Genomic DNA, 53,500 nt, shown 5'->3' with positions numbered 1-53,500 from the left:
GGTCCGTCCGGTCCGGCTCCCGTGCCGGGTCCGTCCGGTCCGGTCCCCGTGCCGGGTCCGTCCGGTCCGGCTCCCGTGCCGGGTCCGTCCGGTCCGGCTCCCGTGCCGGGCTCGTCCGGTCCGGCTCCCGTGCCGGGTCCGTCCGGTCCGGCTCCCGTGCCGGGTCCGTCCGGTCCGGTCCCCGTGCCGGGTCCGTCCGGTCCGGCTCCCGCAATCGGACGGGCGCGGGTGAAGCTCGAGGTTCTGGTGCCTGTCGCCAGGCAAGCCGCCGCGCGCGCTGGCCGGACCAACCGGGAGGTCGTGGCCGCCGGGCTTCGACAGGAGGGCTACTCCATCAGCAACGAGCGCATGGGCAAGCTGCTGCGGATGATCGAGGACACCGACGCCAAACCTCCGCCGACCTCTCCACCCGCATCCGCGAGCACCTCGCACTCCGTTTCACCACGACCCCGCCCCACGCCCAACTCGCTTCCGAGGAAACGCCCATGACCCGCACCAGCACGCCGAAGACCACGCCCGACGCCCTGATGAGCCTCCTCCTGGAGCAGCGCCTGGTCCGCACGGCCACCGTCGCCAGCGACGGAAGCTGGCTCGTCCGCCGGACCACGCACGGGCCCAAGATCGTCCTGGAAGGCCCCGTCGACGTCATGGACTACGGGCTCGGGCTGCTCCTCGACGCCAAGCTCGAACTGGAGGCCGCCGTCGCCTGACCGCGCCAAATCGCTTGCCCAGTACCGCAGTTAGGTGGCTGACCGCTTGGCCCCTACGGCGCAGCAAGCTATCGCCAAAGCCGGGCTTACGCCCGACTTTGGCACTTGCCCTCGCCCCGAAGGGGGGCGAGGGAGACCGGTGACGAGCCGAGCGGGGGCGCTCGACTCGTCACCGGTCTTCCGGCACCAGGGGGTGCCGGGAGGAAAGACGGAGGAGGAGAAGATCGAGTCGCTGAACGACTCCGTCGAACTGCCCGCCGAGCCGCCCGCCGACGCGCCGCCCGCGCGCCGCCCGCGCCGCCGCCACCGCGACCCTGAGAGCCGCTCCCACAAGCTGACTGTCCGTCTGAACACCGACGAGAAGACCGAGATCGACGCCGCTGCCGCGCTCCGCGCTGTGACCGTCGGTCGCTTCCTCGCGACCAGCGCCATCAGCGCCGCCCGCGGAACTGCTGCCAACCGCGACCCCCAAGACCGTCTCGACCGAGCCGTCGACGAACTCGCGTCCTCCCGCGCGCAGCTCGCCCGCGTCGGCAACAACCTGAACCAGATGGTCTTCGGCCTCAACGCCGCCGGCTACGTCCAGCCGGCCGAGCTCGCCCCGACGCTCGGAGCCGTCCGCGCTGCGGTCGCCGCGATCGACGCCGCTGCCGCCCAGCTGGTCACCGGTGGACCAATTGGTCCCTGACGTCAGCCGCGGCAGCAAAACGTACGGATTGCTGGCCTACCTCTACGGCCCCGGCAAGCACGACGAACACTTCGACCCGCACCTGGTGGCGTCCTTCGACGGATTCGCGCCCGACCCCGGCCGCGACCCCGCAGCCAGCCTGAAGCAGCTGGAGCAGGTCCTCGACCTGCGGGTCAACCAGCGCGGGCGGCGACGCCTGAAGAACCACGTCTGGCACTGCCCGGTCAGCCTCGACCCGGACGAGCGGATCCTCTCCGACGAGGAGTGGGGTGAAGTCGCCCGCCGAGTCGTCGCCGCCGTCGGCCTCGCCGAACCCGGCGACCCGGACGGCTGCCGCTGGATCGCGGTACGCCACGACCCCCGCCACATCCACATCATGGCCACCATCGTGCGCGGCGACCTGCGCGGTGCCCGCCTCCACAACGACGCCCAGCGTGCGCAGGACGAATGCCGACAGATCGAGAAGGAGCTCGGCCTGCGCCAGCTCAACCCTGGCGACAAGACCGCCGCCAAGCGTCCGACCAGCGCGGAGACCCACAAGGCCGAGCGGCTCGGACGCCCGGAGCCCGTTCGGCTCCAGCTGCGGGACCAGGTCCGCCGCGCTGTCGCGGGTTGCCAGAGCGAGGCCGAGTTCTTCGACCGCCTCGCTGCGGCCGGTTTGCTGGTGCAGCGGCGCGTCGGACCCTCCGGCGACACGCTGGGCTACTCGGTCGCCGACCCGGACGACCGCAACGCCGCAGGTGATCCGGTCTACTTCCCCGGCTCGAAGCTGTCCCCCGACCTTTCCCTGCCGCGCATCCGCAAGCGGCTGGGCGGCGGCGTCCGGGCCGACGGAGCGAGCGCCGCCGAGCCGGGCGATCCGGCCACGGGCAAGGCCCGTGTGCCCGGTTCCAGGGCCGCCCGTGCCCGCCGGGACGCTGCAGCCGCGGTCGACGACGCCACCCGCACCATCGAAGAGGGGAGCGAGGAGGACGCGGCTGCGCAGCTCGTCGGTGCGATCGAGATCATCGACGTCCTGGCCGTCCGTGCCCCGGCCGACACCAGGGCACAACTGCTCTCCGCGGCAAGGGCGTTCGAGCGGGCATCGCGCTCCCACGTACGCGCCGAGCGTTCCGACAACCGGGCGGTTCGAGCAGCGGCCCGCCAGATGCTCAGCAGCGGCTACGCCGGGAACCGGGGAGAGGACGGAGGCGTGACCGCCATGCTGCTCTCGGCGCTGATCCTGCTGGTCATCGCCTCCGCCCGGTGGCACTCGGCCCGCTCCCACGCGCAGCAGGCCGCCGCCGCCAACGCGGCGGCCGAGCAGCTGAGGGCGGCGTACGCCACGGTGGCCGCCCGCCCGATGGCGGCCATGGCCGAGCGAGGCCGCTCCCTGCCGTCGCCCGTGCGCGAGCGCCAGGACGCGGTGATCCGCGCGAAGCTGCCCGAAGCCGCAGCCGGCGGGAGCGGCGGGACTGGCGGGAGCGACTGGGACGCGCTCGCGGCGACCCTGGCGGAGGCGGAGGCGGCTGGCCACGACCCGGCCGCGCTCCTGGAGAGGGCCAGGAACCGGCGCGAACTCGACAGTGCCGACTCCGTCACCGCCGTCATGGTCTGGCGGGTGCGCCGGATCGCGAAGCTGTCGGCCGCCCCCGAGGCCAAGTCCGAGCAGCCCGGCATCAGCACCAGGGCCGAAGGGCCGGCGGCTCCGACGCCCGCACCCGGGCGTCAGGCCCGCAACAGCCGGCGCTGACCCCGCCCGGGTCCGCCCTGCTGCGGACCCGGGCGGCCCCGGCGGAGCTTCGCCGGGGCCGCAGCTGCTACTCCTCCCAGCCGGTCCAGCCGCCGTAGCTGTCCGGGCCGTCCCCGTCGGGGAACATGAAGTCGGAGAGCATCGGCTCGGCGCAGTAGCACTCGCCGTCGATGCAGTCCCGCGTCCCGGCGCACCTGCCCCAGTCGGGGAGCGGGGGGAGCGGACGGGGCGGGGCCGGCCGGCGGACCCGGACCACGGCCGGGACCACCTCCCCGTTCCTCCACACCCCCGTCGCCAGCAGCTCGTAGTCGTCGGGCTGGTCCATGTCGGCAACGTCGATCGTCAAGGTCTACCTCCAGAGTTCTGCCGACCGCGTGGTCGGCGCTCGGTCCGCGGAAGGAGATCGGTGAACGGGGGGCAGCGTCCGCGGGCGCTGCCCCCGCTGGGCCTCGTCGGACCGCCGGCCGTCCGGTCCGCCAGGCCGCGGTCCGTGCAGCGCCCGGTGGTACCGGAGCCGGGGCGGCTACAGCCGTACGAGCAGCACCGCCGAGATGATCAGGGCGGTCCGGTGGAGGGCTTGATCGGCCAGGTGAAGGCCAGTGAGACCCCCTTCGCGAAGTTCGGCGAAGCCCGCCGAGCCGAGCCGGCGGAGAATCCACCGGACAGGCCAGCGGTGGTCCAAGATCGCATGTGTGGCGAACGACCAGGCCAGCGCCGTGGTGCTGCCGAGCGCGGGAAGCGGTACCACGAGCCGGAGCGCGCCGTACAAGCCGACCATGACGAGGTGGTAGCTCACGCAGTGGCCGAGGCACGCACCCCAGCCGCGACGGGGGCTGACGCCGGCAGCGACCTCCTCCTGGCTGGGGGCACCCTTGAGCGCGGCCTGCCGGTCCGACTGGCCCAGCACGTAGTCGGCCAGCACGTGTCCGACGCCGAGCACGGCCGCGACCGCGCCGAACGCCTCCACGAGGTTGTGGTGCTCCATCTCGTCCTCCGTCTGTCGCGGTGGCCGAGCGCTTGTCGCACGGCCCCACAAATGCCGAAAGGGGGCCGGCACCAACGTGCCGGCCCCCTTTCGCGTGGGGTGGGGAGGTGGTCCTGACCGACGGTGGTCGAGGCAGCAGAGAGGCAACTCGCGGCGTGCGCGGTGGTGCCGGGGCGCAGTACCACAAGATCGGCGCGATGCGTCGGGCCGACGAGCGCAGAGTCTGGCTGTCCGCCCGCCGACGAACGCGATCGACGCTTCGTCGGCGGGCGTACCACCGAGCCGTCGAGCCAGCAGGAGCAGTATGTCCGTCTTCCCGTTCACGGAGCCCGGCGACCGTGCCGAGCGTGCCCTGCGGCGGGCTCCGCAGAGCGACCGGGACTGGCTGCTGCGCTGCTACGTGCTGCGCGGCACCGACGCCCTCGCGGGGTCGGTGATCACCTACGCCGTGCCGCTGCTGGTCCTCACCCTCACCCACTCAGTGATCTGGACCGGCGCCGCGTTCCTCCTGGAGTGGCTCCCCCGGCTCGCCGCGATCGTGCTCGGCGGTCCGCTGGTCGATCGGCACAGCCCGCAGACCGCGGTCCTGGCGACCAGCCTGGCGCGCGGCGGGGCCGCGCTGCTCACCCTGATGGGGATGAGCATGGGGCTCGGCGTCCCCCTGGTGCTCGCCTTCGGCGTCGTCGCCGGGATGCTCGCCGAAGGCTCCTTCCTGGCGGTCGAGTCGCTCGGGTCGGAGGCGAGCCGGCGGGCCGGTGCCCAGGCGCACCGGGTGCAGTCGCGGTTCACCGCGATCGACCAGAGCGCGGCGCTACTGGGTCCGCTGATCGGCGGCGCGCTGCTGCTCGCCGGTCCGGCCCTGCTGCTGACCACCGTGGCGATCCTGTCCGCCGTCACCATCACCATGGCGCTGGTCATGCACACCCCGCGGGTGCGGCTGCGCCGGGTCGCCGAGCACCGCCCTCTGCGGGCCCGCGACGCCCTGGCCGGCGGCCTGAAGGGCGTGCTCGGCACCCCGGCCCTCTCCTGGCTGGTCGCCACGCTCGCCGCCGCGAACCTGCTGTCCGGCCTCCTGCAGGTCTCCACCCCGATCACCATCACCCGAGACCTTCACCACAGCACCGCCGCCACCGGCCTGGTGTGGAGCGTCGCGGCGGGCGCCAGCCTGCTGGCCGTCCTCGCCGCGAAGCCGGCCATCGACCGGCACGGCCTGTTCCCCGTAATCCTCGCCTCCTCCGTCGTCACCTGCGTGGCCGCCGCCGGTGCCGCCCTGGCCCCGACCCTGGTCACCTACACCGCGGCCGTCGCCACCTTGATGGCAGCCGAGGGCGCCGCGACGGTCGCCCTGCGCACCGCCCGCGCCCGCCTGATCCCCGCCAGCCGCTTCGGCGCGACGCTGTCGGTCTGCGTTCTGCTCGTCCTGGCACCGCTTCCGGTGGCCGGCCTGCTGGTCGCCGTCGTCCCCGCCGACGGCGTACGAGCCCTGCTGTTCGGCGGCACGGTGGCCGTCACCGTCGCCACCGCCTTCTGCCTGGTCGGACTCCACCGCCACCGGCACACCTACGAGCACACCGACGCCGAGCCCGCCGCCCAGGACCAGACCGCCCCGGCCGAGGCCGCCTGACCCCACCACCTGCAACCCCTTGGAGATCGCCACCGCATGACCCTGCCCCGCGCCGCCGTACCCCAGGCCACCGCCCGCTGGTACGAGCACCCCGACGACGTCCCGGCCGACAGCCGGCGGGCACCGCACCCCTCCCGCACCCGGGCCTGGGCGAGCGCCTGGTCGACGTTGACCACCGAGCGGATCCTGGACCACCACCACCTCCACCTGACCGACCCCTCCGGCGACGACGAGACCGTCTCCTTCTTCCTCACCGACGCGGACGGCTCGCCGTACTGGACGAGCCAGGAGGTCGACGTCGGCATCCCGCCCGTGTGGCGCGGCCGCGTCCTCTACGCCGGCAGCCCCCACGCCGAGTACGGCGGTGCCGGCACCGCAACCGCCGCGATGGCCGCCGCCACCACCCGGGCCGGCCTCGACCTTGCCGCCCGGCTCGGTGCCAGCGCCCTCGTCTACCCCGGCCTCGACCAAGCACAGGCCGACCGGCTGATCACCGCCACCCGTACCGCCGGCAGGGGAACCGTGCTGGACCTGGCCACCGACGTCGCCTGGACCCGTACCCTCGGGCCGAGCATCGACCAGTGGTGGCAGGGCATGCCCTCGCGTCAGCGCCGGGACATCCGCCGCCGCTGGCGCCGCGGCACGGAAGCCGGCCTCGTCCTCGACCCGCTCACCACCGGCCGCGGCATCCTCGACACGGTCCCCGCCTTCGCGCCGCTGGCCGCCGGCACCGCCGACCGCCACGGCACCGCGTTGTACGGCCCCGACATGTTCGAGCAGCTGGTCGCCGTCCCCGGCACCGTCCTGCTCGCCGCCCGCCACGGAGGCCAACTCGTCGGCGGGATCTACGGCTGGCTGTACGACGGCTGCCTCTACCTCTGGGCGTCCGGCCTCGACTACGACCACCCCCATGCCCCGCTCGTCTACACCTGGCTGATGTGCGAGTCCGCCCGCTGGGCGCTCGACCAGGGCGCGATCCTCATCGACGCCGGCCGCGCCAACCACCTGGCGAAGGCCCGCCTCGGCTACCGACCGCGCATCCTGCGCACCGTCGTCCACCTGATCGGCCACCAGCCCGCCACCGAACACGCGCTGCGACGGCTGTCCAAGCGCCTGGGCGACCAGGCCGCCCCGCACCTGCCCCCGGCAGCCCGCTGGTGAACACCGCCGTGCCCGCAGACCCGTCCCCCTCGCCGCCACGAACCGGAAGGACCAGCATGACCACCACGAACGCCCCGACGAACGACACCCGCGACGAGGGGGTGCTCCTGGTGCTGGGCTCGGGCGACCCGGCCTATCGCTCCTACTGTCTCGCCTCCGCCGCCGACCGCAGCCCACTGGTCCTGGTGAACGCCACCGACCCGACCTGGCAGCTGGACTACGTCCGCGACCACGAGGTGGCTCACCTGGGCGACCTGGAGCAGCTGCGCTGGGCGGTCGCCCGCCTGTCCGAGCGGCACACCGTCAAGGGTGTGCTGACGTGGGACGAGTACGCGCTGGTGCCGGCCGCGCACGTCGCCGCCGACCTCGGCGTGCCCGGCCAGTCCTCGGCCACCGCCGCAGCCTGCCGCAACAAGTCTGCCTCGCGGGCGGTGTGGGCGTCGGAGGGTGTGCCGTCCGCCCAGTCGATCCGGGTCACCTCCCTGGTGACCGCCGCCCGCGCGGCCCGCCGCATCGGATACCCCGTGGTCCTCAAGCCGAGCGCGCACGCGGGCAGCATCGGCGTGATCAAGGTGGAGAACCCCGACGACCTGCCGGGCGCGTTCGCCTACGCCAGCGGCCGGGCCGAGGACCAGGGCGAGGAGGGCAGCGGCATCCTCGTCGAGGAGTACCTGGCCGGTCCCGAGATCTCGGTGGAGTGCGTCACCCGCCACGGCATCACCACCGCCGTCGCCGTCACCCGCAAGGAGCTCGGACCGGAACCCCACTTCGAGGAGGTCGGCCACGTCGTGTCCGCCGCCGACCCGTTGCTCGCCCAGGTCGGCCCGGTCGCCGAGGCGGCCCTGGACGCCCTCGGCATGAACTCCGGCGTCTCCCACGTCGAGATGCGCCTGACCGCCGGCGGCCCCCGGCTGATCGAGGTGAACGGGCGCATCGGCGGAGACCTGATCGGGCACCTGGTCCGTCTCGCCACCGGCATCGACCTCGCCGCTGCGGCGGCCGACATCGCGCTGGGCCGCGAGCCCGACCTCGCCCCCACCCGCTCGGGCGCCGCCGGCGTCCGGTTCCTCTACCCGGACACCTCCGGAACCGTCCGCACCGCCCGGCCCCGCCCCGAACTGGGCAGCCCCGACTGGCTGGAGCGGCTCGTGTGGGAGTGCGAGCCGGGCGAGCAGGTCCTCCTGCCTCCGGCCGGCGACCTCGGCACCGCGCGCCTTGGGCACCTGGTGGTCACCGGCACCGACGCCGCCCAGGTCCACGAGCACCTCGCCCACGCCGAGGGACTGCTCGACACCGCGGTCGACCCCGCCCCGACCGAGGGCTGACCGGCTGACCAGCGGCGGGCCCGACGCACTGCTCACGCCGGGCCCGCCCCGCGACCGTATCCGCTCGCCCACGCTGCCGACACCCCCACCCCCAAGCCGACAACCGAGAACAGGACCGTGGACCTCCCCTCCTACGCCAGCGCCCTTGCCGCCCGCCTGCCAGGGGCCTGGGTGGCCGAGCACCACCTGCACCTCGATGCGGACATGGCCGACATCGTCTCGATGCTCGCCCTCGGCCCCACCCGGTTCGCCGACTTCCGCAACGCCTCCGTCCTCACCGACCCCGCCCGGCCGATCGGCATCCTCGTCACGGAGGACCAGCACACCACCGGGCGCGGCTACACGATCCGCTCGATCGCGCTGGCCGACGGTCACGCCTACACCCGGCAGGCGGGCGCCGACGACCAGCTCCAACTCGCAGTCCCCGCAGATCCGGACGCAGTAGCAGCCGACATCGAGCGCACGCTGCTGCCGTGCCACGACCGGCTCCTGGCCCGGCACCGATTGGGCGTCCTGGAAGAGGCCCTCCGAGGAGCCCAACAGGCCCTCGACCACTGGGACTCGATCTCCGACGGCCTCTGCGACGAGGACGGCTGGCCGTTGGACGAGCAGCTCTATGGCGACGGCAAAGTCCGTCGTGACGCCGACGCGCTCGCCCACCTCCAGCAGGTCCTGCCCCACGCCGACGCTCTCCTCCAGGACGGCCACGCCGCCCACCGGCTCCTGCCGCCCGGGCGGGAGGCCGACCAGGCCGGCTACTACCTGCGCGCCCTGGCCGACACCTTCGCGGCGGCCAACCGGACCCTCGATGAGTGGAACGCTGCCCTGCGGCGCCGCACCAGGGCGGACGGCACACCGATCGAGCCCGGCCACACCGCGGTGGTGGAGGAACGCAACGCGGAGATGTGGTCGGACATCGACACCTGGCTCAACTACGGCCCGGACCTCGCCGCCCTCCTGGGCGGGAAGGCCGCACCCGCCGCGCCCGTTGGCCGTACCGCCGCCGCGGAGGCACGCTCGCCCCGTTTCCCCACAGCGGCTCCGGCCCCATCCCCCCAGCGCCAGTCCAGCAGTCCGCCGGCCGGTCCGCCCCGAGCATCCCGAAGGTGACGCCAGCGCCCACCACTCGAGCGACCGGCCCGACCACCGACCCCGCATCCGCCGGGAGCGGGTCACGGCACCGGGCCGCCAGGTGGTGGCCCGGTGCGCCTGCGACGGCTCCGCTCGAGCACCCTGTCCGTTCTCCGCTGCCGCCGCCGGCGCTCTCGGCGATCCGTGCGGCGGTGCCACCGGTCCTGGTAGTCGATCTGCCACCGCTCGATCAGCACCTTGCGGTCGGCCGAGTCGGTCGGCCAGATCGTGGTGATCACCTGCGATCCGCCGAGCACGACGATCGCCAGAACCACCAACAGGAGGAAGCCCCACCACGGCAGCACGGCGTACGACGCGGCGGCGGCCACCAGCCCCGTCAATCCCTTCACAAACTGCATGTCAACCTCGGAAGTCAGAGAGGCGACACGCGGTACGGCTACGCCGCGAGGACCAGCCCGCCGCGGCCCAGCCCTGACCGGTGTCCCCACGAGCGGACGTCGGACAGGGACACGGAGTCGGGTCCGCGGGGAATCAGCGGTGCGCCCAAGCGCTTGGGGCCGCATGCGCAGGCCCACGTCGGCGGAACGTACCCGGGCGGCGGAGGAGCGACAGAGCAGGGGAGCGCCAGCCGGCCGGACACGACCAAGGCCGCCAGGGCGAGGACGGACAAGGCCGCCGACACCCATGCGACGTCGTCCTCCACACCCGGCGGGAGCGGGAGATCCTCCAGCAAGCTCGGCGGCGAGCAGCACGCGAGGCCGGCCTCGCAGCCGCGGGCGAAGAGAATCGTCGTCAGGTTCTGCCGGGGCGGAGCGTTCGTCAGTGGCACTGGCGCGGAGTCGGCGAGGTCGCGCAGGGCCGCTTCGAGGCGGGAAAGGTCGGAGCCAGCCAGGTGGTGCTGGTCGAGCTGCCTGATCTCCTGGAGGAGGGACAACCGCTCCCGCAGTACCCGCTGCCACTTGCCGACCCGAAGGGAGTCCGCCCTCCTCGCGGCTTGGAGCAGCCATGCGACTGTGTTCGACTTGCCGCTGCCCGCCGTGTGCCAGACCACGCCGGGCCCCGCAGACGGGACGGCGTTCTCGGTGGCGGATCGGATCCTGGGCACGGCAGCAGTCTAGGTGGGCGCGCCGACCGGGTAGTCCCAGCCGCCCGAGCCGTCTCAACCTGGAGGCCGCATGCCGGAGTCCATCCGACCCCGCCACGCCCTCAAGGTCGCAGGTTGGTAACGGAATGCCGTTTCGGGAATAAATTCGGCCAATGCATGGTTTGATCCGGCACCGCTACGAAAGGGCAGTACTTGTCGGATTCGCCGAGACCTCACGACGGCCATGGCCACAACGACCCGACCGAGCCGGCTGATCTCCCGCCGCTCGACCGCATCGAGTTCTCGATCCCCGACTTCCCCACCCTCTCCCAGGACAAGCCCGTGATCCGGGCGGTCCCGCACCACGACGAGCTGAACCCCCGCGGCACCGTGATCACGTGTGAGGAGTGCAAGGCTGGCCGCGACTGGCTGCTCCTCAACATCCGCCGGCATGTCTTCGTCCGCTGCCGCTGCGGCCACGAGTGGCTCGAGGACGACCTGACGGTCGAGTACTTCGAGCAGCACTACTCGACGCCCACCGCCGCGTGGGATGACTTCGAGACGGCCATGGCCTCGACCGGCTACGACGGCTCCTGGGCGGGGATGTACCTCAACTAATGCGCGGTATTGCATCGGACGCAACATCCTGCATTCGCTGCGCATGGGTCTGAGCTGCAATTTTGCCGGGGGATCGGCCGAGGCTGGCGGCCGTAAGATCCGTGGCCCGACTCGGGTGGACTCCGTGAAACGACACGAAGGGGCGGCACCGCGATTTCTCGCGGTGCCGCCCCTTCACCGTTGCCCCAACGGGGCGCCGCACCTACCGGTCGTGGCGGCGGGCGAAGCCGCGCCCGTCCTTCTCGACCAGGCCGGAGCTCCGCAACCGGGCAAGGCTCAGCCGCACGACGGCGACCCGCAGTCCGAGGTCGGCGGCAAGATCGTCGGGTGTTGCCGTGCCGGAGGCCAAGCCGGCGAGCACCGCGCGGTCGGCGTCGGCGTCGAGCCATCTGCTCACGCGGTGCAGCGCGAGCGCGGACACGCCGCACGAGGTGAGCTCGACGGCGGCCCAGGCGCCGTCGTGCCGCAGGCCCGCCGCGACGGCGAGGGCGCCCGAGACGGTGGTGAGCGCGATCAGCAGGACCGCCGCGCGGCGCAGGCCGCGGCGGGAGATGTTCGGGTTGGTGGTCACAGAGCCTCCTGGGGCAGTGGAGCGTAGCGGGACTGCGAGAAGAAGTCGCAGTCGGCGCGGGGCGGGCGGATCCGGCAGACCCGGCACGGGCGCTCGGGTGTGCCGGGGACGACGTGGTGGTGGCAGAAGGTCCGACCGCCACCGTCGGCTCGGACCGGGTGGGCGACGACGAGTTCGACGAGCTGGTCGGTGGTGCTCCACCCGCAGTAGCCCTCGCGGGGGTGGGGCCGACCGTGTCCGCCGTCGATGCCGCCGACGGCCAGCAGGTAGCGGTCGGACGGGGCGACGTAGGCCAGCACGTGGTAGCGGGTCCGCTCGCCCGCACGGTTCGCGGGACCGTAGGCGGTGCCGAACGCGCGGGTGATGCCGACGCGGTCGCCGCGCAGGTCGAGGGTTTCGGGTTCCAACGGGCCTCCGTGGTCGCGGTGCTCGACGCGAGGTTCGCGTCGATGACTGGGCCGCCGGGCCGGGGCGCGGCGGCGTGCGGGGGGAGGCTGTGGTCGTCAGCAGTGCGGGCAGCGCTGCCGGGGAATCCGGTGGCCAGGGGGCTCGATGGCGGCCGGGACACGGACGAGCAGGACCCGTGCGACGACCAGCTGGAGGGTCATCAGGAGCAGTCCGACGCGGACGGCGGCGTGCTCGCTGAGCAGCAGCGCGTGGAGGGCCAGGCCCACGGCGGCGGCACTGATCAGGTACTCGGCGACGGCGAGGCGACGACGGGCAGGCAGACGGAGCGTGCGAGGGATGGCGCGTCCTTTCAGGAGGGCGACGAGGCGGTGACGGACGGGCGGGGGGTGGAGCGGGCGACCATGGAGGTGAGGAGGTCGATGACCAGCTCGGCGGGAGTGTGCCGGTTGAAGGCGGCGCGCCAGCCAGGCTGCCGGGCGGTACCGGTGAGCGCGATGATCCAGGTGTCGACGTGCCGGTTGTCCGGCTGGTAGCCGACGTAGACCTGGGTACACGGCGACGCGGCGTGCAGCCCGCCCTCGGCGTCGATCACCCACGACCAGCCGTGCTCGTAGAGGAACGCGCTGATGGCGTTGGGGTTGCCCTCGCCGAGCGGCCAGGTGCGGTGGGCGATGGCGTCGCCGGGACGCAGACCGCGGACGACAGGGGCGGAGATCACGACGGACAGGGGAGGACCCTCCTTCGGGATGGCGCTGCGGGTCGTCCATGTTGACTTGGACTGCCCCGATTTGCGTAGTCCTTTCAAGGGGTTGCTGTCTGCCGCAGGCGAACACGCCGAAGACCCAGCCGGAGGGTCGGCTGGGTCGTGGCGGCGCAGGCCACCTTGGCGGGGCCGCGCGTCGCCAGCTTCTGCAGGCACGAAGGGGCGTGAGCGATCTGCGGACTGGACGGGCGCGCTGATCTGACGCCCTGTCGGCGGCTAGGGTGTGTTCGTCCGCAGGGCCTCGGCCCCGCGAGTGGCGGCTCCCCACGGGGCCGAGGATTCCAACGATTCCGGCCGCCGGCACGGCCGGCACGCAGCACCTCACGTGCTCGCGGCCACCGCGCCGGCTCCCGGCACACCGTGCTGCCTCGAACACCCCACCGCGAAGGACGAACCCGTGAGCCTCCACGCTCTGAGCCTGGACACCGAACCGACGTCGGCCGACTGGCTGGAGCTCAGCTCCTACGCCGCCGCCCCGGACGGATTCGAATGGCGGGACCTGCTCTCCGAACAGGACATCGCCGCCTCCGGCCAGTACACCGACGACGTCCGGCGCATGCTCCACACCCTCCCCGGCGCCCATGCCCGACTGGAAGAACTCGGCGCGAACCGGCTGATCACCACGGTCCGCGAAGCGATGCGCCTGGCGGTGTGCGTCCTGCGCCTGGAGGAGATCGGCGAGCTTCGCCGCGCCGACGCGGACCCGCACGCCTTCACCAGCAACCGCCGGTAGCCGCACCGGGCCACCGAACACCAGGCCGCCCCCGGCCAACGCCCGCCGGAGCGGCACGGCCGCCGCGCCGAGCGCCGGGCCGGGGGCGGCACCGCCGAGTTCACGGCCCGGCCGGCGTCTCACCGTGTCCTGCGGATGGCGTCGGTCGCCGCCTGGGCGATGGCGGCAGGGGCGCTGGCCGGCCGGGTCAGGTGGAGCAGGGTAGTCCCTGGCAGGTGCAGGGAATCCTTGGTGAGGGTGAGTTGGAGCACGGCACAGCCGGCGTTGGTGAGACGGTTGATGCGGGTGACCGCCTCGGCGGTTTCGTCCGGGGTGTACTTGGCGTCAGTCACGACCACGAGGAGGCGGCCGGTGCCGGGGTGGCTGAGGTCGAGGCCGTGGTCGAGCGCGTCGAGGGCGTCGCCCAAGTTGTGGCTGGCGCCGTTGGCGACGAACTGGGTCACTCGATCCGGTGCCCGGTGGGTGGGGCGGGTCAGCGCCGTCAGGTCGTAGTCGTACGCGACGGTGGCGGTGCGGGAGTCGGGGCCGGTCAGGGCTGCCGCGCGGGCCACGATCCAGGCAGCGGACGCGACGGGCCCGCAGGCGGCCCTCATGGAGCCGGAGACGTCCACCGCGATGCCCACCCGGAGCGGTGGGGTGGGTGAGTTGCGGCGGCGGATGGCGGTGAAGGGTTCTGCTGTGAGCACCGACCCGCTCGCGCGCTGGGCGTCGCGGGCCAGGGCCTGGCGGACGTTGAGGCGGCCGGGCGGGGTGGGGCTGGTGGTCCTCTCCTCGCTGCGCTCGCGGAAGGCCGCAGCTCGCAGTGCGCGGCTCAGGCGCGCGGCGGCGGTCTGTTCGGCGGTGGTGGGCTTGCGGGTGCCGGTGACCGGGCTGTCGGAGGGCCTCGGTGTGCCGTTGGGGCTGACGGTGGTGCCGTTGGGGTTGAAGACGGACCTCGCGGTGGCGGCGGCCTTGCGTCGCTGGCCGGCCTGCTGGGCGCGACCCTGGGCCTTTGCCTCCGCCCGCGCGGCCAGGGCGTCGGTTGTGGCGGCCTGCGCCGCGGCGTCGGCGGCGTCGTTGGCGTCCATGCTGTCCATGACGACCCCCGCGGCGTCGGACAGCAGATCGGTGAGCCCCGGCGGCAGGGGCAGGGAAGGGGAGACGGTGTCCAGGGCGTCGCACCACGCTTTGCCGTGCGCGAGCATGGTGGCGTCGTCGTGGTCGGCGACCTGGTGGGCCGCGGTCCAGATGCCGGTGAGGGTGGCCAGCAGCTCGGCGCCAAGCACCCTCTCGCACAGTTCGGCCACGGCTCGGGTCTCGCCGGCGTCGAGGATGCCGACATCCCGGCGGCCGAGGATCAGGGCAGCCACGCCGGCGGCGTGCCTGATGCCCTGGACACGGGGGTTGGCGATGTCGGGCATGACCAGGGTCCGGGCGCTGGTTCGCAGGTACCTGCGGTCAGTGGGTCGCCTGATCAGGTGGGCGCCCTCGACCCGGCTCTCCTCCAGCAGCAGCGCGGCCTCGACGACGCGGGGGTCCGCGTCGGCCGGCTGCTCCCAGACGGAGTGGGCGGCGTGGGCGGCCTCGTGGACGAAGACTCCCCAGGCGGCGGGATAGCGCTCCTCGTCGCCCACGATCCGCGGGTGGATCTCGTGGGGCCGGAGGACGCCGAACAGGCCGGAGTCGAACTCGATCTCCGCGAGACGGGGGTAGAAGGCGGCCGGTGCGCCGCTGCGGGTGCCGGGGCGGCAGGTGACGAGCAGATCCTGACGGCCGGACAGCGCGACCAGCCGATCACCCAACTCGGCGCCCACTCGCAGCCACGCGGCAGGGGAGGAGGAGGGCTGCGCGGGCGGGGCACCGTCGTCGTCCCAGCGCGCGAGATCGGCGTCGTCATCGGGCGTGGTCGCGGGAGGCTGGACGTGGTGATGGGCACTCATCGCTGGCGGCCCCGGGTCGTGGGTCCGGTGGGCTGCTGAGCAGCCGGGGCGGTGGCGGCGGGCAGCTGCCGGCCGAGGGTGAGCGGCTTGACGTTCTTGACACCGGCGACCTTGCTGACAGCGGTGGCGACGGCGTCGCGGTCCTCCAGGGGAGCGATCCCGACCAAGTTCGCCCACGCGGCCTGGCTGCCGAGGACAGCCTCGGTCTTCTGGAAGCTGAGCAGCTCTCGCAGCTGGGGGGCCCAGCCCAGCTCACCCAGCTCGACCTGACCGGCGAGATGGCGGGCGACGCGGACCACCCGGGCATCGACCCGCAGCGCCTGGGCGAGGTCATAATCCGTCCCGACCTGGATCTGCACGCTGAACCGGGACGCCAGCGCCTCCGTCAGGATCGCTCCGTGGACGCCGGGATTGTGACCCGCGACCACAAAGAAGCCGGGCTGGGCCGTGATGGTTTCGCCCCGGTGGGCCTTGACCTGGATCTGGCGGCGCCCGTCCATCGCCGGATACATCGCCGACAAGACCTTCGGCGAGATCAGTGTGGCGTCGTCGATCAGAAGGGCGCGGCCCTCGGTCATCGCGGTGACCAGCGGACCGTACTGCCAGACGTAGCCCCCGCTGTCGTCCAGCGTGTAGTCGCCGATCAGGTCGCCGACCGTGGTGTCGCCATCGCCGGCGACGGTGATCAGATCGGGGAAAGCAGCCTCGACCAAACTCGTCTTGCCGGTGCCCGGGGGGCCGTAGAGCAGTACCGGCACGTCGGCGGCACGCAGTCGCGCCAGCGCCTCGACGTCGGGCAGGGAGGCCAGCTCCCGGGGGTGGTAGAGCTGGCCGCCCGCGCGGCGGATCGGACCGACCTGCTTGGGCGTCTTCGGTGTGGCCGTGGCCGTGCGGGCCGTGGCCGCCTGGGCCCGGGGAGAGTGGGTGCCCGGTGGACTGATCACCACGACCGCTGCGGCGAAGGCCGTCTTCCCGTTCGCGCGGAACTGCCTTCCGGAGCCGAGCTGGTCGGCCTCGCCGCGCTGAACCAGCGTGTTGACCGCCTGCTGGACAGCACCGTGGGAGTGCCCCAACGTCTTGGAGATCTCGCCGATGGTGAGCGGGTCCGTCGGCCGGTCGGCCAGCAACTTGGCGACCTTGGCCCTCAGTTCGCCGGGCTTGGCGTGTGCCGGCTTGACGGGCGGTGCGGGCGTGGTCAAAGCGAGGAACCTCCAACGGGTTCGCGGGCGGGCTGGGTTGGCAACGTGCTGGGATGGCGGGGCCGCTCGCGGAGCGGATCAGAGGCGGGACGATCACCGGGACCGGGAGGGCGAGGCCGGTCCGCTCACAGGGTCTGTCGGGGCCAGTTCACCCAGGCCCCGGCTGGTTCGGGCGGCCTCGGTGTGGGAGGTCTTGTCGCGGGTCTGTACGCGTGCGCCCGGCAGGGGCGTACCGACGACGCTCAGCGGCCGGCCGAGTGCTTGGGCCAGGCGCACGGGGTAGTCGGCGGCGAGCAGTCCGCTGGCTGCCGAGCAGGCCCGAGCGTCCGGTCCGCGCCGGGGTCCGTCTCTGGGCAGGAGCAGCCAGGAGCCTCCTCGAAGCCGGCCCCGATCAGGACCCGCAGCGCGGCGGCGTTGAAGCCGGTGGTGGTGATCTCGCCGGTGGCGGTGCGCCGGATCGGTATGAACTGCTGGGCTGTGCGCTCTGCGGGCGCCCCCGCCTCGTGGACGGGCGAGGGCCCCTGGGCGGAGTCGAGAGGATGCGAGGTCAGGGCTTCTCCATGGTGGTCGGTTCGGGACTTGGAGGGCTTGGGCGGCCGGTGCCGGCCGTGTTCCGGGGGTTCGACGGTCAGCGGGCCCGGCGCTGCTGCGGCAGCGTCCGCGGTGCACCCGGGGCCGGCTGCGGGGCTGCCCGTGAGCGCCTGGTCGTGGTGCGCGTACGAGCCGCGTCCGCGCGGCGGCTCTCCGCCGGGGTGGTGAACAGCTCGTCGCTCGCGTAGCGGAACGCGCTGGCGGCGTCCTCCAGCAGCTCGGCCTGGATCCGCTGGGGTGCCCGGGCGGCGTCGGCCAGGATCTCGGGGATGCGTGCGTCCAGCAGGCCGGCCTCGCGGGGCAGCCCGTACGCGGCGGCGACGGCATGGCGGGCGGTCGCCTCGATCGTGGCGGACCACGCCGTCGGCAGGTTCGGGCCCTCGGGCACGATGCCGCAGACCGTCGGTCCCAGGTTGGCGAGGGCCCGCGGCAGGGTGGCCTCGTTGTCGATGGCGGCCATGAGGGCCACCTCAAGGGCCGTGTACGACGCGGCCCCCAAGCGGGAGAAGAGGTGTCCGTTGTGCAGCCAGGCGACTGCCAGCTGCTGCGGGCCGAGGGTGGGGGCGGGCAACTCCGGTAGCTCGATGACCAATTCGTTGGGGCCGGCGGTCGTGGCGAGGGCCCGCCAGAAGCATGCCAGCCGCGCGGTGCCCGGGAGAGTGTCGGCATTGGCCAAGGCGGTCAGCATGGCGGGGTCCAGCGGGTTCTGCGGACGCGGGTACACCTGCTGGGCGAGGCGGAAGCTGGCGTCGGCGAGGGCCAAGCAGCCCCTGGACGGCTCCAGCGTCCGGCTCGCGGCGACCAGCAGGTCGGCGACCGGGGCGCTGCCCAGGCCCTCGTAGGCGGCGTTCAGCAGGCGGCGGCTGTCCAGGAGTGCGGGTTGCGGGGAGTCGGTCATGGTCGTCTCTGAGTGATGAGTTCAGCGCCGCTGGCTGGGGGCGGGGGCGTTGACCAGGGTGCTTGTGGTGGCGGCGGTGCCGGGCTCCGCACTCGAGCGGGGCAGCTGGGTGCCATGGGCGAGGGCCGCAGTGCGCCGTTGGGCCGGAGCAGTGAGGGCCTCGGCACTCACCGGGGTGACGACGGCGACCTTCCGGTCGGTCGCGTCAAGGTGGAGGCCGGTGGTGCTGCGCAGCAGGGGCTCCGGGGAGGCGAGGTCGCGGCAGAGTGCGGCGGCGAGGCGAGAGGGGGTGTTCGCGCTGATCTCCGCCATCCAGTACCCGCGGGCCCGGTAGCAGCTGATCCGGGCGGCGGGCTTTCCGCGCAGGTCGTGGAGGGCACTCGGGACGTCGCAGTGGACGTTGACGTAGCCGTCGGGCGAGCGGAAGGAGACGGAGCCGCGGGGCTCGACGGTGCTCTGCCACCCCGCCTCGGCAAGGGGCAGGAAACCGAGGGCCAGGACTCCGGCCTGGAAGGGGGCGCGGGAGTCCGGCCCGGCTTCGTCCAGCATGGCGAGTGCCTCGTCGACTACGCCGGCGATCAGCTCGGGCGGAGCCAGGTCGCCGCTGGTGATGCGCCAGGCGACGCTCGCTCCCCGGTGCTGGGCGCCCCAGACCCGCCAGGCGGCGCTCTGCCGCGTCGGGGTGTCGGTGCCGTCGGGCCAGGCGACGCCGAGCCTGCCGCACGGGCTGGTCATCGAGTTGGTGCCCAACGTCCAGCCCTGGGAGACGAGATGGTCCTTGATCTGTTCGGCACCGCCACGGCCGGGCCCGGCGTAGTGGCGGGGGGTTACGGTGACCAGCTCCGACCCGGGAGCGGTGCGGGTGGCCGGGACGGTGTCGGTCGGGTCGGGAGCGGCGGGCAGAGGGGTCTCCAGGTCGGTCGGGGCAGCTAGTTGGGGGCGCCATCGCGGAAGGGCGGCGAGGGCTGCCGGTTCGAGGGTGACCCGCGCCAAGTGGTGGTCGGGAACCTCGCTGCGGCGGCGAAGCGCGGTGTTCGAGGACAGCATCACCGCCGCCGTGCGCAGGAGCGCCTCGGGGGCCCACGGTGAGGCGACGACCCTCCACGCCAGCTCGGAGCTGGTGTTGTTCATGGAGAAGGCGAGGGTGCGCTCGGGTAGCTCCGGCTGGTGCTGAACGGCGGTCTCACCGGCCGGCGAGTGGATGAAGGTGCGCCAGGGCCCGCGGTCGACCGTCCATCCGGCGCCGGTGAGGATCCGCTCCACGTCGTCGCCGGCGCGTCGGGTGGTCAGGACGGTGGCCGGGTCGGTGTCGAGGCGACCGGCGGCGTCCAGGACGAGGCCATGGGTGAGCTCGTAGGGCGTTTGGGGGCCGAACCAGGCACACCAGAGCTCCGTGGCGTCCGAGGCTGCGCTGTCGTAGGCGGAGAGCTTCCAGTGGTCTGCGAGGAGGGAGCGGCCAAGGTGGAAGTCGCCTCGCTCCAGTTCCATGCGGCGGCAGGGGCTGACGAGCAGGGGCTCCTCGGTGGTGCTGTCCGGATCGTGCTCCCACCCGTATGCCGAGATGAGGTGGTCGCCCAGGTCTCCGGGCGCGGTGCCGGTGCCGGCCAGTGCCAGGGGGCGGACGGCGACCAGTTCGTCGGTGTCGGTGGGCAGGTGGGTCTCCAGGAGCAGCAGGGGCGGTTGGAGGAGCGGGGTGGTGTTCGTGACAGGCGGGGGCGGCGGGGGTTATCGCCGAGGGGCGCGCGCGGTCGCCGCGAGGGCGCTGGCCAGGGGGCTGGTGGGCGTGGTGGCGCTCGGGGTGGACGGGGCCGGCAGCGAGCGGGTGACGGCGGCGGCCCGCCGTCCGGTCGAGGCGCTGAGGGACTGTGCGGTGACCGGGGTGACGACGGCGACCTCGCGGTCGACGTGGTCCAGGTGCAGGTGATCGGAATTGCGGATCAGGGGCCTGGGGTCGGCGACGTCGCGACACAGCGCGGCGGCCAGCCGGGAGGGGGTGTTCGCGCTGATCTCGATTTCCCAGAAGCCGAGCGGCCGGTGGCAGGAGATGCGGGCGGCCGGTCGGCCACGGAGTTCATACAGGGCGTCGGGCGGTCCGCAGCGGGCGCTGAGGAGTTCGTCGGGTGAGTGGAAGGTGGCGGCGCCCTTGGGCGTGACCTCGCTGCTCCAGCCCGCGGCGGCCAGCGGCAGGAAGCCGAGGGCCAGGACACCCGCGTCGAACGGTGCCCGGCCGGCCTTGTCGGCTTCCTCCAGCATGACCGTCGCCTCGCCGATCAGACCATCGATCACCTCGTGGGGCACCAGGCGCCAGCCGGTGACCCGCCAGGCGACGCCCGCGCCGCGGTGCTGGGTGCCCCAGACCCGCCAGGGCTCGTACGACCTCTCGCGTCCCCAACCGCGCGGCTTGTCCGACTCGGTGGGCCAGGCGACCCCGAGCCGGCCGCACGCGCTGGTGAGGATGCCCTCGCTGCGGACCCAGCCCTCGGCCTCGAGGCGGTGCCGAAGCCGCTGGACGGCATCGGCGCTGGGACCGGCGTAGTGGCGAGGGGCGACTGCGACCAACGCCGGCGGTGTGCTGGGCTGTTCGGCTGTGGCCCCGTCCGGGCCAGCCGGCACGAGCGCCTCCTCGGCGCTGAAGCCGGGCGGCAGACGTGTCCAGCGCGGCGGGGCTGCCGAGTGCGCCGGTGCGGTCGATACCCGCTCGGCGTGGTGGGCGGGGATCTCGCTGCGTAGGCGCACCGCCGAGTCCTCGACCAGGGCCGTCGCCGCGACGCGCAGGAGCACCTCCGGTGTCCGGGGCGACATCGAGATCGACCAGGCCAGCTCGGAACTGGTGTTGCTCATGCTGAACGACAGGGCCCGCTCAGGGAGCTGGAAGGTGTGGGCGGCGCCGGTGTTGCCGGTGGGGGTGATCATCCGGACGCCGGGAAGGGGGTGCTCCGTCTCCAGCCAGCCGGCAGCGGCGAGCAGGTCGGCCGCGTCGTCCGCGACGGCGCGGCGGGTCAGGACGCTGCCGGGGTCGGAGCCCAGGCGCCGGGCGGTCTCCAGGACGACGCCGTACGTGAGTTCGTGCGGTGTCTGGGGGCTGAAGCACGCCCACCACAGCCACTCGGATTCCGGTGTCTTCCGCGCCGTGAGCATCCAGTTGTCGTCCAGCGGGAGGTTGCCGGACAGGAAATTTCCGTGTTGCAGGCGGAGCCGGCGGCACGGGCTCTCCAGCTGGGGGTTCTCGCCGTCGGCGGCGATGTGCCACTGGTACCGGGAGGTGAGGTGGTGCAGGAGGTCGAACGGCGCGGTGCCGGGGCCGGCGAGTTCCAGCGGGCGGACGGCGACCAGGTCGTCGGGGACGGGGGCGGGGGTGCTCAGGGTGTCTCCAGCAGCGCAGGGGGAGGTCAGGACGGGCGGCGCCGCACGGCGGATGCGGATGCGGCACTGACGGCGCGCGGCGGACCGGCGGACTGCTGCGCGGCGGGCACCGGCCGGACACCTTCGCTGCGGGCTCGGGCGGCACCGGATCGGCCGGCGTGCGGCAGTCGTTCGGTCAGGGGCCAGGTGGTCAGCAGGTTCCGGTGCCGGGCCGGCAGCTGGTCCGCCCGGCGGACGGCCGGACCCAGGAGGGCGAGGGAGGCAGCGGTCAGCAGCGGCTCAGGGGCCGTTGCGGTGAACCGGACGGTCCAGGTGCCGGTCTCGGCGGCGCCGGTCAGCATCACCTCGCTGCCGGGGGCCTCCAGTGGGAAGGAGAGGGCAGCGCGGCGGTCCGGTGCGGAGACCAGCTCGTAGCCGTCCCGGTGGTGTCCGGACCAGCCGGCCGCGAGCAGCGCCGCGCGGGCGTGGTGGCCGGCGAGGCGGCCGGTGCCGGTGAAGAGGTTCGGGTGCTTGTGGAGGCCGGTGGCGGCCTCGTCGAGCAGGGACTGGGTGATCTCGGCCGGCACCTGGTGGCAGAAGGCGACTGACCAGCCGATCCCGCTCAGGGCCAGCGGCATCGGACCTGGTCGGTTGGACAGGGCGATGCCGTTGGTGTCGCTCACGAGGACGACATGGGTGGGCGAGTTGTAGGGGCGGAACCAGCCGTGGTCCGCGGTGAGGAGGGACGGCAGGTCCACCTCGCCGGGCCCGGCGAGGTGGACGGGGCGGACGGCGAGGAGCGGGTCGGTGGAGACGGAGAAAGCTGTGGGCACAAATCTCGTTCGGTCAGGGGGCCGGGACTCGGCCTCGGCCCGAAAGCGGGGTGGCTGGGCGCAGGGGCCCGGCGGAGTAGACGACGACCGGTGCGGTGCCGGTGGGCAGGCTCGTACGGGCGGTGGCCACGCGGACCCGGCGGTGCCCGCCGTCGGCAGGCGGCCCGGGATAGCCCCCGCGTTCCTCGGCCAGCAGCAGTGCGTAGTCGAGGCGGGGCAGGAGCCGACGGCGGACCGTCTCGGCCGCCCGGCCCGGTGATCCGTCGACGGTTACGCCGAACGGTGTCAGGTCCTGCACCGCGCCGGGGTCGGTGTCGGTCGGGACCAGGGGCGCGGTCAGGTAGCGGCCCGGGTGGAGCGGGCGCGGGAGGACGACCAGCTCCCGGCCCTGGCCGGCATGCATCATCCCGAGACGGTCGGTGACGAACTCCAGCAGGGCCCACTGGGTGATCCCGAGGTCCCAGAGCTGCTCGTACACCTCGGTCAGCGCTGCCGACTCGCTCACGTCCGCGAGCCTCGGCCGCCAGGTGCCGGGGAGTCGGCGGGCCACCGCTTCGGTGAACGCCTCCAGGGCGTGGTCGTCCCTCACCGCAGCCGTCCCCGGTCCGCGACCGCAGGCCGCGGCGCTCCGGCCGGATCGGGCGAGGGACCGCGGGAGGCCGGGGCGGTACCCGAGCGGGCGGCGCTGGAGCGGCCGGTGCCCGCCGCGACGACCTGCAGGTACGGAAGGTGCGCTTCGGGCAGCGACCGGCGGGTCCGGAGTACCGGGGCCGGGTCGAGGGCGGTCAGGGCTGCGGCCGTGACCAGGTACGGCGGTGTGCCGCTGGTGAAGTCCGCGGACCAGGCGGAGAACCGGTCGTCGAGGCCCGCGGAGAGTATCCAGGAGGGAGGGACCTGGCGCCCCAGCTCCTCGTAGTGCCCGAACTCGCCAGAGTTGTGCTGGAGCCTGATCCCTGCATCCGGCGCGCTGAACGTGGTCCACACGTGGACGGTATGGCGCGTCCAATCGTGCTCATCCAGCTCGAAGGGCGAGATGTACTCGGGGTCGTCGGCTGGCCGGGCGTTGCCGGCCGCGGTATCGGCGAGGAGCCGGGTCACCTCGCCGAGGACCTCGGCCGGCGTGTTGCCGCTGAAGGTCGCCCTCCACTTCGGCATGCCCAGCGGGTCGTCTAGCACGGTGATCCGCCAGTTCTCCCGGGGCCATGTGGGAAAGTGCGCGACGTGAACGGTCCGGCAGTTGCTCTCCCACAGTTGGCCGCTCTGGACGGCCACGGACCTCCAGCCCGCCTCGCTGGTCAGGGCTGCCACCGCCCGCTCGACGGGGCCGGGCCCGGCCAGGTACAGCGGGCTGACGGCCACCGGGGGCTCCAGGCCGTTCCTGTCGGCGAGGAGTTCGGCCGCGGTCGGCAGCGCTGCGCGGGCCTCGGCCTCGCGCCGGTCGATCTCGGCCTGCTCGGCGAGGGCGCGGGCGACCACCCACTGTGGCAGGTCGTCGCTGGTTCGGACGAGCGGGCCGCTGTCGGCGATGGCGCCGTTCACGGCCGCGATCAGGTGCAGCGGTGTGCACGAGCTGAAACCCGCGGTCCAGCCCACGCCCGGGTCGCCCGAGGCGACGCGCCAGGTGAAGCCGCTCTGCACCTCGGATGCCAGCTCGACGGCCGGATCGACGAGCGGGCCGACCTCGTACTCGACCTCGCCGTCGCCCGATGTGGTCAGCCAGCGGCCGTCGGCGCAGACCGTTGGCCAACCCGCCTCGCTGTGGGCCTCGTTGGCGTCGGCGAGCGTGCCCTCCAGCGACACGAAGGTGCCCGTGGTGGCGCTGACCGCGTCGTACTGCAGGGAGTCGGCCAGCTGGCCGAGGAACGCCTCGACGATCTCCGGCGGGGTGGCCCGGCTGAATCCGCCGCGCCAGGCCGGGCCGGCGAACGGGTCCAGGGACGCGGCGACCTGCCATGCCTGATCCCGGTCGGGGCGGTAGCCGACGCGGACACGGTGGCACGGGCTGGTGGCGATCACCTCGGTGAGGTACGGGCCGAGGGCCGTGACTCGCCACCGTGACCCGCGCAGGGGTGCGAAGGCGGTGTCGACGGCCTCCCGGTCTCCGGGGCCGGCGAGGTAGCGGGGGCGGACCAGGGTCTCGGTGTCGGGGTCGTGGTGCGGCAGGTAGGTGTCGGGCAAGGGCCAGAGCTCCATGAGCGGGGTGGGGGCGGTGTCAGCGGCCGTGGGGGCGGCGGGTGTTGGGCGTGGTCGGCGGCGGTTCCGGGGCGTGTGCGGGTGAGGGCTGGACCGGGGCGACGCGAAGCCGGGCGGCTTGGGCGCGGGGGGACGCTGGAAGGGGCGCGGAGGTGTCCTGGGTCCACTCGTACGCGGCGTCCAGGCTGTCGAACCGGCCGCGGCGGACCGTGTAGGCGGGGCTCTTCTCGTCGGGCGTCCGCCAGAAGTAGACCTCCGCCGGGCCGGGAGGCTGCTGAGTGTCGGTGGCGATCACCCAGGTCTCGTACGGCGGTTCGTGGCGGCTGAAGGTGTCGTGGATCTCGAACCGCTCGCCGCTGCCGCGCAGGAGATCCTCCAGCTGTTCGGTCTCGGCATCCAGCGGATCGCTCCAGCCGTCCGGCTCCAAGACCATGCTGGGATCCGCCCCTCGGCCAACGAGCCAGTTCTGCGCGAGCGGGATCAGCGCGTGCGACGTCATGGAGGCCCGGACCGTGCGGGCGTTCGGGTCGCGGTCGAAGTGGGCGGCGACGATCTGCGGCGCCCCGGCACGCTCGTTGTAGGCGGCATACGAGTCGAGCAAGAGGAAGTAGTCGTGCAACCGTGCCCCTGGGCGTCGCACGGTGTCCGACGCCCACTGCTTCGCGATGATCCACAGCGAACTCTCGAAGTCGAACAGCCGGTTGATGGTCCGGGCCGACTCGGCGTCGATCGCCTCGAACTCGTCGAGGTCCAGTTCGTCGCGGGCGTCGTGGAAGGAGGCGATGTACAACAGGCGGTCTTTCTGATCAGGTCAGCCGACGTGGGTTCGCCGGGTGTAGGTCGCGGCGGCGGCCCGTACCAGGGCCCGCTGCCGCTCGATCGGGAGGGCGTCGATTGTGGCGATCTTCGCCTTGATCGCGGGATCGAAGATGCCGCTGCTGGTGTCGGCCAGACCGGCGGCGGTGAGGATCCGGCCGACTGCCTCGGCCTCGATCAGCGCCTCGCAGCTGTCGTTCACCTCGCAGTAGATCCGGACGTGGGTGGTGACGCCGACCAGGGCCTCGGACAGCGGTCCGCGGTGGCCCAGCAGCAGGCCCAGAGCAGCGAGTACATCTTCGGCGGCACAGCGCAGCAGGTCGGTGTCCTCTGGGTGGGACAGCCAGCGCACCCCCCTCATCTCGTACAGCTCCTCGGCGAGTTCGGGGTCGTCGGAGTGCTCGGCCTCGGCGGCCAGGCACGCGGCGATGCTCGCCTCGGTGGCATCCAGGACGCCGACGACATGGTCGAGCCGGGTCCGCAGTTCGCTCTCGTAGACGGGCAGCAGCGAGCCGGCGAGTTCCTCGGCGGCCGTGGTCGGGTCGGCGGGAACGACGACGGAGCTGAGCGGGGAGATGCTGTTGTACACGGGCACGTCGAAGGCGATGAGGGGGCAGATCAGGAACCGGCCCGCTTCGGCGGCGGGCAGCACCAGGAGCCGGCGCCCGTCGGGGCCTTCGAGCACGGCGCTCTCCGCCATGGTGTCGTGGTCCAGCCCGAGCTCCTGGGCACGGCGGCGGTCCCACACGCGGTAGTAGAAGTGGTGGCGAAGGTCGGCGTCGTCGCGCAGGTCCAGCTCGGTGGCCTCCCACCGGTCCGGGAGCCGCTCGGCCAGAGCGTGCGCGAAGTCCGCCAGGGGGCTGAGGGTGTGCTGAGAGCTGGTCATGATCAGGCTCCTTCGGCGGACTTCTTCGTGGACAGGTGGTGCAGGACGCGGGGCAGGCTCATCGCGGAGTCGAGCCGACCGGCGGAGAAGTGGACGGCCTGCCCTCCGGCGCCGACGTCACCGGGGCGGGCGAGGCTGTAGCCGACGGCGGCACCGTCCTCGCCGCGCCGGACTCGGACGATGACCCCGCGCTCGGCCAGCGCGGCGAAGTAGCCGTCGAGGTCGGCCGCCTCGGTCAGCGCCACGTGCATCTGCTGCTGCAGCCACACGCGGGAGGGCTCGCTCCAACCGTGCCGCTCCGCCTTGATGATCTCGGCGCTAGTCGGGTAGCTCGTGCTGGTCCGCTCGCCGAGCCCGACGGGGCGAAGTCCCCACTCGGCCTCGATGGCCCGGCATTCGGCCTGCGCCCGCATCGCGTCGCGGTGCATGCCGGGCCGGGCGCCGGAGGGCAGCACGGTGACGGCGGCGATGTGAATGTGGTGGACGGCGTGGCGGACCGCCACCCACCGGCAGCCGGAGCCCTCCTGCGATGCGAGGCCGGTGGCACGGGCGACGCGGTGGGCCACTTGCGCCCACTGCTCGTCGCTGAGGGTGGGGTCCTCCGGTGCGGCGCGGACGGAGCAGTGCCACACCCGGTTCGGCGGCATCGCCCCCAACTCGGCGGCGCGCAACTGGGCGTACTGGTCCAGGCGGCCCGCGAGCCGGCCGACGCTCGCGCCCGGGTGGCGTCCCGGGTCGGGCGCTCCGTGCAGGTCCCACGCGGCGACCAGATGCGGATCCGCGTGCTCCTCGCGCCGACCCGGGCCGAACAGGTAGGCCAGCAGCGGGCGGATGCCGTTGCCCCGGGAGACGTCGGGGATCACGACACCTCCAGCACGGCGTCCAGGACGGTGTACGTCTGCTCGGCGACGGCCGGCAGTGCGGCGAGCGCGGCCTCCCGTCCGGGGCCGTCGCCCGAGTTGCGGACGGCGGCGACGGCGGCGTTCAGCTCGCCGGCCATGCGGTCGAGGGCCTCGGCGAGCGGGCGCCGCGGATCGCGGTCGGGCCGGTGGAGCGGATCGCCACACTGCGCGGCGGCCAGGGCGGCGGTGCCGATGAACCCGGCGATCGTGAGGCGCTCGGCGGCTGCGCGCTCGCTGATGGCGGCGATGGCGGCGGGGGTGAACCGCACCGTGGTCTGCACGCTGCGGCGCTCTGTCGTGCGCGGTCGCCGCTGCGGCCCGGCGGCGGCCGGTGACTGGGTGCTGTCGGGCGAGGTGATACGCGGTCCTTCCAGGAGGCGATGGGCGTCAGCGGCGCTGCGGTCGGGTGGGGCTGCCCTCCGGCATAGCGGGTGCCTGCGCAGGGTCCGGAGCGGAGAAGGTGACCGCGACGGAGCTGTGCGCGCCCGCGCCGGCGGCGCGGGCGCTGGGGGCGGCGGTCAGCGGTGGCAGCGGATTGTCCGGGTGCCCCAGCCGGTCGACCCAGCTCCGGGCGGCTTCGACGGTGGCGAAGCCGCCCTGGCGCAGGGTGTACGAGTGCGTCGCCGTGTCGACATCCTCGTAGAAGACGCGGACGGGCTGCTGGCCCGGATCGGGCCGGTTGTCGGAGGCGATGATCCACGTCTTGTAGAAGTCCGGGCTGTCGTACGTGTGGTCGTCCACGAGCCGGAAGCGGTCTCCCGAGGAGGCCAGGAAGTCCTCCAGGTCCCGGGTGGCCTGGTCGGTGCACATGGGGTCCTCGACGTCCACGGTGAGCTGGGCCGGATCGGCGCCGCGGCCCACCAGCCAGTTCTGCGCGAGAGCGGCTATGGGGTGCCGGCTGTACTCGAAGCGGTACGTGCTCTCCGCGCGGTCGCGCTCGACGTGGATGGCCGCGTACTGGGCCAGGCCGGGGACGTCGTGCCAGGTCATGGTGCCGTCGTGCACGACGTGAAAGCTGTCGGTGAGGAGCTCGGTGTGCGGGTTCGTTGTGTGCTGGACCGCCAGCGAGGTGTACATGTCCAGGCTGAGGCAGAGATGGTCGAGCCTCGACTCGTCGTCGGCGGTGGCCGGTCGGAGGCCATCGACGTCGAAGCGGGTCTCTTCGAGGGTTTGACGGGTGGTGATGGGCAGTGTCCTTCTTGCGTCAGCGGCGGTGGGAGGGGGCGCCGGGGGCGGGCCCGGCGGTCGGAGGCCGGGCCGGGGGCTCCTCGCCGGTCGACCGCACCGAGCCGGCGAGCGCGCTCGTCCGGCGGTTCGGGTGGGGGTGGTCCGCGTGCGCCGCGGGGGCCAGGTGCTGCGCGTACCAGTCGGCGAGGGCGTCGTGGACCTCGGCGAGCTGGATGCCGGCCGCGGTGGCCTGCAGGGCGCCATCCGGCCGGCGCTGCAGCAGGTCCTGCCGGGCGAGGGCGGTGAGCTGGTCGGGCAGTTGGGCGCGGGCTGCGGCCGTCATCGGGCCTGCGAGGTCGTCCTCGGTGGCCGGTCCGGCACGCAGCCGGTCCAGGACCGGCGCGGTGAGCGGCTGTGCGCCGATGCGCAGAGCCTCCTCGACGGCACACTCGATGGGCTCCTCGCAGACCCAGAAGTTCCGGTGCTTCGCGGTCCAGCCGGCGGCGGCGAGGAACACCGGCCACAGTTCCCTCGCTGCTGTCGTGGTCTCCAAACCGGCGGAGGTGGTGCGGAGCAACCCTTGGCGCTCCATGGCGCGGTGATGTTCCGCGACGTCAGCGGGATGCAGACCGACGAGGGGGTCGGCGGCTGTGATCCGCAGGGCTTTCAGACCCTCGGCGGAGGGTTCGCTGAGTCGGACGGCCATGAGCACGCGGACGGTACCGTGCGGGGCGAGGGCGTCCAGGGCGCGGGCGACTGACATCTGGTGGGTGGCGGGGGTGGACGCGGAGGAGTCTTCACGGGCGGTGCGGAGGGTTGGAGGAGTCGGGGGTGCGGCTGCTGCTGGAGACAGGCCCGCTTCGACGGTGCGGGGGGTGGTCTGGGTGCGTGCCGCTGCCGACCGCGGGGCAACGGCCTGGTCCGTTCCGGCGTTGACGGCGTGCTGATACCCGTTGGCCAGTCCCTGCAGGTCACGGCTGGCTTGAGCGAAGCGGGCCCCGAGCGTCTCCAGTTCGACGCCGGTGAAGCGCAGCACGCCGTTCGTCTGGACAGCTCCGTGCTTGCCCTCGGCAACCTGGGCCAGCGTCTCGCCCGCCCGGGAGGCCGTCGCGCGCAGTTCCCGGTCGAGGGTGTCCACCTCGTACGACTGGCGCTCCAGCAGATCGGCCAGAGCGTGCGCCGGTGACCCCTTGGGATGCCGGGCGGGCAGGTCCAAGGCATCCTCGACGCCGAACCTGTCCCGGAGGAGCTGCTGGCCGGCGAACACTCGCAGCTGCGGCCCGGGCACCGCAGGCTCCGGGTCGGAGGCCGGGTCCGCCAGGATGGCGCTGATCCGTTGCACGTTGGCTAGCCACTGTTCGCCTCGCTCCCGGACGTACCAGCGGTTCACCTCGGCGTCGGCGTGGGCGAGGACGCGGTCGAGGGCTGCGGAAGCCTTCGGTCGGAGGTCCGTTGGCAGAGGCGGGACCGGCTCGCGCGGGCCGCTGTTGAGGTTGACGTCGTCTCCGCCTGGGCACTGCGAGGCGATGACAGCCGCGGCGGCGACGACCTCCTGCGCCATGTCGGGGTCGAGCGGGCCCTCCGGCATGGCGACCGCGACGTCGAAGAGGCGGTGGAGCCACGGCGGTAGCTCGCTGTCGGAGAGGCTGTCGAAGCGTTCGGCGGTGCCGACGGCGGCGTCGTTGTGGAACGGGCCGGTATCCCAGCTACCGATGGAGATCTCCTGAGTTGAGGTCTGAGGCGGGCCCGACGGGCGGGCTTGGAGTCGAGGGGCCGGTCAGCTTCGGGACCGGGCGGTCGGCGAGGACACGGCGACGCTGACGGCGGGGGCTGTCTCCGGGGCGGTGGGCAGGGCGGCCGGCCGGGTGCGGGCAGCGGCCGAGCGGGCGGTAGGCCGTTGCATTGCCTCGTACCGGGTCTGCCCCTCGGGGGTGAGGGTCAGATCGTGGCCCCGGACCAGGTCTTGGCGCTCGTAGTGGTCAACCAGGCCCTTGCCGACCAGGGCGTCAACGGTGGCGACCTTGACGTCGGCCCCGCCGGCCACGACCCGGAGCGACCCGTGGCGCACGCTCTCGTAGATGGTGACGGTGGACGAGCCGATCAGCCGCAACGCCTCCTTCTGCCGCGCCAGCAGCCGGTCGGCCGCTGGCGCCCTCTTCGCCGGCGGCATCGGGGCCGGGGGTGGCACGAAGGCGGGCAGTTCCTTGTAGATGCCGATCAGCGCGGTGAGCGAGCGGTGCAGTTCGGTGCGGCGGGTGACCAGGAGGTCGATGTCGAGAGCGCTGTTGCGCAGGATGCCGTTGGTGACGGGCATGGTGGTGTCGTGGCCGGCCGCGATGCGCTGGAGGTCGTCCTGCAGGGTCGCAGCGAGGGCGACCAGCCGGGTCTGCACGTCGTCGAGCTTGACGGCGGTGTCGGCGATCTGGTCGGCGACCGCGCCGTGGAGGGTCGCTGTGCGGTGCCCGGGCAGGTCGCGGACCCGCTCGATCTGTAGCTCGGACCACACCGTCCGGCTGCCCAGGTCGGTGTTGCCGGGCAGGCGGGGCCTCCACGTGGCGATCGGGGTTCCGCTGTTCGCGCTCACGCTGCGGCCAGCCGGCGCGAGGTGATGATGGCGATGCCGGTGGCGACGGCGTCCTGGATGGTGTCCACCAGCGGCACGCCGGCCGTGGCCAGGCGCTTGGCGCCGTGCAGTCCTGCGGTGTGCAGCACCGGGACGGCCCCGACAGCGTGTGCGGCGACGGCGTCGTCCACGCTGTCCCCGATCACCAGGGTGCGGGCCGGGTCCACTTTCGGTCCGAGCGCCTGGAGGTGCGCGATCATGGCGGGCGCCTTGCTCGGAACCGCGGACCCCGGCCGGCCGTCGACTCGCTCCAGCAGCCCGGTGACGCCGACCGACTCCACCTCGCGGACGAGCCGCTCGTGCGGGGCGAGCGACAGCAGACTCTGCCGCACGCCCCTGGCCCGCAGGCCCATCATCAGCTGCCGGGCCCCCTGCTGGAGCTTCACCGGCCGCTGGGCGAGCTCGGCGAGGAACGCCTCGTCGGCGGAGTGCCACTCCTCGTCGCCGAGCTGGCGGCCGAGCAGGTCGGCGTAGAACGAGCGGATGGGCATCCGGTGGAGCGCCTGGTAGGTCTCGACGCTGATCGGCTCGCCGCCGAGCGAGGGCAGTGTGGCGTTGAGGGCCGCGACGTGGTCGCCGAGGTCGTTGCGAAGCGTCCCGTTCCAGTCCCAGACGATGGTGATCGGTGCAGGCGCGGCCGGGTTGGTGCGGTTGTGCAAGAAGTCCAGCTCCAGGAAGAAAGGGGGAGAGATCAGGGAAGGGCGAGCCGACGGCGGCCCACGCCGAGGACGGCAGCGGCCACGGCCGCGCCGACCAAGGGGACGACGGCGGTGGCGGCGTGGCCGAACTCGGTGAGCTGGCCGGCGGCGGCGGTGCCCGCGGCCTGGCCGAGGCCGATCACGGCGATCAGCCAGGCGGCGGCCTCGGTGGCGGTGCCGCTCGGCGCCAGGGCGTCGCAGGCGGCGAACACGGAGGCGAGCCAGGGTGCGAGGAACAGACCCGGCAGGACGCTCGCCGTGATCATCAGCCAGGGCGGAGCGGGCAGCAGCAGGACGGCGAAGCCGGCAGCGTACGCTCCGCCGACCGCGGGCAGGGCCCGGCTGGGCGGCCAAGGGCGCTTGAGCTTGGCCCACGCAGCGCCGCCGGCGAGGCTGCCGAGCGACAGCGCGGCCGGAAGCACGCCGGCGAGCCACCCTTCGTGCTGCCAGTCGGCGTAGGACAGGGCCAGGACGGTGAAGGCGCCGAGCGTCACCCCGAAGAACACCGAGGCCGCGAGCAGGACCAGCAGACCGGTCGAGCGCAGTGGCCCGAGCCAGTGGACCGCGCGTGCCGCAGACCGGAAGCTGGCCGGAAGGCGGGCGGCGACGGTCAGGGTGCCCGCGCTGCCGGCCACCGCGCAGGCGACCAGCGCCAAGTCGGGCGAGGCGAGCAGGCACACGGCGGTGGCCAGCAGCGGTCCCGCGACGAACACCACTTCCTGGGACGCGGAGTCGAGGGCGAAGATCTTGTGGTGGTAGCGCGGTTCGACCAGCCGGGTCCACATCGCCCTCAAGCCCGCCTCCAGCGGCGGGGTGGCCGCCCCCGCGACGACCGACAGCACTGCGGCGGCCAGCGGCTGCGCGGCGCAGTCCACGAAGGCCAGCGCGATGAACGCTGCGCCCGAAACCGTTGCGGCGGGTACCGCGACGGCGGCCAGGGTGGAGCGGTCGACCACCCGGCCGAGCAGCGGCTGCCCGATCGCCCCGGCCAGTGCGTACAGCGCTGCCAGGAGGGCCCCGAACGCGGTGGAGGCGTGATCGGCCCGGGCGGCCAGGAGGACGGCTATCGGGGCCATCGCTGCGGGCAGGCGGCCCACCAGGGTTCCCGCCAGCAGCGGCGTGACGTGCGGAGTCCGAAGGATGGATCGTCCAGTGCTGCTCGAAGGGACAGAGGACGGGGAAGGCGTGATCATGAACCTCGGGGTGGGGTCGCGGGCCGGGCGGGCGGGATTCGTCAGCGCCGGTGCGCCGAGGCGGCGACGAGCAGCGGAGCGGGCGGCTGCGGAGCCGGGGCGTGCGAGAAGGAGATGTGAAGAGTGATGCTGCGCAGGTCAGCCGCCGCTGCTCGGGCGCTCACCTGCCGCTCGGCGCTCTGCAGCTCGGAGAACAGGTCGCCCTGTGCCGGGCTCTGCACGACGACGGCGTTGGTGCCGGCGGCGGCCAGCGCGGTGCCGGGCTTGGCCGGAGCGGACGGGCTGTGGGCGCCGGAGGTCCAGGCAGCCAGGTCGCCGTACACCCGGCCGATCGCCAGCCCCGCCTCGGTGGCGCTCCACCGGTAGGCGCGGCGGGTGCCGCTGCGGGCCACGAGACCGCGCTGCTCCAGCGCGAGCAGCCGCTGGTAGGCCGCCGCCTTGTCCCGGGCGTTCAGTGAGGTGACCAGCTGCGGGTAGACCGTCGGCTCGCTGCCCGCCAACTCGCTCAGCAGCGGGACGGCGTGGGAGCTGGCCAGCAGACCCAGAACCTCCTCGATCATCTCGGGCTCATCTCCGATACCCGGGCGGGGGTAGCGCTGAGCCCACGAGAGGGCGGAGGCGTGCACGGGCGCCAGCGCCTGCCCCTTCGCAGACAGCGCGACGTCGAACCGGGACGCGCCGGTCGGGATCCGCGTGACGACGCCGGTTCCGGCGAGCGCGCGGACCACCGAGTACACGCTGCTCACCGGGACCATCTGGTCGGCCGCCAGGAGGTCGCCGCTGCTCGCCGCGCCCTGCCGCAGCGCGTGGACGATCCGGGTGGCCCACCGGATGGAGAGCACCTCGGCGGCCCGCTGGACGGAGCTGGTGGTGGGCTTCGACGAGGCGGGCGTGGTGGCGGTGGCGGTCGACACTGGTGATCTCCGATTCAGGCGTTTGGTTGGGCAGTTGGGCGATGTCAGCGCTGGCGGGCGGCCGGGGAGAGGGCAACGGCTGGAGACACACCTGCCGGTGCGAGGGCCGAGGCGGCGGACTGGGCCGGGGAGGTGCGGGTGGAGGAGGCGAGGGCGGCCTGGAAACGGGCCGGCATCCCGCGCCGAACCTCCTGGCCGGCGGCCTGCCGCAGGCGGCGGGCCGCGGTCTCGTAGACCGCGACCCCCCTGCGTTCACCGACGGCGACCAAGTGGATGCCCTGCAGATGGCGCGGGTTGTGAGGCGCTCGGCGCTCGACATAGACGAGCCGGTAGTCCAGCGCGTCGTCCAGGTAGAGCTTCCTCGCACCGCGCAGGTCGCGCTCGCCCTGCTCTTCGAGGAGGGGGCCCCGGACCTCGGCACGCACCAGACGGCCGAGGTAGCTCAGCGCGAGCATCCGCACGTGCTGCGGCACGGACAGCAGGTCGTCCAGGGCCTCGGGGTGGGAGCTGAAACCCGCCAGGGGCCGGGTGGGCGTGGTCACCGGGTGGACCTGCGAGCTGTGGTCGCCGCCGTGGCGGCGAGGGCCGGAGCGGGTTCCACAGCAGTCGTTCGGCGCTGCCCGGTCGTGGTACGGGTACGCGCGGCGTTGGCCTGCGGGCTGACCACGACGGACACGTCCCCGTCGGCGACCGGGGGCAGCGGGGTACGCCGGCTCTCCAGCCACTGCTGGGCCTCCTGCGGCGACCTGAAGGAGCCCTCACGCAACTTGTACCCGCGGTCCGGGTCGACGGTCTCCACGTGCAGCAGGAAGGGCCGCTCAGCTCCGGCGGCGCTGCCGTCGCGCAGCATCGCCCAGGTCTCGCCGGGCTCGGCACCGTGGTCGACGAGCCGGTAGCGGGAGCCGGACTCCAGCAGACGGGCGGCGGCGGAGGCACTGCGGGCGTCGGCCGGGGCGCCGGGGTGGCCGGACCGGTCGAGGAAGGGATCGCTCTCGGCACCGCGCTGGACGAGCCAGGCCGCGGCCACGGCGAAGGTGGGCAGGGTCTCGGTGGCGAGGGTGAAGGTCTCGCCGTCCTCGCCGTAGTGCAGGTGCGCGGCGACCGCGGAGTAGCCGGCGACGTCCTCGAAGAGGAGGAAGTCGTCCGAGTTGCCGTCGTGGTCGTGGTGCACCTCGGTCAGCAGCTCGTACGCATCCTCCGCGGCGAGGAACTGCACCTGGGCCTCGGCGGAGGCGGCGTCGGCAGGACGCCATCCGGGCAGGTTGAAGTCGGGCAAGGGTCGGCTCTTTCGGTCAGGTGAGGGGGTGGTCGGCAGCGGTGGTGTCGGTGAGCGCGGGGTGCGGCAGCACGCGGTGGCTGATGTGGCCACCGCTGCTGGTGCAGGCGCCGAACGGCCCGTCCGCGCTGCGGAGCTTCATGAGCGCGGGCTCGAGGTGGTCTCGCTGCCACGAGCTGGGGCCGGCGGCACCCGACTCGGGGTCGAGGGCGGCCTGCCAGGCCAGCCAGAGCGCGTGCAGTCGCGCGACCGCCTCCGGGTGCTCCTTCCAGCGCGGGCACCACGGCCGGCCGGCGGTGGTCTCGGGCCCGTAGATCTTGGTCCAGATCTCGTCTACCCATGGGGTCATCAGCTCCAGTTCCTGGTCGTACTGCGGGTCGTCGAAGGCGAGGATGAACAGCGGCTCTGCGCCGCCGGGGGCGTCCAGATCGTCGCCGTCCTCCGGGGGGAGAGCGGTGGTCATGCTGGCCAGCTGCTCGGCCTGCAGGTCGAATCCCGCCGCGAGAGCGGACAGCTTCGCGGTCAGCACGTCGATCTGGGCGTTGGTGTAGCCGTCCGGCGCGGACGTCGGGTCGGGCTCGGGGGTGGTCAAAGGGGCGGGTGCCTCTCGTCGGCGGGTGATGACACGAGGATGTGCGCTCGACAGCCCGACGTATCGGGCCGAACTTGGTGTATAAGCACTCCCCCTCACCGCCGGCCGCAGCAGCGGGCAGCGGTAAGCAGGTCGGCCGCTCCCAGCAACTCCATTGCCCGGCTTGCCTGTTGGGGGACGACACCGTTGCCCAGGGCGGTCAGCTGGGCGGAGCGGGACAGGCCCGGGACGGCTGTGACGTGGCCCTCTCCGACGCCCATGATCCATTCGACGAAGCGGGGGGCGAGCCGGCCCCGCTCGTCGGTCGGCTCCGGCGCGGGCCGGGTGGCCCGCTCCCAGCGGGCGATGGCCGGCCCGTACGGGCCCCACCGGTTCAGTCCGAGTCGTCCTGCTCCCAGATCGGCAGCACCACCGCCGACAGCGGCGGTCGGAACCCCGTCCCCGCCCGGCGCCCGGGCGTCCCGGTGTCCGAGGCCCTCGGCGTCGGCAGCAGCTGGGCTGCCGCCGACGGCAAGGTCAGATCGCCCTTGCTGCCACGGGAGTTCGGGCCTCCGTGCGTCCCGTCGGAGGCTTTCGGGGTCGGGAACAGCAGGTGCTCCACCTCGTCCGAGAGGTTCGGGCCGTGTCCGCCCTGGCGCCGCTTGTCCGGGTGCTGCGAGCCGCCGATCGAGCCCAGGTTGCTCGTCGGCGTTTTCAGCAGGGTGACAGCATGCCCCAGGTCCTCCCGCTTCGCGTCCGGTCCCTTCGCATCGCGCGCCTTCGGTGTCGGCAGGCCAGGCAGGCCAGGCGACGAGGAACAGCCGCTCGCGGCGGTGGGGGGCGCCGACGGCGGCTGCGGGTAGCACCGTCCAGTGCGCATCCATCCGGAGGTCGGCCAGGTCTCCGAGAACCGCGCCGAGTGCCCGCAGAGCAGGCTCACCTCCGCCGTCTCCCAGATCGCACCAAGGGCATTCCAGGTCGCCATCGGCTGGCGAGGAAGCGGCGGCGCTGAGGATTCCGCGGACGTTTTCAATGATCACCAACTTCGGCTTGAGGACGTCGATCGCGCGGGCGATGGTCAGCCACAGTCCGGAGCGGGTGCCCTCCATCAGGCCGGCCCTGCGGCCGGCGACACTCAGGTCCTGGCAGGGGAAGCCGGCCGCGAGGACGTCGATCGGCTCGACGCTGCTCCAGTCAACTGCGGTGATATCGCCGTGATTTGGCGTCTCTAGGCCAGTGGTGGGCGAGGATAGAGGCGGCGTTGGGGTTCATCTCGGCATGCCAGGCCACGCTTCCGCCGAGGACGGCCTGGACGCCCAGGTCCAGGCCGCCATAGCCCGAGCACATGCTGCCGATGCGCGGCCACGCGCCGCCCGGCGCCTTCATCGGCGGGCTCCGCCGCGGGCGGTCGCGGCGCGAACGGCGGGCGGCGACACCTGCACGGTGGCGCCGGGGCCGGCGGCCGTCCGCGACGTGACCGGCTTGGCCGGCCGCTGGGACAGGGCGGCGGAACGGGTGAGGACGATCGCCTGCTCACCGTTGAGGGCAAGGAAGTCCGGCGCCGGGCCGGTCAGGTCCGCCGCGACCTCCTTGATCTTCCAGACCGCCTCTTCGAGGACTTCCCGGGAGGCCGCCAGGGATTTGAAGTAGGCGGTGCGGTGCGGCCACGGGGCGGACGCGGGGCTGATCCGCTTGAGCGCGACCGCGACGACGGCGGGCTGGGCGCGCAGGATCGCCTTGGCGGTCAGCAGGCCGGCGTAGGCGTAGGCGAGGGAGCCGCGCCGCCAGGCGATGTCCTCGGGCCTGGTGGACTCGGCGGAGGTGGTGTCGTATTCGTCCACGACGTTGGACAGGAGGATCTTCTGCACCTCGGACATGGAGTCCAGGACGGCGCCGAGGCGGTCGGGCAGCGGATCGCGGTGGCAGTAGATGCTGAACAGCTCTTCGCTGAAGTAGTGCAGGTTGCCCGCGGTGTTGAGCAGCCACTGGGCTTGGGTCGCGGGAGAGACGGTGGTCAGTGCGGGTCCTTGGGGGGTTAGCGGCGGGGAGCGGGGGCGCTGCTGCGGGGCACTGCGGCGATCGGGAGGGGGTCGGTCCGGCGGCCGGGCAGGGCCCGGCGGATCCGCTGGGTGACGCTGAGAGCGGCGGACCGGCGGGGCTTGGCCGGCATGGCGGAGACGCCGGCTGAGGCGAGACGGTCGGCATCGATCCTCAGCTGCCCTGCGGCTCGCCGTAGTTCGGTGGAGGCGGCGCCGTAGACGGCGGCGGGGTTGACCGGCTGGGCGTCGGGCAGCGCCCAGACGTCGGCGCTCACGGCGTGCTGGAGCAGGTAGGACAGGTGCCGGGTGGCCTCGGTGACCCCGGCGTGGGCGCGGGCCAGCGACAGAGCGGTGAGCCGGGCGGCCGTCATGGTGGTCGGGTGCGTGGGGAACCACTCGGAGAAGTCGGCCGCGGCGAGCGTGCTGGTCTGCAGCTCCTGCAGCGCGCGCAGGTGACCGGCGACGTCGCGGGCGTCGGGTACGCCGAGGACGGAGGCCGTGCGGGCGGTGGGCAGTTTCGCTGCCAGGGCCTCGGCCTGGTGCGCGACGTCTCGCAGGTGCCGCTGGTGGTCCTTGACCTCGGAGGTGGGGTGGTGGGAGGGCGTGGTGGGACTCCATCGGATCGGGATCTGCCCGGGAGGGCAGACTCGGAACGTCGTCGGGTCCGACGCGGAGCGTCAGGTTCGCCGAAGCGGCACGACCGTCGCCGACGGCGCGGGACCGGTCGGCGGGGCCGGCGGCTCGGCGGGCGGGGAGATGAGCACGAGCGCTGGTGAGCGGCGGAGGGCTGCGTCCACGCGGCGCTCGGAGTCGCCCGCCGCCGACGGGTGGCCTTCGGAGGGAACGGCCAGCTGGCGGCGGGAGGCGAGGGTGGTGACCGTGCTGGGCTCGGGGGCGGCGGCCACGCTCTCGCCCAGCGCCTCCGCCATCGAGCGGACGGTGTCGCGGGCGGTGGCGAGGGAGCGGCGGGCGCTGCTCTGCGCCTCCGGTGTCGGCTCTGCCCCGGCGAGCAGGCTCGCCGCTCGGGCCAGCGCGGCCTGGGTGAGGGTGAGCGCCGTCGTCGTCGCGGTGAAGACGCCGAGTCCCGGGGAGCCGGCGGTGTTGGTCGCGAGAAAGAAGGTCTCGTCCAGCGGGATCGTGATCAGCTCGTGCAAGCGGATCATCGGCCAGACCAGCTCCCGGACCTCGGGCAGCGGCTCGTGCGGCGCCGGCACGGGGATGGCTTTGCTGAAGGCCGCCAGTTGCTCGGCGAATGAACCCAGCGTGTCGAGATCGCGCTGGCTGAGTCCGGCCGCGGCGGGCGGCAGAGGAGGGTCGGCGGTCAACGGCGCTTCCTGACAGGGACGGTGGCGGGTGAGCCGAGCACGAGCGCGGCCTCGGCGGGGGCCGCCGGCGCGGCCGGCGCGAGGCGGGCGGTGAACGCGAGCACTTCCTCGGCTCCCTCGGCCGCACACCGGTCCGCGCTGTCCAGCGCGGTGACCGTGTGCTCGGCTCGGCGCAGACGCAGCTTCTCGGCAGGGCTGCCCGGCTCTGCCGGGGCGGCGGTGGCGCACTTGATCGACAGGTCGAGGGCGGCGCCCAGGTGCCGGTGGACGGTGGCCGCGCGGCTCATCGCGGTGCCGTAGGCGTCGGCCAGTGTCGCCGCGGAGGGGTTGTCCGCGACCAGCTGGCGGCCGTAGTGCTCGGCGTTGTCGCCGCAGTGCCGGATGAACGCTTGTGCCTGGCGGCAGTGCTCCATCAGGGCGTCACGGCTGGGGATACCGGGGACCGGCCCGCTGGGGGTGGCGGCGGCGTTGTGCCCGAGGGTGCGCAGCATCCCGGCGACCACCGTCAGGTCGTTTCGGTAGTCGGGGCGTGAGCCGGCCGACACGGCTCCGCCGAAGGTCGCGGGGGCGGCAGGGGGCCTCAACGGCGCCACCCGGCGGCGGCGGTGCTTGCTCCGGTGCGGGCCGGCAGTGAGGTGACCGTGGCTGCTCCCGCCCCGGCGGCGGAACGGGCGGTGGCGGCGGAAGCCCGAGGGGCCGGCCGGTGTGCGAGAGCGGCGGCGGGGCCGGTGAGCGAGCGGGCATCGCGGCGCAGGTCCTCGCAGGCACTGGTCAGGGAGAGGCGGGTGCGGGAGAGCGCGAGGTTGAGCTGCTGGGAGCCGCGCTCGCGGACCTCCTCGGCGCGAGGGCCGCCGATGCCGTCGACCTCGTACAGGCGGCCGGCCATCGCGGTGGCCCGGCCCAGTGCGCCCAGCGCCTGGCCCAGCTGCGCGGTCGCCGAGGTGAGGGAGCGGACGACGGCGCGGTCGGCGCTCTGGGCGTGGGGGTGGTGCAGGGCGGCGGTGACGTGCAGCAGGTCGTCCTGGCAGTCGCGGATCGCCCGGGTGTGCCCGGCCAGTTCCTCCAGGCCCGGCAGCCCCTCCTCGCGGTACGCGCGCGGGAGTTGGTTCGTGAGGTAGTCGATGGCGTCGGCCGCCGAGTGCAGCCGGTGCACGGACTGGGCGCGGGGGCGGGCGGTAGTGGGAGGCAGTGGAGTACTCCGGAGGTCAGCGGCGGTGGCGGGCGACGGGTCCGCCCGCATGGTCGGTGGTGGCGGCCGGTGGGGCGGGGCTGCGACTCAGGGCGCCCTTGCGCCGGGCGGCGCTGAGGACGACCGGACCGGCTCGCTCCGCGGGGGTGGCGGTCGCGGCGTGCAGCCGGTCCTGCACCCGGTCCGCGGGGGCCAGCGCCTGGACGGCCGAGCCGAGAAGTGGACCGGCGGCGATGGAGGCGTCCAGCGCCATCACCCGGACGACGCCGGCCGAGGTGGCGGCTGCGCGCAGCAGCGCGGCGCGCAGGACGTGCTCCGCCCAGTAGGCGGGATCGCCCGGCATCCCGGCGGAGCAGATCTCCCGGACCTGGGCCACGGAGATCACGCCGGCGGCCAGTGCCCCGCGCCGCTGGACCTCCCACAGCACCGTCAGCTCGTCCAGGGGCTCGCGTCGGTGCGCGAGCGCTGCCATGGCCAGGTAGACGGCGCGGTGGCCGGGGTCGACGAAGTCCTCGCCGACCAGCACGGCGGTGACCTCGGAGATCCGTCCCGGAGCGCTGATCAGGCTCGAGAGCAGTGCCTGCTCGTGCTCTCGGGCGGCTTCGACCGCGGTGGAGGCGTTCTCCGGCGGCGGCGGGGTGGGCAGCGGGCGGCGCGAGCGCTGGTCGATCGTTCCCCAGGCGTCGGCGAGGCGCTGGATGACGGAGTGCAGCGCGCCGGTCAGCTCGACGGTCGCCTCGACCGACCCGGTCTGGACTGCGGCGAGCAGCCGGTGGGCGTGTTCGTCGAGCGCCCGCCGGACTGCGGTCTCCAGCACCATCCGGCCGTAGCTGGTGGCGTGCTCGGACCGGGGGCAGGTCGAGACCAGGGTGTGGCCGTAGCTGGCGGTGACGCCGGGGATCTCGCGGGCGGCGGTGGAGATGGCCGTCAGCGCCCAGTCCCTCCGCTGCTCGTCCCCGGCGTCCGGGGCGAGGGCCGGGTGGCCGGCGGCGTGCTGGGCCAGCAGGATCGCGAAGAAGCGCTCGTGTGCCGGACGGTAGAAGTGGCGGGGCTCCAGCCATCCGGCGAGCAGCCCGACCCGGGACGGATCGAGCAGGCACGCGCCGAGCACCGACTGCTCGGCCTCCAGCTGTGGGCTCATGTCCCGGCTGACGGGCGTCACCGGGGCGCCACCTCCTCGCGGAGGGCTGCGGGGAGCATCAGGTCGCGCAGCCGGTCCAGGTCCTCGACGAGGGCCTCGTCGCGGATCCAGAGACGGCCGGAGCCAGCCGCCAGGTACCAGGTGCCGTCAGCGCGGTTGATCGGCAGGAAGGGAAGTTCGTGGTTGATGTCAACTCCGTTGTGCAGAGGACAGGATGGGATGGTCAGCGGGAGGGCCGGACGCGCTGCCGGGGTGCGGCCGGGGCTGCCGCACCGGCCGCGGGCGCCGATACCGCCACCGCGGCGTTACCGGCCCGGGCGGCCCCTGCGCGGCTGGTCCCTCGGCTCTGTGGCGGGTCGGCAGTCAGGTCGGCCGATATCTCGGCGTGGATTGCGTCCAGCGACCGCGCGTGCTCGCGGAACAGCTGCGCCTGGCCGGTGTGGCCGGCTTCCTCGGCGCCGCTGGCGAGATCGGTCAGCGCGGTGCGGACCGTGGTCAGGGCGGCCAGCCCGTCGGACAGCTCGACCGTCGAGCTGTCCGCGCCCTGCCGCTCGCCCGTCAGCGGCAGAAGGTCGAGGTGGATCTCGCCGACCACCTCCCGCAGGACCTCGGCGTGGGTGAGCGCGCGCCCGGCCAGGTGCTGCGGGTCGATGGAGCCGAGGTGGTCCAGCCGTCCCGCCGTCGCGTGGAGGACGCCCAGCGCGGCGGCGGCGGCGAACTCCGGTGCGGGCGGGAGCACGAAGGCTGAGGTGTAGTCGGCGACGGCGTCCCGGAGGCGGTAGGCGTCGATGCCGTCGTAGGTCAGCATGAACTCGGCGTTGTAGGGGGTGAGCTCCGCGCCGCCGTCCCGAGCGGACGGCGCTCGGTTCCTCTCGTTGAACACCTGGTGCTCGGCGAAGCCGAACCAGTTGGCGTCGACAGCCCCGGCGGTCGGGGAGACGATCCGGATCCGCACCCCGTTCCAGGTGTCCTGCCGGATGGTCTGGGTCAGTTCGGCGGTGACGACCATGTCGCCGCGCCGGGCCACCTGCCGGAGGCCGGTAACGGTGCCGTCCGGCAGCGGACTGATCAGCCGCAGGGCCTTCGCGCGGTCGACAGACTTGCTCCAGGGAGACAGAGGAACCTCCTGGTAGGGGTGGACAGTTCAGCGATTGCGGGACGAATTCGCTGCCGGGGGCTGTGTCGTGGGAGGAGGCGGCCTGGCATCGGGTGCGCCTGGCGGCCTGCCGGGAGGCCCGAGGCGTGCGGCGGCGGCGCGGCCGGGGTCACGCCACCGCCTCACCGCGGCAGCTGAACGGGGAGCAGCCGCCGTCGGGCCCGTTCTCCAGCTCGTCCTCATCCAGATCCAACTGCGTTTGCAGGGAAAGGAGTTCGGCCCGGGTGGGCTTGTCGATCGGGGCCTGGGAGAGAGGGAGGCGCGAGCGGTGCAGGTACGCCTGCCCGAGTAGCGGACGCCCGTCGGCGTTGGCGCGGGCGTTGCCGGCGCGGATTGCGGCGTCGAATTCCACGACGTCCGCCCATTCCTCGGGCGAGGTGTCGCGGATTTCCCGCCATTGGGCATTTCCGTGAAATGGACAGCCCAGGCAGCTCGATTTCGGCGTGGCTCCCCAGCCGTGCTCGGCGAGCAGCTTGAGGCAGTCCGTTCGGGACATGCCGAGGTCGATCAGCGGGAAGGTGTGCCGCGTGTACCGGACATCGGAGTCCTTGGCACGGTGGAATTCGTCGGTACTGATGCCGATCCACTGTTCGGCATACACGCCGTTCGGAACCCTGGCCGGGTGCGGGTACCCTAGGATCTGGCGCACCTGCCGCTTTATCGGCTTGATTTTATATTCGCCGGTGCATTGCCGCCGCGTCATTCCCGGACTGCCATCCTGGTTGAGAATGTAGAGTGGCATCGAGGCGAAACGGTGGGCCGGGTCGAGGGCGTCCCGGCGGATATTTCCGGACGAGACCCGCAGGATCGGTATGTTGGCCGGCCGGGCGATCTTCCGCTCCACCTCGTTGAGATGCTCGTAGACCTTCGCCGGTTCCCATCCGGTGTCCGAGAAAACGGCGTAATCCAGTTTCGGAAGCTCGCCCAGCGCCGACAGGAGGAGCAGGGTCGTGGACTGCACGCCCGCGCCCAGAGAGAGAATTCGAGTAGCCGGTTCAGTGGTGTAGATCACGCGCCACCGCCGGCCTTGGCCATCGCCCGCTCGGTGATCAGAGCGGTCTGCCGGGAGGAGGCCGCGCCGACCTCGGCAGCGCCAGCTTCCTTGTACCAGGGCCGCAGGGTCAGCAGCGCGGGGCGCAGGCCGGTCGCGAAGAGAAGCGCGCTTCCCTTTTTCAGGGCGCGAATCTGGTCGGGCGGGAGAATTCGCTCCTGCCGCATGCTGACGGACGTGGAGCGGCCGGACTCGGACGTGGAATGCGAAACCGTCTCCACATCATGGTCCCCGACCAGGCGCGAGAGCTTGTCGGCGAAATCGGCATCATCGATACCCGAGCCCACCAGTTTGATGGTGGCCGCGCTCCACATGGCGTCCATGCCCGCCTCGCCCCAAACTTTCTGGCCCTGGCGGTAGCTCTGGAGAATGGTGATCGGGATGACGCCACGCGACCCGAGATGGGAATAGAGGTCGGGTAGGTCCCCGATTTTGCAGACGTTTGCGGCCTCGTCCAGAATCGCGAGGAGCGGCGGATCGAGACGGCCTCCGGCGCGCTCGGCCTCGATCACCGCAGTGCGCATCACGGAATCCGCAGCAGCAGCAATCAGGGCACTTGCCGATCCACCGCCGTCCTTGGACAGAAGGAACAGGGAGTCCTTACGGGTGACGAACTCCTCCGGCTTGAACTCCGGCAGGTCAGGATTCGGCGTGACCCACTTGGAGATCTGCGGATCGAGAAGGCAAGCCGCGTACTGCCGGGCCGTTTCATAAATGCCGTCGCGGGTTTCGACCGCGCCGGAGACCGTGCCCTGGAGCTGGTCCGCGATGGCGATTAGCTGGTGCGCACGGAGAATGTCGACCGGGGTTCGGTCACTGGGCACCGCCAGCCACTTGAGGACGTCGGTGATCGGTCGGCGGTCACAGCCCGCAGCGAGGAACAAGGCGCACAGGGTGTTCTGCGCGGCAGTGCTCCAGAAGTCGCCCTGGCTCGACTCGTCGACGGCCGCTGCGACGAAGTGCCCGGCAAGCCGCCGCGCGCCCGGCAGGTCCTTGGCGTCGGCCAGGATGTCCCACCACATCGCCTGCGGGGTGTGGGCGATCTGCTGCGGATCCATCGTCCACACCCGCCCGACCTCGGACCGGGCCTCTAAGACAAGCCGTGTAGGCGTCCCGCGCGGCCTTGTTCGAGGTGAGGAGCACGGGGCCGGGGGCGCGCAGGATGGCCGGCACCGCGATCGAGGTCGTCTTGCCGGAGCGCGGCGCCATGATCGCGACGCAGACGTCCTCCCAGTTGGAGCGCACCTCGGGACCGCTGGGGGCGAGGTCGCCGAGCAGGATGCCGGTGTCGTCCGGGCTGATCTCACGGGGCTTGGCCTTGGAGAGACTGGGGCGCAAGTCCCTGGCCTTGGCGGTGATCTCGGCGGGCAGCAGCGGCGCGAGCTCACCCCGGCCGGCGAGTCCGGTCGGCTTGCGGCGGTGCTTGGACCACAGCAGCAGCCCGGCTGCGCCGAGCGCGATCGACAGCAGCGCCGGGGCGACGCGGGTGCTGATCAGCAGTAGGAGCGGGCTGAGGTGCGGGAAGGCCCGGTCGGGATGCAGGGCGGCGTCGACCGGCTGGAACGGAGCCCACGAGGCGTGGTCGGCGGTCGCGGCGGTGGCGGCGTTGCCGCCCAGCCAGGCGAAGGTGCCGAAGACCGCGACCACGACGCCCGCGCCGATCAGCGCGTAGAGGAGGGCGTCGGAACCGGGGCTGGCAGAAGGGGATTTGGGCGAGGCGGGCAGGAGCGGGTTCCTTGACGGGGGATTCGGCCTGCCGGGCAGGGGCGCGCGGCGGCAGGGGCCCAGAGCGGGCGGGAACGGGCGGCGATCATGGCGGGACGGAGGCCCGAGACGTGGGTGATCGGCCCGGTGGCCGGCGGGCGGTCAGCCGGCGGGAACTGCGGGGGTCAGCGGGAGGCGGACGCTTTGGCCGACGTAGGTGCGCGGGAGGCGAGCGGTGTGGGGGTGGCACCGGTCAGGGCGGCGGGACGCGCCGGCGGTGCCGTGCGGGCGCGGGCCGCGGCGGCGCGGGGCGCGGCCGGGGCCGGCGACTGCTCGTCGGTCTCGTCCGGGCGTGCCAGCTGGGCTTCGGCGACGCAGTAGCCCGCAGTGGTGAGCTGGGCGCTCGCGTCCTGCAAAGCGGTGGCCATGGCGGCCCCGGACAGCAGGTCTTGGTCCGTGAGGGTTGCCAGGCGCTGGGAGGCGGTGTCCAGCAGCGCGGTGAGTCGCTCCAGCAGGCCGGTCTCGGGGTCCATCACCGCGAGCGCCACCGTGGTGACGTCCTCCGCCGTGGTGGCCCGGTGGACCTGGGCGGTCGCCTGTACCAGTCGGGACTGCAGGTAGGCCAAGTCCCGTTCGCCGAAGGGGTTCTCGATCCGGCGGATCGGGAGCGGGGGCACCACCCGGGTGGGGTACCCGGCGTCGGTGAGGAGCTGTTCGGCGAGGCGGATGCGCTGGTTGACGTCGCCGTGGCTGGCGTCCTCGGCGGTGAAGATCGCGTCGAGGCCGTCGTTGAAGAAGCCGGCGCGGGTGAGGAGGGCCCGGCTGGCCAGGTCGGTGGCCTGGGCCCAGGCACTGCCGGTGGTGGTGGAGCCTTCCCGGAGAGGGAAGCGGGCGAAGACGATCTCGGTGTGGTCGGGCAGCGGGAGTCCTTCCTGGTCAGCGCCGCGGGGGGTGGCCATGGCCGGGGTGGCGGGCGTTGAACATGGCGCCCGCGTATTCGACGGCGGTGAAGCGGCGGGTGGGATCGGCAGGACGGGCCGGCCTCGTGGCCAGCTTCGGCAGCGCGGCGGCGGACAGGGCGCTGCGGCGGCGGACCACGGGAGCGGGGTCGGAGATGGCGGAGGCCAGGATCGCCAGGTATCGCACGGGAGTTGAGTGGCCGAGGACGATCGTCCATTGGTCGCTCCATTCGGGGCCGAAGGAGGCGTGCGCCATCCAGGCCCCCACGCCCTGGTCGCACTTGTCGTCGGTCGCGGTGGGCGAGTGGGTGAAGCTGGTGGTGCCGTCCGGCGACGTGAGGTGGACGAAGTGCGGATCGTCCTTGAGCTGCCAACCGGCCTTCAGCAGCGGGCGCCAGGCGGTCGTCGGCGAGGCGGTCGGCTCGGCGACGATCTCCTCCGGCATGGTGTACCGGTCGGCGGCGATGGCCTGGACGAACGCGCCGACGATCTCGCCCGGCGTGTCCTTGGTGAACGTGGCCTGCCAGTAGGGCGCCTGGTCCGCAGGGTTCTTGCGGACGGTGACCCTGTAGAGGTGGAAGACCTGGTGCTCCATGGCGATCTCGATGCGCCGGCACGGGCTGGTGGCGACGATCTGGGCCCGTGATTCGTCGTACCGGTACGGCCACTCGTGGAGGTGGAGCAGCGGCGCCAGGACCGGCAGGGTGCCGGGGCCGGCGAGGTGGCGCGGCCGGACGTGCACCTCGTCCTGGGCGGCGGCCGGGGGTGAGGTGGTCAAGGGCGGGTCCTCGGGGGTGTCAGCGGTGGGGAGGTTCGACGATGCGGGGGTGCGGTGGCACGGCGGCGGCCGGGGAGAGGTGGACCGCGGCCGTGGTGCCGGCGGCCCGCAGGGCCGGGGACTGGGTGGTGGCGGCTCGGCTGCGGGTGGTCTCGGCTGCGGCCTCGGCGATGGAGTCGGCGGTGGCGGCCGTGCGGAACCCGGCGGCGGCGATGGCGGTGGCCTCCATGAGAAGCGGCTCCCACAGCGGCGGCCGGTCGCCGTACTGCTGGGCGACCTGGCGGCCGATCTCGGTTACGGCGTCGGCGAGTTGCTGAACCGCACCGGGCATGAGGGTGAGGCCCAGCAGCACCTCGGCGGCCTCGTGGGCCGTCAGCGACGGGGCGATTTCGACGATCTCGGCGAAGGCGCGGCCGGCACGGGCGATGGCCTGCTCGGCGACATCGAGGGGCCTGGCGGCGGGGGCGTCGGACAACGGTCGTCCTCTTTCTACGGGCGCCGACCGGCTCGGGCCGCGGCGGAGACGACAGGAGAAGGGGTGGAGAGGAGACCGGCCCGGTGGCCGGCGGTGCCGCCCGTCGCCGCGCGGGGGCGGGCGGCACCGGTGCCGCGGCTCTCGGCCAGTTGGCAGACGGCCAGGGCGAGGGAACGGTCGCGGCCGGTGTCCACGATGCTGCCGTCCGGCCGGGCGAGCGGCGCGACGAGGCGGGCCTCGTGGCCGCCGAGCCGTAGCAGAGCCCACCGGCACGAGGCGGGGTCTCCGTCGGTGGCGATTCCGGTGGCGGCCAGGATGCGCCGGGCGGTCTCCAGGAAGCGGTGGTCGGCAGGGCCTGCGGCGTCGGGGTCGGTGCGCAGGGTGCACTGCCACACCAGCCTCGTGCGCAGGGCGGCGGCGGGCCCGGCCGGCGGTGGCAGGTGCGCGGTCAACTCCGCGGCGAACGCTGCCTGGAGAAGTGAGGGCAGGTCCGCGACGGGGCGCCAGGCGTCGATCAGACGCAGGTCCTGCTGCTGCCGGGCGGCGGCGGCCGTGGCGGAGGCGAGCACGTCGCGGGTGGAGGCGTACCGGGCGATCGTGGGGTGCACGTCACCGTCCCGGGGCCGGTGCGACCGTCGGGCCGGCCGAGGCGAGTACGGGCGCCTCGACGAGAGGCGGGCTGCTGCCCCGATGTGCGGCGGAGCGGGCGAGTGCGGCCTGGTGGCGCTCGGCGGCATCGAGCGGGCCGTCGTAGTCCCAGGGCCAGCGGCCACCGATCCGGTACCGGCCTTGCTCGTCCGGGGTGACGGTCTCCGTGCCGCCGTCCCCGTCGTAGTCGGGCGTCCACTCGAAGACCAGGAGACTGCCGTCCCAGCGGCCGGTCAGCCCGCAGTTGTCGGAGTGCAGGTCGGCGACGATCTGCTCAGCGACCGGCCGGGAGAAGGCTGGGCTGCAGTAGGGCCCGATGAGGCCGCTGGTCTCGCGGGGGTCGACCATGCCCGGATAGGGCCCGTGGGCAGCCCCGTCGACGTAGAAGTGGTAGAGGCGTTCCGAGTTGGGGGTGGGCAGCGCGTCTCCTGAGTGGTGGGGTCAGGGGGAACGTGGCGTGCGTTCGGGGCTTGGGAGCGGAGCCGTGGAGGAGGGGGCAGGTACTGCCGGTTGCCTTCTCGGCGACCCGGTGGTCGCGGCGTCGGCACGCGCGGAGCGGCGGACGGCGTCCAGGCCGGAAGCCCACCTGGCGAGATTGTCGGCGGTCATGCTGGTGCGGGCGGCATCGGCGCGAATCCGGTCAACCAGGTCGTGGTGACCCGGAGAGGTGGTGGCGCGGACCTGGTCGGCGCAGGCCCGAAGGGTTTGCTCCAGGCCGTTCATGGCGCTGCCAGAGCCGATGGTGAGCTGGCCGAGGAGGTCGGACAGTTCACCCGCGTCCTCCATCTCACCGATCAGGTCCCGGAGTTCGGCGAAGGCGGTGGAGACGTCTGTCAGCAGTGCCAGGGCCTTGGTGCTGCGGGCGGAGCCCTCCAGCGCGGGTTCGAGGTCGACGCTCCACTCGTCGTCCTGGAGCCACATCCTGGCCTCGGCTGCCGCCGCCTGCCGGTCGAGGGGGCCGTCAGGGACGGACCGCCGGGCCGGGCCGCCTGCGGATGCCGGCGCCCGGAAGCGCAGCGGGGCGAGAAAAGCGAGCGCTTCGGCTGGTCCGTGAACCTCGATGCTGCCGTAGGGGCCGCGGCGGATCGCGACCGGCGCAGGCCGGTGGCCGGTGGGTGCTTCCGGTGTGGACAGGGTCAGCTCCAGGGATGGGAAGGCAGGTCACCGGGCCGGCGCGGTGGGGCGGGGGCTGCGGTGTCTCGGCGCGTCGCCGTCGGCCGGTCGGCGGCCTGTTCGGCGCGCAGGACCTGAGCGACGAGGGAGGAGGCCGCCGCGATGCAGGGCGGGCCGGCGGGGCCGGCGGGGCCGGCGCTCAGTTCGGGTTCTCGGTGACGCGGTCCGTGCTGGTGGCGGCGGCGGCCAGCTCGGGGAGGTCGGCCGGCTCGGACTCGCGCTGGTCGATCCACCAGCCGGCCTTGTCCAGCGTGCGCAGCTGCTCCTCGACGGCCAGCCACGCCTCCTCGGTGACCGCGCCCTCGACCACCAGGGCCTGGTAAGCGGCGGTCACGAGCTGGTGCCGGCAGCGCTCGCCCCAGGCGATGGCCCGCTCGGGGCCCTCCAGCGGCGGCATGCCGAACTGGGCGGCCCACGCGGCGGCGGCCTCCTGCTCCTCGGCGCGGCGGGCGGCGATCCACGCCTCACGTTCGGCGGTGTCCTCCTTGCGCTCGGCGAGCCAGCAGTCGCGGCAGGAACGGGTGGCCAGCCACCGGGCGTAGGAGGCGCGCTTGTCGGCGGGGCGGGAGGACAGATCATGATCAACGCTGTGGCCGCAGTCGTGCTCGACGGACCACCGGGTTCGGACAGCTATGTCGGATCTCCTGTGAACTGGACTTGAGGTGGGCTGAGTTGGGCTCGGGTCACCGCGAGTTCTGGCGTCCGTTGGCCCACGCGATGCGCGGGTCGACGGCTGGGGCGGACGCGGTGGTGGTGGCGGTGGCGGTGGCGTGCAGGGCGGCGGAGGAGCGGAGCCGGCCGCTGGTGGCGAGCGCGGCGCGGGCGCGGGGGCTGGCCGGGCCGCTGGTGCGGGCTGCGGCCGGTGCGGCCGGTGCGGAGGCGGGGCGGGCCGCGACGGCGGCGAGGTCCTTGCCGGCACCGGCGAGCACGGTGGTGGCCTCGCCGACCACGGCCTCGATCCGCGCCAGGTCGATGCTCCCCGGGTTTGTGCGGACCTGGGCCTCGATCGCCCGCAGTCGCGAGGCGATCTCGGCGCTGAGCGCGGCTCGGTCGTGCAGCAGCGCGTCCGCTCGCTGGTCGTCGCGGCTCGGTCCGGTCGGCGTGTGGACGACCGTGTTGAACGGGTCCGCCGGCGTGGGGGTGACGGGCCCGAGTACGGGAGCCTTGACCACGCGGGTCTCGAACGGGTCGTTCTGAGCGACCTGGGCCGGCGGGGCGGCGGGCGACGGCGGGGTGCGGTTCATCTCCTCGATCAGCCGGGTGGCGAACGGGTCGGTGGACTCGTACGGGCCGGTGAGCGGCTCGAAGGCGAGGTCCGCGGCGACCCGCAGCCCCTTGTCCCGAAGCGTGGAGACAGCGGTGGCGGCCCGTTTGTCGCCCTCGAACTCGGGCTCGTCCATGACGTAGAGGCCCGGGTGGTGGCCGCCGGTGCTGGAGAAGCCGGCCTCGGCGAGCGCGTAGGCGGCGGCCTGGTTGCTGTGCGGGTTGGTGGCGACGATGCCCAGGTGCGGGTGGCGGCCGATGTGGACGTCGAAGGGGCGGGGCGGAGCCGGTGCGGCGACCTGGACGACGGCGTCCGGGCCAGCGGCGCGGGCGGCGGGGCTGTCGAGAGCGGGCGTGGTCGCGTCGTTGTAGTCGAAGGCGGGGTCTGCGCTGACCTTGACGCCGGCTCGGCGCAGGGCGGCGGTGGTCTGCCGGGCGTGCAGGAAGATGTTCTGCTCGCTGCGGTCCAGGGCGTGCCGCCCGTCGGCGAGCTGGCGGAAGCCCGCACGGGCGAGCAGCGTGTGGGCGGCCGGTGAGGCGTCGGGGCCGACCTCGGCGACGACGCCGAACTGCGGGTCACGGGTGATGGAGACGTGCTCGGGGGTGATGCGCTGCTCCTCGGGGCAGATGGCGGACGCGGTCAGCGGCGGGCGGCCGGTGCCGGCGGCGGGGACGTGGGCACAGTGGGTCGGGGCTGGTCGGATACGGCGGTGGTGTGCGCCGCGGTCGCGGTGAGGGCGGCGACGGCCCGTGCCGCCGACGAGGGGGCGACGGTGACGGCAGCGCTTCCGAGGCCGGTCAGCTGGGCGGAGCGGGAAGTGACCGGGACTCCCATGTCCCGCAGAGTGGCCGCGAGTTGGGCCGCAGCCCTGGACTGGGCGATCGGGTCGTTCTCGGCCAGGGAGTAGCGCTCCGGGGCGTACTGGAGGCCGAGGCGGAATCCTGCGTCGGCCAGGGCGGCGAGGACGGCCGGGTCGCGGCTGGCGGTGGTGACGGTGATCCCGGCGGAGGCCAGGCGGCGGAAGGTGACGCCGACGGGCTGCTGGTGGGGCAAGCGGGTGTTCTCCAAGGGGGCTCGGTCAACGGGCGGCAGTGCGACGGGGAGCCGGTCCAGGCGGCAGCGGCGCGGTGGCCGGGGCGGCGGCCAGCCGTGCCCGGCGCGACGGACGGGCGGCCTGGGCGCGGGTGGCAGGCGGGTGGGTGGTATCCCGCTGCTGCGTCGCCCGGAAGTCGCGGCGAGCCTGCGGTCCGTACCAACTGGCGTAGTGGTCAGTGATGTTGAGGTGCTGCGGGTCGTGCCGCAGGATCATGTAGGTGTAGGAGTCGACGCCTTCCGGGGTGCGGGCCAGCCACCACCCGACGCCGTCGTCCCAGGCGTGCATGGCCTCCACGACCACGGTGCCGGACGCCACCTCGTGGGCGAGTGCCCGGTCAGCGGGAATCAGGCGGCCGGCAGCCAGGTCGGCGGAGATGATCGCGCGGGCCCTCTCGGCGACGCGATCGGCGTCAGGGAACGGGCCCTCGTCCTGCAGCCACCGGTAGTGCTCGGACAGGTCGCCGTTGCGCTGCTCGGGGCGGTGCCAGTTGGCGACCGGCACCCGGGCCGCGACCAGTCGGTCGACGAGGCGCCCCGCCCTGCGGATCTGCTCGTGCGGTTCGACACTCCGACGCTGGTGCCAGCAGTCCAGCGCATCACCCCGCCTGGAGAATCCGGCCTGGTATATCGCTTCGCCGACGGGCCCGGGCACCTGGCCGTTCAACACGACGAACTCGCCGTGGTCGTAGTCCCACCCGAACGCCACCAGCCCGCCGGTGGTGCCGGGATCCGTCGTCTTGGGCATCGGGCTCCCGATCAGCGGCGCCGTGCCGAGGCCGGAGAAACCGTCACCGGAACCGGCGCCGGGCTGGCGGTCGAGGCGACCTCGGCCGCCTTCCGCTTCACCTCCTCCTCGCGAGCCTGGAGCAGCCGCACCAGGTCGGCCTCCAGCACATCGCGCTCCTCGGCCGCCTCCTCCAGCTTCTCCAGCTGCGCATCCAGCTCGTCCAGGACGGCGTCGTCCACGCGCCGCTGGGCGGTGGCGATGTTGACCAGCCGCACGCGCTGGAAGGACACCGCGGTCTCGGCGGCAACCAGCGCGCGGTGCGTGTCGAGCACCCGCGCGGTCTGCGCGTCGGCCCGCGCCTGGGCGGCGGTCAGGGCGGTGATGCTCTGGCCGAGGGCGGCCTCCAGGCGGGTGTCCTGGCGGGTGAGCGTCATGGTCGGCATGCTTCTCCAAGAGGTGGGAATAGCAGTGGAGTTGGCGTACTGGGCAGGTCAGAAGGGGGGCGCCAGGCCCGGCCCGGCGAGTCCGGAACTGATCACCGGGGGAGGCGGTCCCACGGGGAGTGCGCCCGGGCGGCCGAGCACCACGGGGGAAGTCCGGCGGGCGGCGGCGGCCCGCGGGGAACCGGGCACCGGAGTCTCGGCCGCGTACCCGTAGGAGGTCCACTCCGCGCGTGCAGCGGCGAGGTCGGGGTGGCGGCTTCGGCCGTAGTGGCTGCTGTCCGGCTCGGTGTAGAACACCGCCGCCTCGCCGGCACCGGGGTAGTCGACCAGCAGCTCGATCGAACCCTCCGGTGCCTGGTGATGCGCGTGGATCACCAGGTGGCCGGCGGCGACGTCCTCGCTCACCAGGTGAGCCCAGACGGTGCGGCTGCCGAGCGTCCGCGCCGGGCTCGGAGGCGCCGACGTCCCCAGCGGCGGCGGTGCCTTGGCGCGCAGGCGCTGCTCGTCCGCGCTGTACACCCGGGTGATCCCGTAGTCGGCGGCGGCCAGCAGCCGCCGGGCGTCGCGGATCTGCCGCTCGGCGGTGGAGTCGCTCGTGTCCCGGCGGATGCGGTGCAGCCGCAGCGCGTCGTCACGGACAAGCCCTGCCTGCTCCAGCCAGTACGCGCTGCGCCGGTCGGGAGGGTCGGCCACGATGGTCTGCCGGTCGGGCAGGTGGGCGATGGTGACGTGAGGGATGACGACTCCTGGGTGGTCAGCGTTGGCGGGTGCGGCCGGACCGAGCGGGAGCGGCTGGGATTGGGCGGCTGGGCTCGGCG

The 53,500-nt window shown here is 73.4% G+C and carries 59 protein-coding genes and 2 pseudogenes; 10 read left to right on the top strand and 51 right to left on the bottom strand.

Annotated elements, in window-relative coordinates; genetic code table 11:
- Window positions 1-485 precede the first annotated feature (485 nt).
- From AB0F71_RS02225 to AB0F71_RS02215, 3 genes are all read left to right on the top strand, one after another.
- Window positions 486-710 carry a hypothetical protein gene (locus AB0F71_RS02225; protein WP_360226745.1) on the top strand — a complete coding sequence of 75 codons (225 nt, stop codon included), beginning with the start codon at window positions 486-488 and terminating at the stop codon, window positions 708-710.
- A gap of 139 nt (window positions 711-849) precedes the next feature.
- Window positions 850-1,398 carry a plasmid mobilization relaxosome protein MobC gene (mobC, locus tag AB0F71_RS02220; RefSeq protein ID WP_360226742.1) on the top strand — a complete coding sequence of 183 codons (549 nt, stop codon included), beginning with the start codon at window positions 850-852 and terminating at the stop codon, window positions 1,396-1,398.
- 28 nt (window positions 1,399-1,426) lie between these two features.
- A complete protein-coding gene (locus AB0F71_RS02215; RefSeq protein WP_360226739.1) occupies window positions 1,427-3,130 on the top strand; it encodes a relaxase/mobilization nuclease domain-containing protein in 1,704 nt (567 codons plus the stop codon).
- 67 nt (window positions 3,131-3,197) lie between these two features.
- On the opposite strand, the gene AB0F71_RS02210 is transcribed toward AB0F71_RS02215, so the two are convergent.
- Together AB0F71_RS02210 and AB0F71_RS02205 are read right to left on the bottom strand one after the other, a co-directional pair.
- A complete protein-coding gene (locus tag AB0F71_RS02210) occupies window positions 3,198-3,476 on the bottom strand; it encodes a hypothetical protein (RefSeq protein ID WP_360226736.1) in 279 nt (92 codons plus the stop codon).
- Window positions 3,477-3,653: 177 nt separating this feature from the next.
- Window positions 3,654-4,115, bottom strand: coding sequence for a hypothetical protein (locus AB0F71_RS02205; protein ID WP_360226733.1), 462 nt, complete (start codon window positions 4,113-4,115; stop codon window positions 3,654-3,656).
- Between the two features lie 304 nt (window positions 4,116-4,419).
- On the opposite strand from AB0F71_RS02205, the gene AB0F71_RS02200 reads away from it, so the two are divergent.
- The 4 genes from AB0F71_RS02200 to AB0F71_RS02185 all read left to right on the top strand — a co-directional run bounded on the left by AB0F71_RS02200 (window position 4,420) and on the right by AB0F71_RS02185 (window position 9,335).
- Window positions 4,420-5,739, top strand: coding sequence for an MFS transporter (locus tag AB0F71_RS02200; RefSeq protein WP_360226730.1), 1,320 nt, complete (start codon window positions 4,420-4,422; stop codon window positions 5,737-5,739).
- A gap of 36 nt (window positions 5,740-5,775) precedes the next feature.
- Window positions 5,776-6,900 carry a GNAT family N-acetyltransferase gene (locus AB0F71_RS02195; protein ID WP_360226727.1) on the top strand — a complete coding sequence of 375 codons (1,125 nt, stop codon included), beginning with the start codon at window positions 5,776-5,778 and terminating at the stop codon, window positions 6,898-6,900.
- Between the two features lie 56 nt (window positions 6,901-6,956).
- Window positions 6,957-8,225, top strand: coding sequence for an ATP-grasp domain-containing protein (locus tag AB0F71_RS02190; protein WP_360226724.1), 1,269 nt, complete (start codon window positions 6,957-6,959; stop codon window positions 8,223-8,225).
- Window positions 8,226-8,342: 117 nt separating this feature from the next.
- Entirely contained in the window at window positions 8,343-9,335 is a 993-nt protein-coding gene (locus tag AB0F71_RS02185; protein WP_360226721.1) for a hypothetical protein, read from the top strand.
- Window positions 9,336-9,397: 62 nt separating this feature from the next.
- On the opposite strand, the gene AB0F71_RS02180 is transcribed toward AB0F71_RS02185, so the two are convergent.
- Entirely contained in the window at window positions 9,398-9,715 is a 318-nt protein-coding gene (locus tag AB0F71_RS02180; protein ID WP_360226718.1) for a hypothetical protein, read from the bottom strand.
- Between the two features lie 899 nt (window positions 9,716-10,614).
- Between AB0F71_RS02180 and AB0F71_RS02175 the strand changes: the two genes are divergently transcribed.
- The gene (locus tag AB0F71_RS02175) at window positions 10,615-11,019 is read left to right on the top strand and encodes a hypothetical protein (RefSeq protein WP_360226715.1); all 405 of its coding nucleotides are present in this window, start codon (window positions 10,615-10,617) and stop codon (window positions 11,017-11,019) included.
- 202 nt (window positions 11,020-11,221) lie between these two features.
- Here the strand turns inward: AB0F71_RS02175 and AB0F71_RS02170 are convergent, their stop codons facing one another.
- The 4 genes from AB0F71_RS02170 to AB0F71_RS02155 all read right to left on the bottom strand — a co-directional run bounded on the left by AB0F71_RS02170 (window position 11,222) and on the right by AB0F71_RS02155 (window position 12,716).
- Window positions 11,222-11,590 (bottom strand): hypothetical protein, encoded by a 369-nt coding sequence (locus AB0F71_RS02170; protein WP_360226712.1) that lies wholly within the window; start codon window positions 11,588-11,590, stop codon window positions 11,222-11,224.
- Entirely contained in the window at window positions 11,587-11,997 is a 411-nt protein-coding gene (locus tag AB0F71_RS02165) for a hypothetical protein (protein WP_360226709.1), read from the bottom strand. The genes AB0F71_RS02170 and AB0F71_RS02165 overlap by 4 nt, the downstream gene beginning before the upstream one ends.
- Window positions 11,998-12,093: 96 nt before the next feature.
- A complete protein-coding gene (locus AB0F71_RS02160; protein WP_360226706.1) occupies window positions 12,094-12,264 on the bottom strand; it encodes a hypothetical protein in 171 nt (56 codons plus the stop codon).
- Between the two features lie 83 nt (window positions 12,265-12,347).
- Window positions 12,348-12,716 (bottom strand): DUF317 domain-containing protein, encoded by a 369-nt coding sequence (locus AB0F71_RS02155; RefSeq protein ID WP_360226703.1) that lies wholly within the window; start codon window positions 12,714-12,716, stop codon window positions 12,348-12,350.
- A gap of 442 nt (window positions 12,717-13,158) precedes the next feature.
- Here AB0F71_RS02155 and AB0F71_RS02150 point away from each other — a divergent pair, with 442 nt between their 5' ends.
- The gene (locus AB0F71_RS02150; protein ID WP_360226700.1) at window positions 13,159-13,494 is read left to right on the top strand and encodes a hypothetical protein; all 336 of its coding nucleotides are present in this window, start codon (window positions 13,159-13,161) and stop codon (window positions 13,492-13,494) included.
- 119 nt (window positions 13,495-13,613) lie between these two features.
- On the opposite strand, the gene AB0F71_RS02145 is transcribed toward AB0F71_RS02150, so the two are convergent.
- From AB0F71_RS02145 to AB0F71_RS01950, 40 genes and pseudogenes are all read right to left on the bottom strand, one after another.
- Window positions 13,614-15,413 carry a hypothetical protein gene (locus tag AB0F71_RS02145; RefSeq protein ID WP_360226697.1) on the bottom strand — a complete coding sequence of 600 codons (1,800 nt, stop codon included), beginning with the start codon at window positions 15,411-15,413 and terminating at the stop codon, window positions 13,614-13,616.
- Window positions 15,410-16,561 (bottom strand): AAA family ATPase, encoded by a 1,152-nt coding sequence (locus AB0F71_RS02140; RefSeq protein WP_360227685.1) that lies wholly within the window; start codon window positions 16,559-16,561, stop codon window positions 15,410-15,412. Before AB0F71_RS02140 ends, AB0F71_RS02145 begins: the two co-directional genes overlap by 4 nt.
- Window positions 16,562-17,240: 679 nt before the next feature.
- On the bottom strand, window positions 17,241-18,101 hold the full coding sequence (locus AB0F71_RS02135; protein ID WP_360226694.1) for a hypothetical protein: 861 nt from the start codon (window positions 18,099-18,101) through the stop codon (window positions 17,241-17,243).
- Between the two features lie 21 nt (window positions 18,102-18,122).
- Entirely contained in the window at window positions 18,123-19,589 is a 1,467-nt protein-coding gene (locus AB0F71_RS02130) for a DUF317 domain-containing protein (protein ID WP_360226691.1), read from the bottom strand.
- Between the two features lie 237 nt (window positions 19,590-19,826).
- Window positions 19,827-21,317: a DUF317 domain-containing protein gene (locus AB0F71_RS02125; RefSeq protein WP_360227682.1), complete on the bottom strand. Its 1,491-nt coding sequence runs from the start codon at window positions 21,315-21,317 to the stop codon at window positions 19,827-19,829.
- A 173-nt stretch (window positions 21,318-21,490) separates the two neighbouring features.
- Window positions 21,491-22,276 (bottom strand): hypothetical protein, encoded by a 786-nt coding sequence (locus AB0F71_RS02120; RefSeq protein ID WP_360226688.1) that lies wholly within the window; start codon window positions 22,274-22,276, stop codon window positions 21,491-21,493.
- 13 nt (window positions 22,277-22,289) lie between these two features.
- A complete protein-coding gene (locus AB0F71_RS02115; protein ID WP_360226686.1) occupies window positions 22,290-22,865 on the bottom strand; it encodes a hypothetical protein in 576 nt (191 codons plus the stop codon).
- Window positions 22,862-24,454 (bottom strand): DUF317 domain-containing protein, encoded by a 1,593-nt coding sequence (locus tag AB0F71_RS02110; protein ID WP_360226683.1) that lies wholly within the window; start codon window positions 24,452-24,454, stop codon window positions 22,862-22,864. The genes AB0F71_RS02115 and AB0F71_RS02110 overlap by 4 nt, the downstream gene beginning before the upstream one ends.
- A 34-nt stretch (window positions 24,455-24,488) precedes the next feature.
- On the bottom strand, window positions 24,489-25,259 hold the full coding sequence (locus AB0F71_RS02105) for a hypothetical protein (protein WP_360226680.1): 771 nt from the start codon (window positions 25,257-25,259) through the stop codon (window positions 24,489-24,491).
- A 21-nt stretch (window positions 25,260-25,280) separates the two neighbouring features.
- Window positions 25,281-26,171 carry a hypothetical protein gene (locus AB0F71_RS02100; RefSeq protein ID WP_360226677.1) on the bottom strand — a complete coding sequence of 297 codons (891 nt, stop codon included), beginning with the start codon at window positions 26,169-26,171 and terminating at the stop codon, window positions 25,281-25,283.
- Between the two features lie 2 nt (window positions 26,172-26,173).
- Window positions 26,174-27,034 carry a hypothetical protein gene (locus AB0F71_RS02095; RefSeq protein ID WP_360226674.1) on the bottom strand — a complete coding sequence of 287 codons (861 nt, stop codon included), beginning with the start codon at window positions 27,032-27,034 and terminating at the stop codon, window positions 26,174-26,176.
- Window positions 27,031-27,354, bottom strand: coding sequence for a hypothetical protein (locus tag AB0F71_RS02090; protein ID WP_360226671.1), 324 nt, complete (start codon window positions 27,352-27,354; stop codon window positions 27,031-27,033). The genes AB0F71_RS02095 and AB0F71_RS02090 overlap by 4 nt, the downstream gene beginning before the upstream one ends.
- Before the next feature lie 106 nt (window positions 27,355-27,460).
- Window positions 27,461-28,150, bottom strand: coding sequence for a hypothetical protein (locus tag AB0F71_RS02085; protein ID WP_360226668.1), 690 nt, complete (start codon window positions 28,148-28,150; stop codon window positions 27,461-27,463).
- Window positions 28,151-28,277: 127 nt separating this feature from the next.
- Window positions 28,278-29,954, bottom strand: a complete 1,677-nt coding sequence (locus tag AB0F71_RS02080; protein ID WP_360227679.1) for a DUF4259 domain-containing protein — start codon at window positions 29,952-29,954, stop codon at window positions 28,278-28,280.
- A gap of 63 nt (window positions 29,955-30,017) precedes the next feature.
- A complete protein-coding gene (locus AB0F71_RS02075) occupies window positions 30,018-30,824 on the bottom strand; it encodes a hypothetical protein (RefSeq protein ID WP_360226665.1) in 807 nt (268 codons plus the stop codon).
- Window positions 30,821-31,522, bottom strand: coding sequence for an HAD family hydrolase (locus AB0F71_RS02070; RefSeq protein ID WP_360226662.1), 702 nt, complete (start codon window positions 31,520-31,522; stop codon window positions 30,821-30,823). Before AB0F71_RS02070 ends, AB0F71_RS02075 begins: the two co-directional genes overlap by 4 nt.
- Window positions 31,523-31,554: 32 nt before the next feature.
- Complete coding sequence (locus tag AB0F71_RS02065; RefSeq protein ID WP_360226659.1) at window positions 31,555-32,658, bottom strand: MFS transporter; 1,104 nt, start codon at window positions 32,656-32,658, stop codon at window positions 31,555-31,557.
- 137 nt (window positions 32,659-32,795) lie between these two features.
- Window positions 32,796-33,668: a hypothetical protein gene (locus tag AB0F71_RS02060; protein ID WP_360226656.1), complete on the bottom strand. Its 873-nt coding sequence runs from the start codon at window positions 33,666-33,668 to the stop codon at window positions 32,796-32,798.
- A gap of 44 nt (window positions 33,669-33,712) precedes the next feature.
- Window positions 33,713-34,210, bottom strand: a complete 498-nt coding sequence (locus AB0F71_RS02055) for a hypothetical protein (protein WP_360226653.1) — start codon at window positions 34,208-34,210, stop codon at window positions 33,713-33,715.
- Window positions 34,207-34,944 (bottom strand): hypothetical protein, encoded by a 738-nt coding sequence (locus AB0F71_RS02050; RefSeq protein ID WP_360226650.1) that lies wholly within the window; start codon window positions 34,942-34,944, stop codon window positions 34,207-34,209. The genes AB0F71_RS02055 and AB0F71_RS02050 overlap by 4 nt, the downstream gene beginning before the upstream one ends.
- 16 nt (window positions 34,945-34,960) lie before the next feature.
- Window positions 34,961-35,536 carry a DUF4913 domain-containing protein gene (locus AB0F71_RS02045; RefSeq protein WP_360226647.1) on the bottom strand — a complete coding sequence of 192 codons (576 nt, stop codon included), beginning with the start codon at window positions 35,534-35,536 and terminating at the stop codon, window positions 34,961-34,963.
- A 373-nt stretch (window positions 35,537-35,909) separates the two neighbouring features.
- Window positions 35,910-36,395: a hypothetical protein gene (locus AB0F71_RS02040; protein WP_360226644.1), complete on the bottom strand. Its 486-nt coding sequence runs from the start codon at window positions 36,393-36,395 to the stop codon at window positions 35,910-35,912.
- Window positions 36,382-36,690: pseudogene (locus AB0F71_RS02035) on the bottom strand (DNA cytosine methyltransferase); the annotation flags it as partial. The pseudogene AB0F71_RS02035 and the gene AB0F71_RS02040, both read right to left, overlap by 14 nt.
- Before the next feature lie 207 nt (window positions 36,691-36,897).
- The gene (locus AB0F71_RS02030) at window positions 36,898-37,392 is read right to left on the bottom strand and encodes a hypothetical protein (RefSeq protein WP_360226641.1); all 495 of its coding nucleotides are present in this window, start codon (window positions 37,390-37,392) and stop codon (window positions 36,898-36,900) included.
- Between the two features lie 158 nt (window positions 37,393-37,550).
- Window positions 37,551-37,925: a hypothetical protein gene (locus AB0F71_RS02025; protein ID WP_360226638.1), complete on the bottom strand. Its 375-nt coding sequence runs from the start codon at window positions 37,923-37,925 to the stop codon at window positions 37,551-37,553.
- Window positions 37,926-38,231: 306 nt separating this feature from the next.
- Window positions 38,232-38,879, bottom strand: a complete 648-nt coding sequence (locus AB0F71_RS02020) for a hypothetical protein (RefSeq protein WP_360226635.1) — start codon at window positions 38,877-38,879, stop codon at window positions 38,232-38,234.
- Window positions 38,876-39,463 carry a hypothetical protein gene (locus tag AB0F71_RS02015; protein WP_360226632.1) on the bottom strand — a complete coding sequence of 196 codons (588 nt, stop codon included), beginning with the start codon at window positions 39,461-39,463 and terminating at the stop codon, window positions 38,876-38,878. Before AB0F71_RS02015 ends, AB0F71_RS02020 begins: the two co-directional genes overlap by 4 nt.
- Window positions 39,460-40,032, bottom strand: coding sequence for a hypothetical protein (locus tag AB0F71_RS02010; RefSeq protein WP_360226629.1), 573 nt, complete (start codon window positions 40,030-40,032; stop codon window positions 39,460-39,462). The genes AB0F71_RS02015 and AB0F71_RS02010 overlap by 4 nt, the downstream gene beginning before the upstream one ends.
- Before the next feature lie 52 nt (window positions 40,033-40,084).
- Window positions 40,085-41,230, bottom strand: a complete 1,146-nt coding sequence (locus AB0F71_RS02005) for a DnaB-like helicase N-terminal domain-containing protein (protein ID WP_360226626.1) — start codon at window positions 41,228-41,230, stop codon at window positions 40,085-40,087.
- A gap of 202 nt (window positions 41,231-41,432) precedes the next feature.
- The gene (locus AB0F71_RS02000; RefSeq protein ID WP_360226623.1) at window positions 41,433-42,236 is read right to left on the bottom strand and encodes a hypothetical protein; all 804 of its coding nucleotides are present in this window, start codon (window positions 42,234-42,236) and stop codon (window positions 41,433-41,435) included.
- 238 nt (window positions 42,237-42,474) lie between these two features.
- Window positions 42,475-43,311, bottom strand: coding sequence for a hypothetical protein (locus AB0F71_RS01995; RefSeq protein ID WP_360227676.1), 837 nt, complete (start codon window positions 43,309-43,311; stop codon window positions 42,475-42,477).
- A gap of 62 nt (window positions 43,312-43,373) precedes the next feature.
- Window positions 43,374-45,141: pseudogene (locus AB0F71_RS01990) on the bottom strand (TraM recognition domain-containing protein).
- A 164-nt stretch (window positions 45,142-45,305) separates the two neighbouring features.
- Window positions 45,306-46,079, bottom strand: a complete 774-nt coding sequence (locus AB0F71_RS01985) for a hypothetical protein (RefSeq protein WP_360226620.1) — start codon at window positions 46,077-46,079, stop codon at window positions 45,306-45,308.
- Entirely contained in the window at window positions 46,057-46,857 is an 801-nt protein-coding gene (locus AB0F71_RS01980) for a DUF317 domain-containing protein (RefSeq protein WP_360226617.1), read from the bottom strand. The genes AB0F71_RS01985 and AB0F71_RS01980 overlap by 23 nt, the downstream gene beginning before the upstream one ends.
- A gap of 19 nt (window positions 46,858-46,876) precedes the next feature.
- Window positions 46,877-47,332, bottom strand: coding sequence for a hypothetical protein (locus AB0F71_RS01975; RefSeq protein ID WP_360226614.1), 456 nt, complete (start codon window positions 47,330-47,332; stop codon window positions 46,877-46,879).
- 14 nt (window positions 47,333-47,346) lie between these two features.
- A complete protein-coding gene (locus AB0F71_RS01970; protein WP_360226611.1) occupies window positions 47,347-47,940 on the bottom strand; it encodes a hypothetical protein in 594 nt (197 codons plus the stop codon).
- Between the two features lies 1 nt (window position 47,941).
- Entirely contained in the window at window positions 47,942-48,328 is a 387-nt protein-coding gene (locus tag AB0F71_RS01965; RefSeq protein ID WP_360226608.1) for a hypothetical protein, read from the bottom strand.
- Between the two features lie 93 nt (window positions 48,329-48,421).
- A complete protein-coding gene (locus tag AB0F71_RS01960) occupies window positions 48,422-48,901 on the bottom strand; it encodes a hypothetical protein (RefSeq protein ID WP_360226605.1) in 480 nt (159 codons plus the stop codon).
- A 391-nt stretch (window positions 48,902-49,292) separates the two neighbouring features.
- Complete coding sequence (locus AB0F71_RS01955) at window positions 49,293-49,550, bottom strand: hypothetical protein (RefSeq protein WP_360226602.1); 258 nt, start codon at window positions 49,548-49,550, stop codon at window positions 49,293-49,295.
- A gap of 286 nt (window positions 49,551-49,836) precedes the next feature.
- Window positions 49,837-50,553 carry a hypothetical protein gene (locus tag AB0F71_RS01950; protein ID WP_360226599.1) on the bottom strand — a complete coding sequence of 239 codons (717 nt, stop codon included), beginning with the start codon at window positions 50,551-50,553 and terminating at the stop codon, window positions 49,837-49,839.
- A gap of 15 nt (window positions 50,554-50,568) precedes the next feature.
- On the opposite strand from AB0F71_RS01950, the gene AB0F71_RS01945 reads away from it, so the two are divergent.
- Entirely contained in the window at window positions 50,569-50,952 is a 384-nt protein-coding gene (locus AB0F71_RS01945) for a hypothetical protein (RefSeq protein WP_360226596.1), read from the top strand.
- 104 nt (window positions 50,953-51,056) lie between these two features.
- Here AB0F71_RS01945 and AB0F71_RS01940 read toward each other — a convergent pair whose 3' ends face one another.
- Genes AB0F71_RS01940 through AB0F71_RS01925 form a run of 4 tightly spaced genes read right to left on the bottom strand, consistent with a single transcriptional unit; the run spans window position 51,057 to window position 53,375 of the window.
- Window positions 51,057-51,470, bottom strand: coding sequence for a hypothetical protein (locus AB0F71_RS01940; RefSeq protein WP_360226593.1), 414 nt, complete (start codon window positions 51,468-51,470; stop codon window positions 51,057-51,059).
- Window positions 51,471-51,495: 25 nt separating this feature from the next.
- Entirely contained in the window at window positions 51,496-52,257 is a 762-nt protein-coding gene (locus AB0F71_RS01935; RefSeq protein WP_360226590.1) for a hypothetical protein, read from the bottom strand.
- 11 nt (window positions 52,258-52,268) lie between these two features.
- A complete protein-coding gene (locus tag AB0F71_RS01930) occupies window positions 52,269-52,673 on the bottom strand; it encodes a hypothetical protein (protein WP_360226587.1) in 405 nt (134 codons plus the stop codon).
- Between the two features lie 57 nt (window positions 52,674-52,730).
- Window positions 52,731-53,375, bottom strand: coding sequence for a hypothetical protein (locus AB0F71_RS01925; protein WP_360226584.1), 645 nt, complete (start codon window positions 53,373-53,375; stop codon window positions 52,731-52,733).
- Window positions 53,376-53,500 lie beyond the last annotated feature (125 nt).

Source organism: Kitasatospora sp. NPDC028055 (genome assembly GCF_040637885.1).
Classification (GTDB): Bacteria; Actinomycetota; Actinomycetes; order Streptomycetales; family Streptomycetaceae; genus Kitasatospora.
Note: the sequence above shows the minus strand (reverse complement) of the source record. Positions and strands in the feature narration are given on the sequence as shown.

Bases quoted from the DNA above. Each gene is read 5' to 3' on its own strand.
- AB0F71_RS02225 (WP_360226745.1), top strand. From the start codon at position 486: ATGACCCGCACCAGCACGCCGAAGACCACGCCCGACGCCCTGATGAGC.
- AB0F71_RS02205 (WP_360226733.1), bottom strand. From the start codon at position 4,115: ATGGAGCACCACAACCTCGTGGAGGCGTTCGGCGCGGTCGCGGCCGTG.
- AB0F71_RS02200 (WP_360226730.1), top strand. From the start codon at position 4,420: ATGTCCGTCTTCCCGTTCACGGAGCCCGGCGACCGTGCCGAGCGTGCC.
- AB0F71_RS02195 (WP_360226727.1), top strand. From the start codon at position 5,776: ATGACCCTGCCCCGCGCCGCCGTACCCCAGGCCACCGCCCGCTGGTAC.
- AB0F71_RS02190 (WP_360226724.1), top strand. From the start codon at position 6,957: ATGACCACCACGAACGCCCCGACGAACGACACCCGCGACGAGGGGGTG.
- AB0F71_RS02180 (WP_360226718.1), bottom strand. From the start codon at position 9,715: ATGCAGTTTGTGAAGGGATTGACGGGGCTGGTGGCCGCCGCCGCGTCG.
- AB0F71_RS02145 (WP_360226697.1), bottom strand. From the start codon at position 15,413: ATGAGTGCCCATCACCACGTCCAGCCTCCCGCGACCACGCCCGATGAC.
- AB0F71_RS02135 (WP_360226694.1), bottom strand. From the start codon at position 18,101: ATGACCGACTCCCCGCAACCCGCACTCCTGGACAGCCGCCGCCTGCTG.
- AB0F71_RS02130 (WP_360226691.1), bottom strand. From the start codon at position 19,589: ATGGAACTGGAGCGAGGCGACTTCCACCTTGGCCGCTCCCTCCTCGCA.
- AB0F71_RS02100 (WP_360226677.1), bottom strand. From the start codon at position 26,171: ATGACCAGCTCTCAGCACACCCTCAGCCCCCTGGCGGACTTCGCGCAC.
- AB0F71_RS02085 (WP_360226668.1), bottom strand. From the start codon at position 28,150: ATGTACACCTCGCTGGCGGTCCAGCACACAACGAACCCGCACACCGAG.
- AB0F71_RS02040 (WP_360226644.1), bottom strand. From the start codon at position 36,395: ATGCGCACTGGACGGTGCTACCCGCAGCCGCCGTCGGCGCCCCCCACC.
- AB0F71_RS02030 (WP_360226641.1), bottom strand. From the start codon at position 37,392: ATGTCCGAGGTGCAGAAGATCCTCCTGTCCAACGTCGTGGACGAATAC.
- AB0F71_RS02025 (WP_360226638.1), bottom strand. From the start codon at position 37,925: ATGACGGCCGCCCGGCTCACCGCTCTGTCGCTGGCCCGCGCCCACGCC.
- AB0F71_RS01985 (WP_360226620.1), bottom strand. From the start codon at position 46,079: ATGGCCACCCCCCGCGGCGCTGACCAGGAAGGACTCCCGCTGCCCGAC.
- AB0F71_RS01965 (WP_360226608.1), bottom strand. From the start codon at position 48,328: ATGGTCGACCCCCGCGAGACCAGCGGCCTCATCGGGCCCTACTGCAGC.
- AB0F71_RS01960 (WP_360226605.1), bottom strand. From the start codon at position 48,901: ATGTGGCTCCAGGACGACGAGTGGAGCGTCGACCTCGAACCCGCGCTG.
- AB0F71_RS01955 (WP_360226602.1), bottom strand. From the start codon at position 49,550: ATGCCGCCGCTGGAGGGCCCCGAGCGGGCCATCGCCTGGGGCGAGCGC.
- AB0F71_RS01950 (WP_360226599.1), bottom strand. From the start codon at position 50,553: ATGGACGAGCCCGAGTTCGAGGGCGACAAACGGGCCGCCACCGCTGTC.
- AB0F71_RS01935 (WP_360226590.1), bottom strand. From the start codon at position 52,257: ATGCCCAAGACGACGGATCCCGGCACCACCGGCGGGCTGGTGGCGTTC.
- AB0F71_RS01930 (WP_360226587.1), bottom strand. From the start codon at position 52,673: ATGACGCTCACCCGCCAGGACACCCGCCTGGAGGCCGCCCTCGGCCAG.